The sequence below is a fragment of the Segniliparus rugosus ATCC BAA-974 genome (genome assembly GCF_000185725.2).
GTDB classification, from domain to species: Bacteria; Actinomycetota; Actinomycetes; order Mycobacteriales; family Mycobacteriaceae; genus Segniliparus; species Segniliparus rugosus.
This window is the reverse complement of sequence record NZ_KI391953.1, coordinates 1-57671: the sequence shown is the minus strand read 5'-3', so window position 1 is coordinate 57671 and position 57671 is coordinate 1. Positions and strand designations below refer to the sequence as shown.

Annotated in this window: 39 protein-coding genes, 2 tRNA genes and 4 pseudogenes (1 of these 45 running past the window's edge); 33 read left to right on the top strand and 12 right to left on the bottom strand. The window is 69.4% G+C overall.

Annotation, left to right across the window (positions count from 1 at the left end; all coding sequences use genetic code 11):
• Positions 1-423 carry the start of a MetQ/NlpA family ABC transporter substrate-binding protein gene (locus HMPREF9336_RS00225; RefSeq protein WP_084206644.1) on the bottom strand. 543 nt of this gene lie to the left of the window's left edge, so only the first 423 of its 966 coding nucleotides appear in the window; the start codon lies at positions 421-423; its stop codon lies off the left edge, out of view.
• 177 nt (positions 424-600) lie between these two features.
• On the opposite strand from HMPREF9336_RS00225, the gene HMPREF9336_RS00220 reads away from it, so the two are divergent.
• The 7 genes from HMPREF9336_RS00220 (at position 601) to HMPREF9336_RS00190 (ending at position 8420) form a co-directional block, all read left to right on the top strand.
• Positions 601-1566 (top strand): DNA cytosine methyltransferase, encoded by a 966-nt coding sequence (locus HMPREF9336_RS00220; RefSeq protein WP_007472473.1) that lies wholly within the window; start codon positions 601-603, stop codon positions 1564-1566.
• Between the two features lie 185 nt (positions 1567-1751).
• Complete coding sequence (gene gyrB, locus HMPREF9336_RS00215) at positions 1752-3788, top strand: DNA topoisomerase (ATP-hydrolyzing) subunit B (protein WP_007472475.1); 2037 nt, start codon at positions 1752-1754, stop codon at positions 3786-3788.
• Positions 3789-3835: 47 nt separating this feature from the next.
• Positions 3836-6316, top strand: a complete 2481-nt coding sequence (gyrA, locus tag HMPREF9336_RS00210) for a DNA gyrase subunit A (protein ID WP_007472477.1) — start codon at positions 3836-3838, stop codon at positions 6314-6316.
• A 54-nt stretch (positions 6317-6370) separates the two neighbouring features.
• The gene (locus tag HMPREF9336_RS18150; RefSeq protein ID WP_021029836.1) at positions 6371-6997 is read left to right on the top strand and encodes a DUF3566 domain-containing protein; all 627 of its coding nucleotides are present in this window, start codon (positions 6371-6373) and stop codon (positions 6995-6997) included.
• Positions 6998-7082: 85 nt separating this feature from the next.
• Positions 7083-7156: transfer RNA gene (locus HMPREF9336_RS00200), tRNA-Ile, on the top strand.
• A gap of 313 nt (positions 7157-7469) precedes the next feature.
• Positions 7470-7991, top strand: a complete 522-nt coding sequence (locus HMPREF9336_RS00195; protein WP_244431571.1) for an alpha/beta hydrolase family protein — start codon at positions 7470-7472, stop codon at positions 7989-7991.
• Positions 7992-8156: 165 nt separating this feature from the next.
• Complete coding sequence (locus tag HMPREF9336_RS00190; RefSeq protein ID WP_007472483.1) at positions 8157-8420, top strand: hypothetical protein; 264 nt, start codon at positions 8157-8159, stop codon at positions 8418-8420.
• A 123-nt stretch (positions 8421-8543) separates the two neighbouring features.
• Here the strand turns inward: HMPREF9336_RS00190 and cynR are convergent, their stop codons facing one another.
• The gene (gene cynR, locus HMPREF9336_RS00185; RefSeq protein WP_007472485.1) at positions 8544-9452 is read right to left on the bottom strand and encodes a transcriptional regulator CynR; all 909 of its coding nucleotides are present in this window, start codon (positions 9450-9452) and stop codon (positions 8544-8546) included.
• Positions 9453-9570: 118 nt separating this feature from the next.
• Here cynR and cynS point away from each other — a divergent pair, with 118 nt between their 5' ends.
• From cynS to HMPREF9336_RS00145, 8 genes and pseudogenes are all read left to right on the top strand, one after another.
• A complete protein-coding gene (gene cynS / locus HMPREF9336_RS00180) occupies positions 9571-10041 on the top strand; it encodes a cyanase (protein ID WP_007472487.1) in 471 nt (156 codons plus the stop codon).
• Between the two features lie 26 nt (positions 10042-10067).
• Positions 10068-10571 carry a nucleoside deaminase gene (locus HMPREF9336_RS00175; protein ID WP_007472489.1) on the top strand — a complete coding sequence of 168 codons (504 nt, stop codon included), beginning with the start codon at positions 10068-10070 and terminating at the stop codon, positions 10569-10571.
• Between the two features lie 37 nt (positions 10572-10608).
• Positions 10609-12651, top strand: a pseudogene (gene efeU / locus HMPREF9336_RS00170) (iron uptake transporter permease EfeU).
• Positions 12652-12677: 26 nt separating this feature from the next.
• The gene (gene efeB / locus HMPREF9336_RS00165) at positions 12678-13904 is read left to right on the top strand and encodes an iron uptake transporter deferrochelatase/peroxidase subunit (RefSeq protein ID WP_021029833.1); all 1227 of its coding nucleotides are present in this window, start codon (positions 12678-12680) and stop codon (positions 13902-13904) included.
• Positions 13905-14023: 119 nt separating this feature from the next.
• Positions 14024-14096 (top strand) — tRNA-Ala (locus HMPREF9336_RS00160).
• 179 nt (positions 14097-14275) lie between these two features.
• Entirely contained in the window at positions 14276-14704 is a 429-nt protein-coding gene (locus tag HMPREF9336_RS00155) for a pyridoxamine 5'-phosphate oxidase family protein (RefSeq protein WP_021029832.1), read from the top strand.
• 69 nt (positions 14705-14773) lie between these two features.
• Entirely contained in the window at positions 14774-15955 is a 1182-nt protein-coding gene (locus tag HMPREF9336_RS00150; RefSeq protein ID WP_021029831.1) for an FUSC family protein, read from the top strand.
• A 223-nt stretch (positions 15956-16178) separates the two neighbouring features.
• Positions 16179-17120, top strand: a complete 942-nt coding sequence (locus tag HMPREF9336_RS00145) for an acyl-ACP desaturase (RefSeq protein WP_040584770.1) — start codon at positions 16179-16181, stop codon at positions 17118-17120.
• 30 nt (positions 17121-17150) lie between these two features.
• Here the strand turns inward: HMPREF9336_RS00145 and HMPREF9336_RS00140 are convergent, their stop codons facing one another.
• Positions 17151-17579 carry a hypothetical protein gene (locus HMPREF9336_RS00140; protein WP_007472497.1) on the bottom strand — a complete coding sequence of 143 codons (429 nt, stop codon included), beginning with the start codon at positions 17577-17579 and terminating at the stop codon, positions 17151-17153.
• The gene (locus HMPREF9336_RS00135) at positions 17572-18072 is read right to left on the bottom strand and encodes a hypothetical protein (RefSeq protein ID WP_021029830.1); all 501 of its coding nucleotides are present in this window, start codon (positions 18070-18072) and stop codon (positions 17572-17574) included. The genes HMPREF9336_RS00140 and HMPREF9336_RS00135 overlap by 8 nt, the downstream gene beginning before the upstream one ends.
• A 61-nt stretch (positions 18073-18133) precedes the next feature.
• Between HMPREF9336_RS00135 and dusB the strand changes: the two are divergent.
• The 11 genes and pseudogenes from dusB to HMPREF9336_RS00080 all read left to right on the top strand — a co-directional run bounded on the left by dusB (position 18134) and on the right by HMPREF9336_RS00080 (position 32053).
• Positions 18134-19293: pseudogene (gene dusB / locus HMPREF9336_RS00130) on the top strand (tRNA dihydrouridine synthase DusB).
• Between the two features lie 276 nt (positions 19294-19569).
• Complete coding sequence (locus HMPREF9336_RS00125; protein WP_007472502.1) at positions 19570-21273, top strand: LCP family protein; 1704 nt, start codon at positions 19570-19572, stop codon at positions 21271-21273.
• A gap of 108 nt (positions 21274-21381) precedes the next feature.
• On the top strand, positions 21382-22032 hold the full coding sequence (locus HMPREF9336_RS00120; protein WP_007472504.1) for a phosphate signaling complex PhoU family protein: 651 nt from the start codon (positions 21382-21384) through the stop codon (positions 22030-22032).
• Positions 22033-22135: 103 nt separating this feature from the next.
• Complete coding sequence (locus HMPREF9336_RS00115) at positions 22136-22687, top strand: PadR family transcriptional regulator (protein ID WP_007472506.1); 552 nt, start codon at positions 22136-22138, stop codon at positions 22685-22687.
• 69 nt (positions 22688-22756) lie between these two features.
• Complete coding sequence (locus HMPREF9336_RS00110) at positions 22757-24943, top strand: S9 family peptidase (protein WP_040584498.1); 2187 nt, start codon at positions 22757-22759, stop codon at positions 24941-24943.
• 31 nt (positions 24944-24974) lie between these two features.
• Positions 24975-25670 (top strand): glycosyltransferase family 2 protein, encoded by a 696-nt coding sequence (locus HMPREF9336_RS00105; RefSeq protein WP_007472510.1) that lies wholly within the window; start codon positions 24975-24977, stop codon positions 25668-25670.
• A gap of 5 nt (positions 25671-25675) precedes the next feature.
• Positions 25676-26122, top strand: a complete 447-nt coding sequence (locus HMPREF9336_RS00100; protein ID WP_007472511.1) for a DUF2304 domain-containing protein — start codon at positions 25676-25678, stop codon at positions 26120-26122.
• Positions 26119-27339 carry a cell envelope lipid trafficking protein PgfA gene (pgfA, locus tag HMPREF9336_RS00095; RefSeq protein ID WP_007472513.1) on the top strand — a complete coding sequence of 407 codons (1221 nt, stop codon included), beginning with the start codon at positions 26119-26121 and terminating at the stop codon, positions 27337-27339. Before HMPREF9336_RS00100 ends, pgfA begins: the two co-directional genes overlap by 4 nt.
• Positions 27340-27361: 22 nt before the next feature.
• Complete coding sequence (locus tag HMPREF9336_RS00090; RefSeq protein ID WP_482822336.1) at positions 27362-29077, top strand: MmpA family trehalose lipid delivery protein; 1716 nt, start codon at positions 27362-27364, stop codon at positions 29075-29077.
• The gene (locus HMPREF9336_RS00085) at positions 29065-29934 is read left to right on the top strand and encodes an HpcH/HpaI aldolase/citrate lyase family protein (protein ID WP_007472517.1); all 870 of its coding nucleotides are present in this window, start codon (positions 29065-29067) and stop codon (positions 29932-29934) included. Before HMPREF9336_RS00090 ends, HMPREF9336_RS00085 begins: the two co-directional genes overlap by 13 nt.
• Positions 29931-32053, top strand: a pseudogene (locus HMPREF9336_RS00080) (RecQ family ATP-dependent DNA helicase). The gene HMPREF9336_RS00085 and the pseudogene HMPREF9336_RS00080 overlap by 4 nt, the downstream one beginning before the upstream one ends.
• Before the next feature lie 101 nt (positions 32054-32154).
• Here HMPREF9336_RS00080 and HMPREF9336_RS00075 read toward each other — a convergent pair.
• Positions 32155-34419, bottom strand: coding sequence for a hypothetical protein (locus tag HMPREF9336_RS00075; protein WP_021029825.1), 2265 nt, complete (start codon positions 34417-34419; stop codon positions 32155-32157).
• A 255-nt stretch (positions 34420-34674) separates the two neighbouring features.
• Here HMPREF9336_RS00075 and HMPREF9336_RS00070 point away from each other — a divergent pair, with 255 nt between their 5' ends.
• Positions 34675-35325, top strand: coding sequence for a carbonic anhydrase (locus tag HMPREF9336_RS00070; RefSeq protein WP_021029824.1), 651 nt, complete (start codon positions 34675-34677; stop codon positions 35323-35325).
• On the opposite strand, the gene HMPREF9336_RS00065 is transcribed toward HMPREF9336_RS00070, so the two are convergent.
• Both HMPREF9336_RS00065 and HMPREF9336_RS00060 read right to left on the bottom strand, forming a co-directional pair.
• Positions 35322-36410 carry an S-(hydroxymethyl)mycothiol dehydrogenase gene (locus HMPREF9336_RS00065; protein ID WP_007472524.1) on the bottom strand — a complete coding sequence of 363 codons (1089 nt, stop codon included), beginning with the start codon at positions 36408-36410 and terminating at the stop codon, positions 35322-35324. The genes HMPREF9336_RS00070 and HMPREF9336_RS00065 overlap by 4 nt on opposite strands.
• A gap of 182 nt (positions 36411-36592) precedes the next feature.
• Positions 36593-37828: an RtcB family protein gene (locus HMPREF9336_RS00060; protein WP_007472526.1), complete on the bottom strand. Its 1236-nt coding sequence runs from the start codon at positions 37826-37828 to the stop codon at positions 36593-36595.
• 226 nt (positions 37829-38054) lie between these two features.
• On the opposite strand from HMPREF9336_RS00060, the gene HMPREF9336_RS17295 reads away from it, so the two are divergent.
• The gene (locus HMPREF9336_RS17295) at positions 38055-38762 is read left to right on the top strand and encodes a hypothetical protein (protein ID WP_007472528.1); all 708 of its coding nucleotides are present in this window, start codon (positions 38055-38057) and stop codon (positions 38760-38762) included.
• A gap of 40 nt (positions 38763-38802) precedes the next feature.
• Here HMPREF9336_RS17295 and HMPREF9336_RS00050 read toward each other — a convergent pair whose 3' ends face one another.
• Positions 38803-39348 carry a hypothetical protein gene (locus HMPREF9336_RS00050; RefSeq protein WP_007472530.1) on the bottom strand — a complete coding sequence of 182 codons (546 nt, stop codon included), beginning with the start codon at positions 39346-39348 and terminating at the stop codon, positions 38803-38805.
• 10 nt (positions 39349-39358) lie between these two features.
• Positions 39359-40582, bottom strand: coding sequence for a hypothetical protein (locus HMPREF9336_RS00045; protein WP_021029823.1), 1224 nt, complete (start codon positions 40580-40582; stop codon positions 39359-39361).
• A gap of 260 nt (positions 40583-40842) precedes the next feature.
• Between HMPREF9336_RS00045 and HMPREF9336_RS00040 the strand changes: the two genes are divergently transcribed.
• Together HMPREF9336_RS00040 and fgd are read left to right on the top strand one after the other, a co-directional pair.
• Positions 40843-42681 carry a DUF4873 domain-containing protein gene (locus tag HMPREF9336_RS00040; protein ID WP_007472535.1) on the top strand — a complete coding sequence of 613 codons (1839 nt, stop codon included), beginning with the start codon at positions 40843-40845 and terminating at the stop codon, positions 42679-42681.
• A 56-nt stretch (positions 42682-42737) separates the two neighbouring features.
• Positions 42738-43745 carry a glucose-6-phosphate dehydrogenase (coenzyme-F420) gene (gene fgd / locus HMPREF9336_RS00035; RefSeq protein WP_007472537.1) on the top strand — a complete coding sequence of 336 codons (1008 nt, stop codon included), beginning with the start codon at positions 42738-42740 and terminating at the stop codon, positions 43743-43745.
• Positions 43746-43999: 254 nt separating this feature from the next.
• Here fgd and HMPREF9336_RS00030 read toward each other — a convergent pair whose 3' ends face one another.
• The 3 genes from HMPREF9336_RS00030 to HMPREF9336_RS00020 are packed head-to-tail and all read right to left on the bottom strand — an operon-like array spanning position 44000 to position 48509.
• On the bottom strand, positions 44000-46171 hold the full coding sequence (locus HMPREF9336_RS00030; RefSeq protein WP_021029822.1) for a serine/threonine-protein kinase: 2172 nt from the start codon (positions 46169-46171) through the stop codon (positions 44000-44002).
• Entirely contained in the window at positions 46168-47175 is a 1008-nt protein-coding gene (locus tag HMPREF9336_RS00025; RefSeq protein WP_007472541.1) for a glutamate ABC transporter substrate-binding protein, read from the bottom strand. Before HMPREF9336_RS00025 ends, HMPREF9336_RS00030 begins: the two co-directional genes overlap by 4 nt.
• Positions 47172-48509, bottom strand: a complete 1338-nt coding sequence (locus HMPREF9336_RS00020) for a hypothetical protein (protein ID WP_021029821.1) — start codon at positions 48507-48509, stop codon at positions 47172-47174. The genes HMPREF9336_RS00025 and HMPREF9336_RS00020 overlap by 4 nt, the downstream gene beginning before the upstream one ends.
• Positions 48510-48643: 134 nt before the next feature.
• Here HMPREF9336_RS00020 and HMPREF9336_RS00015 point away from each other — a divergent pair, with 134 nt between their 5' ends.
• The 3 genes and pseudogenes from HMPREF9336_RS00015 to HMPREF9336_RS00005 form a co-directional block, all read left to right on the top strand.
• On the top strand, positions 48644-50017 hold the full coding sequence (locus tag HMPREF9336_RS00015) for a PepSY-associated TM helix domain-containing protein (RefSeq protein WP_007472545.1): 1374 nt from the start codon (positions 48644-48646) through the stop codon (positions 50015-50017).
• Positions 50014-50724 (top strand): DUF5134 domain-containing protein, encoded by a 711-nt coding sequence (locus HMPREF9336_RS00010; protein ID WP_007472547.1) that lies wholly within the window; start codon positions 50014-50016, stop codon positions 50722-50724. Before HMPREF9336_RS00015 ends, HMPREF9336_RS00010 begins: the two co-directional genes overlap by 4 nt.
• 512 nt (positions 50725-51236) lie before the next feature.
• Positions 51237-57671: pseudogene (locus tag HMPREF9336_RS00005) on the top strand (fatty acid synthase subunit beta domain-containing protein); the annotation flags it as partial.

The window sequence follows — 57671 nt, the reverse complement described above, 5'->3', positions numbered from 1 at the left end:
GTGCTGCTTGGAGTACAGGCCGAGCGGCACGATGTAGGTGGAGGCGACGGGGACGAGCTGCGTGTTGTGCGCCACGTTGTACCTGGCGAGGGAGCGGAGGTGCTGGGCGAGGTTCACGTCGATCTGCTTGCTCGCGAGCTCGTCGTTTGGGCCGATGTAGTCCCAGGAGGAGACGACTTCGAGGTCGATGCCGTGGCTCTTCGCCTCCTGGGCGAAGGCTTTCCACCCCTCGCCCTTGTCGTCGGTGGTGCCGATCTTGATCGTCGTTGCCGGGGTTTCCGAGGAGCCGCACGCTCCGAGCGTTCCGACGGTCAGGCACACGGCGGCCAGGGCGGTCGCGCGGCGCAAGAAGCCGCCCGCCGCCGCGCGGAGCGCAGCTTCGCGGGTCGTCCCACGGATGGGCTGCTCGGTTGTCGCGGACATCTCGCCCACCGGACGCTCCTCGTCGTGATCTCGCCCCCGCCGGAGGCCTGTGGCGCTCGCTTCGCGAGTGAGCCTTTGCTGTCGCTGGCCGAGCACACTGTAACAAGCGAACCGTTTCTGATCTCGGAGCCTGGGGAAATCCCGGATCTTCTCCGCGTTCGCTGTTACTGTCCCGGCATGACTGCGCGCGATCCTGGTCGCCGGCCTCGGCTGCTCGACCTCTTCTCGGGTTGCGGCGGATTGTCCCTCGGGTTCGAGGCTGCGGGGTTCGAAGTCGCCGCCGCCGTGGACAACTGGCCCGAGGCGCTGGCTGTCTACCGGCGCAACTTCCGGCATCCGGCGATCGAGCTGGACCTGGGCGATGTGGACCTGGCCAAGGCGGTGCTGAGCGAATGGACGGCGGGCGTGGACGGGATCATCGGCGGCCCGCCGTGCCAGGACTTCTCCTCGGCGGGGCGGCGGGTCGAGGCCGACCGGGCCGACCTCACCGAGAAGTTCGCGCGGCTGGTCGCGGCGTTCCTGCCCAAATTCTTCGTCATGGAGAACGTCGAGCGGGCGGCGAAGGCAGCTGCGCTGCGCCGGGCGGTGGAGATCTTCGAGGCGAGGGGCTACCACGTGGCCCGGACGGTGCTCGACGCGTCGCGGTGCGGGGTGCCGCAAATCCGCAAGCGCCTGTTCACCATCGGCTTTCTCGACCAGGGGAGCACCGCGAAGGCGATGGCGGCGTTGACGGAGAACCTGGCCCCGTCGCCGATGACGTTGCGCGACTACTTCGGCGGCGCGTTGGACTTCGACCATTACTACCGCCATCCGCGCAGCTACGCCCGCCGGGCGGTGTTCTCGGTGGACGAGCCGTCGCCCACCGTCCGGGGGGTGAACCGCCCGGTGCCTTCTGGCTATCCTGGCCATCCCGGCGACACCGCGCCGGTGACGGAGGGGCTGCGCCCGCTCACCACGGCGCAGCGGGCCATGGTGCAGACGTTCCCTTCGGATTTCTGGTTCGGGGCCACGAAAACCGCCGCCGAGCAGATGATCGGCAACGCGGTCCCGGTGAAACTGGCCCAATACGTCGCCGAGGCGGTGCGCGGAGCCCTCGCCGACGAGCCCGCCGCGCTGTCGGCGCGCGCGGACGTCGCGGGCTGACGGGCGGCGGAGAAGCCCCCGTGACTGGGGGAAACGCTCGTACGAGCCGCAGAATGGGCCGTTCCGCCCGTCAACCCTGTTTTCGGGCGAAGAACTCCACCGGCTGCGCGTTACGCGACTCTCGGCGGCGTGACACGGCAGTGCGCATGGTTTCTGAGGCCATTGGGGGGTACAATGAGGAAATAATGAGCGAGAAGAAGAACAGCGAGAAAAAGAACGCTGAGAAGTCCACGTACGGGGCGAGCTCCATCACCATTCTCGAAGGGCTCGAAGCCGTTCGCAAGCGTCCCGGCATGTACATCGGCTCCACCGGGGAGCGCGGTCTGCACCACCTCGTCCAAGAGGTCGTCGACAACTCGGTGGACGAGGCCATGGCCGGGTACGCGACCCGCGTCGACGTCACCTTGCTCGCCGACGGCGGGATCGAGGTCGTCGACGACGGCCGAGGCATCCCGGTCGCGCCGCACGCCTCCGGCCCGCCGACGGTGGAGGTCGTCCTCACTGTCCTGCACGCGGGCGGCAAGTTCGACTCCGACTCCTACGCGGTCTCCGGCGGCCTGCACGGCGTCGGCATCTCCGTGGTCAACGCGCTCTCGTACAAGCTCGAAGTCGAGATCGACGTGGACGGGCACCACTGGACCCAGGCGTACGACAACGCCAAGCCGGGGCCTTTGGTGAAGGGCGCGGCGGTCAAGCGCACCGGCACGACGGTCCGGTTCTGGGCGGACCCGAAGATCTTCGAGACCACCCGCTACGACTTCGACACCATCGCCAGGCGGCTGCAGGAGATGGCCTTCCTCAACAAAGGCTTGATCATCACCCTCACCGACCTGCGCGAGGGGCAGATCGACGCCTCCGACGAGGGCGAGGGCGTCGACACCGCCGAGCTGGTCCGCTCCGAGGGGGACGACGAGGCCAAGGCTCCGGCGGTCAAGCGCAGGGAGTACCACTACCCTGGCGGTCTGCACGACTACGTGGCGCACATCAACCGGACGAAGACCGCCATCCACACCTCCATCGTCAGCTTCGAGGGCAAGGGCGAGGGCCACGAGGTCGAGATCGCGATGCAGTGGAACTCGGGCTACACCGAGTCGGTCTACACCTTCGCGAACACGATCAACACGCATGAGGGCGGCACGCACGAGGAGGGCTTCCGCGCGGCGCTCACCTCGACGGTGAACAAATACGCCCGCGATAAGAAGATCCTCAAGGAGAAGGACAAGAACCTCTCCGGCGACGATGTGCGCGAGGGCCTGTCGGCGGTCATCTCCGTCAAGCTCAGCGAGCCGCAGTTCGAGGGCCAGACCAAGACCAAGCTCGGCAACACCGAGATCCGCTCGTTCGTGCAGAAGATCTGCAACGAGGAGCTGGCCCACTGGTTCGAGGCGAACCCCAGCGAGGCGAAGGTCATCGTCAGCAAGGCGCAGCAGGCCGCGCAGGCCCGCGACGCCGCGCAGAACGCGCGGGCGCTGGTGCGCCGCAAGTCCGCGACCGACATCGGCGGCCTGCCCGGCAAGCTCGCCGACTGCCGCTCGAAGGACCCGAGCAAGTCCGAGGTCTACATCGTGGAGGGCGACTCGGCGGGCGGCTCGGCCAAGAGCGGGCGCAACTCGGAGTTCCAGGCGATCCTGCCGATCCGAGGCAAGATCATCAACGTCGAGAAGGCCCGGATCGACCGGGTGCTCAAGAACACCGAGGTGCAGTCGATCATCACCGCCTTCGGCACCGGCATCCACGACGAGTTCGACCTCGCGAAGCTGCGCTACCACAAGATCGTGCTCATGGCCGACGCGGACGTGGACGGCCAGCACATCTCCACGCTGCTCTTGACGCTGCTGTTCCGGTTCATGCGCCCGCTGGTGGAGCACGGCCACGTGTACCTCGCGGCCCCGCCGCTCTACAAGCTCAAGTGGCAGCGCGCGGAGCCGGAGTACGCCTACTCGGACCGCGAGCGCGACTCCCTGCTGTCGATCGGCCTTGGGTCGGGGAAGAAGATCAACAAAGACGACGGCATCCAGCGCTACAAGGGTCTTGGCGAGATGAACGCCAAAGAGCTGTGGGAGACCACGATGGACCCGGACACCCGGACGCTGCGCCTGGTCACCATGGACGACGCGGCTGCAGCGGACGAGCTGTTCTCGATCCTGATGGGCGAGGACGTGCCCGCGCGCAGAGGTTTCATCGCGCGCAACGCGAAGGACGTGAGATTCCTCGATGTGTGACCGTCTCGACGCCTGACCTCGCCGACTTCTCTTAGGAGCTTCTCGCAATGACCGAACCAACTGACACCTCGCCGCCGCGCGACCGCATCGAGCCGGTCGACCTCGGCCAGGAGATGCAGCGCAGCTTCATCGACTACGCGATGAGCGTCATCGTCAGCCGCGCCCTGCCGGACGTGCGCGACGGCCTCAAACCGGTGCACCGGCGCATCCTGCACGCCATGCAGGACCAGGGCTTCCGGCCCGACCGAGGCTATGTGAAGTCCGCGCGCCCGGTCTCCGAGACGATGGGCAACTACCACCCGCACGGCGACTCGGCGATCTACGACGCCCTGGTCCGCATGGCCCAGCCGTGGTCTTTGCGCTACCCGCTCATCGACGGGCAGGGCAACTTCGGCTCCCGAGGCAACGACGGGGCCGCGGCGATGCGCTACACCGAGGCCCGCCTCGCGCCGCTGGCGCTGGAGATGGTCCGCGACATCGACGCGGAGACCGTCGACTTCGTCCCGAACTACGACGGCAAGACCGAGGAGCCCTCGGTCCTGCCAGCGCGGATCCCGAACCTCCTGGTCAACGGTTCTGGCGGCATCGCGGTCGGCATGGCGACCAACATCCCGCCGCACAACCTGCGCGAGGTGGCCGACGCGGTCTTCTGGGCGCTGGAGCACCACGACGCGGACGAGGCGACCACGCTAGAGGCGGTCAAGGAGATCGTCAAGGGCCCGGACTTCCCGACCGCGGGCCTCATCGTCGGCACCGACGGCATCGCCGACGCGTACACCACCGGGCGCGGCTCGATCCGGATGCGCGGGGTCGTGGAGATCGAGGAGGACTCGGGCGGACGGACCATCCTGGTCATCACCGAGCTGCCGTACCAGGTCAACCCGGACAACATGATCCTCGCCATCGCCGAGCAGGTCCGCGACGGCAAGATCGCGGGCATCGCGCAGATCGACGACGAGTCCTCCGACCGCATCGGCATGCGCATCGTCGTCACGCTCAAGCGCGACGCGGTGGCCCGCGTGGTGCTCAACAACCTCTACAAGCATTCGCAGCTGCAGACGAACTTCGGCGCGAACATGCTCGCCATCGTGGACGGGGTGCCGCGCACGCTGCGCCTGGACCAGATCATCCGGCTCTACGTGGCGCATCAGATCGAAGTCATCGTCCGGCGCACCCAGTACCTCCTGCGCAAGGCCGAGGAGCGCGCCCACATCCTGCGCGGCCTCGTGAAGGCGCTCGACGCGTTGGACGAGGTCATCGCCCTGATCCGCGCCTCGGCTTCCGCCGACGAGGCGAGGGTCGGCCTGATGGAGCTCCTGGACGTGGACGAGATCCAGGCCCGCGCGATTCTCGCCATGCAGCTGGGCCGCCTCGCGGCGCTGGAGCGGCAGAAGATCTTCGACGAGCTCGCCGAGATCGAAGAGGAGATCGCCGACTACAAGGACATCCTCGCCAAGCCGGAGCGCCAGCGCGCCATCGTCCGAGACGAGCTCAAAGAGATCGTGGACAAGCACGGCGACGAGCGCCGCACGCGGATCATCGCCGCCGAGGGCGACGTGCGCGACGAGGACCTCATCGCGCAGGAGGACGTGGTCGTCACGATCACCGAGACCGGCTACGCCAAGCGCACCAAGACCGAGCTGTACCGCAGCCAGAAGCGCGGCGGCAAGGGCGTGCAGGGCGCGGCGCTGAAGCAAGACGACATCGTCGCGCACTTCTTCGTCTGCTCCACCCACGACTGGATCCTGTTCTTCACCACCCGAGGCCGGGTCTACCGGATCAAGGCGTACGAGCTGCCCGACATGAACCGCGCGGCCAGAGGCCAGCACGTGGCGAACCTTTTGGCGCTGCAGACTGAGGAGAAGATCGCCCAGGTCATCCACCTGCGGACCTACGAGGACGCGCCGTACCTCGTGCTTGCGACCAAGCGCGGCCTGACCAAGAAGTCGCGCCTGACCGAGTTCGACTCCAACCGCTCCGGCGGCATCGTCGCGGTGAACCTCAAGGACGACGACGAGCTGGTCGGGGCCGCGCTCTGCTCGGCGGACGACGACCTCTTGCTCGTCTCAGAGCACGGCCAGTCGATCCGCTTCCACGCCAACGACGAGCAGCTGCGCCCGATGGGCCGCGCGACCTCCGGCGTGCTCGGCATGCGGTTCAACGAGGACGACCAGCTGCTCGCGATGAACGTGGTCCGCGACGGCGCGTACCTCTTGGTCGCCACCTCCGGCGGCTACGCGAAGCGCACCGACCTCGGCGAGTACCCGGCGCAGGGCCGGGGCGGCAAGGGCGTGCTCACGGTGCAGTACGACCGGCGGCGCGGCGGCCTGGTCGGCGCGGTGATCGTGGACGACGACACCGAGCTGTACGCCATCACCAGCGGCGGCGGCGTCATCCGCACCGCGGCGCGCCAGGTGCGCAGGGCTGGGCGGCAGACCAAGGGCGTGCGGCTGATGAACCTCGCGGAAGGGGACCGGCTCATCGCGGTGGCCCGCAACGACGAAGACTCGGCGGGGTCGGGCGAATAGGGCGCTTGCCACAAGAATGTTCGCTTCAACAAAGTTTGGTAGTGTGACTGTCCCATGAGCACCCCCCCGCCCGTCGGCGGCAGAGACACAGCACAGTCGCCGGAGCAGGAGCCGCCGACCACGGCTTTGCCGAAGGTCGCCGCCCCGTCGCGCAAATCGACGGAGCGCATCTCCCCCGCCTCGGACTCGGTGTCGGCGGTGACCGCCCGCCTCGCCGACTCCCGGCGGCCCTCGGCCGACCGCGCCGCCGCGAAGCCCGCCGTCGGCGCGGCGGCCGCCCAGCAGCCCAAGGCCGTCGCGAGCCGCCCGCAGCAGCCCGGCGGCCCGCTGCGGGCGCAAGTGCAGGTGCGCTGGGTGGACCCGTGGACGGTCTTGAAGGTCACCGCCGCCGTGGCGGTCGTCCTCTTCGTCGCCTGGATGATCGGTGTCGCGATCCTCTATGCCCTGCTCGAAGCGATCGGCGTGATGGGGAAGATCAACTCCGGCCTTGGGGACTTCTCCAGCGGCGCGACGGAGAGCAGCGACATCGTCACCCCCGGCATGGTGTTCGGCTTCTCCGCGCTCGTCGGCGTCGTCAACGTCGTCCTGGTGACCGCACTGACGACAGTGGGGGCGTTCATCTTCAATCTCTGCGTCGATCTCATCGGCGGAGTCGAGATCACGCTCGCCGACCCCGAGTAGGAGCTGGACGGAGCCGCCGGTCAGAAGCGAATTGTGGAAAACTGGGCGGATACGGTAAAGTGTCACGGTCGCCAAGGCGGCATTCGGGCCTATAGCTCAGGTGGTTAGAGCGCTTCGCTGATAACGAAGAGGTCCCTGGTTCAAGTCCAGGTAGGCCCACACAAGACACTGCAGGCCAGAAGGTTTCGCAGAGCGCGCGGAGGAGTTCTCGCTGGCTTTGTCGAGCGCTCCCGCCACGGCTTCCAGATCCTCAGGGGAGAGGGGCTGCGACCTGTTCCCACGTCCCAGCCGCCAGCGTGGCATGGTCGAATGACGCCAGCCCCGTCCGGGGAAACCGGGGACGGTTCACTAGGGTGTGCTTATGGACTTGCGGCGGCTTCGTGCGATCGAGCGGGCCGCAGAGCCTTTGCTGTCCGGGCGCGATGGCTCTGAGCCTCCCCAGGTGCTGCTGTTTCGTTTCGAGCCGTCCGGCATGGTTGGTATTTCTGTCGGCAACCCGGACACGGCCTCCCGTGTCGGGGTGCTTGTGCCGGACAGACTGCCGCGAGCACGAGGCGGACTGGACTTCCGCCGCAATGTCGAGCTTGCCGCCGTGCTGCGCGCCGCGACCAAGGCCGTGCTCGGCCCGGTTGACGACGCGGCTGTGCTCGTGCTGCAAAGCGACGATCTCGGACCAGCCTCGATGACACTGCGAAAGGAGCTGCGCGCTCTGCCGGCCACGAGCGCTCGGGAAGACCAACAGGTGACGTTGATCGGGCACGGCCTCGGGCGTAAAGCTGTGGTCGAAGCGGTGGAGGGATCGCCAGACAAATTGGCCGACCGCGTGGTGCTCATCCAGCACCTGAAGAACCCGCGCGCCCGTCCCTCCCGATACGAGGGGACGCAATGGCACCACGTCCAAGAACCCCCAGGCGCAGGCCCCTACTGGTGTCCCGACGACACGTCGCTCAGCGCGGTCGCAGCCATAGTGGCCGGCTCCCCATTGGGAACCTAAGAGGCGGAGCGAGAAGCCAACCGCATATTGGAGGTGTTCCACAGTGGCTCCAGCGTCTGATGTGGTCTCGAAGCATCAGCACGGGAGGCCAGGGCGGATCACCGGCTATTCTTGATAGAGAACTATTTGGCTGTTCCAGCCTCGCGTAAGAAGGTGACGATACCGATGCCCCGACCTCCGAAAGCGCTCAGCGCGCTCGTCGCGATCGCCCTCGGCCTCATGCCCGTCGGCGGCTCCGCTTCCCTCGCGGCGGCGGGCCCCGTGGTCCATGCCCCGGACGGCGCTCTGGACGACCCGAACAACCCGAACAACCCGAACGGCTTCGAGCAATCCGACGATCCCTACAACCGCGACTTGAAGAATAGGGTGGTCGAACCGCTCAACCCCATGCCGCCCTCTCCGCCGAACAGAAAACCGATCATCCCTTAAGAGGTCCGGCCACACAGCGCCTTCTCCTCGAGGCACATGCCCGCTGCGGCTCGAACTTGCGCGATAGGCCCACGTGTCCGTTGCCGCTCTGCGCCCGGTCTCAGATTCGGCCCCGGCGTGAGCTCACGGGGGCGGGGCGTAGCCGCGGGCTCTCACGAGTTCGTGGACGATGCGGGTGAAGGCCGAGGCCGCCGTGCTGGTGTAAGACCCGTGCCTGCGCAGGAGCGCGACCGTGCGGGCGGGCAGGGGCGGATCGAGCGGGATGGGCGTGAGACGGGGGTGCTCGTGGGTGATGGCGTCGGGCAGGACGGTGGCGAGGGAGGCGCGTCGGACGATCTCGGTGAGGGCTTGGATGGAGTTGGCCTCGACCGCGATCCTCGGCGCGACGCGATGCTCGGCGAAGTAGGCGTCGATGTGGCCCCGGGTGGCGAAGTCGGCGCTGAGGAGGGCGAGGTGCTCGTCTTCGAGCGCGTGGACGGGCAGCGGGTTCGGCAGCGTCTGGGCGCGCGGGGCTCCGACGACGAGGCTGAGGGTTTCGGTGAACAGCGCGCTGGCGGCGATTCCGGGCGGATGGGAGCCCGCGAAGGCGATGCCGAGGTCGAGATCGTCGGCGAGCAAAGCCGTTTCCATGCGGTCCTGGGGCAGCTCGGCCAGCGTCAGGCCGACGCCGGGGTGGCGGCTGTGGAGTTCGGCGGCGAGCGGGCCGACGAGGTAGGCGGTGAACGTGGGCGTGACCCCGAGGCGCAGATGGCCTCGGGAGAGGTCGTGGACATCGTGCACGGCGCGCTCTGCCGCGGCCAGCTCGCGCAGCGCCCGTCGGGCGTGCGCGGTGTAGGCGGCTCCGGCATCGGTGAGCCGCACCGTCCGTCCGGTGCGGTCCAGCAGTTGCGCGCCGAGGGCTCGTTCGAGCTGCTTGATCTGCTGGGAGAGCGTGGGCTGGGAGATGTGGAGCTCTTCGGCGGCGCGGGTGAAGTTCCCATGTTCGGCGACGGCGAGCAGATAGCGCAGGTGGCGGAGTTCGGCGACGGCCATGGCACAGACTATAGGCGAGAGCAATGGATTCTATGGCTAGAAGGTATTGGACACTATAGGAACAGTTCATGCATGCTGGATGTCGTCGGATAGTTCACGAGAAAAGGACGCGCCACCTATGATCCACGCCCAGTTCGACCCCGCCGCCCGTCAGGCGCTCGCCGTCGCGGCGGTCGAGGCCAAGACCCGCAAAGACCTCACCTGGCAACAGATCGCCGACGCGGCGGGCCTGTCTGCGGCCTTCACGACGGCCGCCGTCCTCGGCCAGCACCCGTTGCCGGAGCAGTCCGCCAACGCCGTCGCCGAGCTGCTGGAGCTGGGCCCGGACGCGGCGCGGCTCCTGCAAACCATCCCGACCCGAGGCTCGATCCCCGGCGGCGTGCCGACCGACCCGACCATCTACCGCTTCTACGAGGTGCTCCAGGTCTACGGCACGACGCTCAAGGCGCTGATCCACGAGCAGTTCGGCGACGGCATCATCAGCGCTATCAATTTCAAGCTGGACGTGCAGAAGGTCCCCGACCCCGAGGGCGGCGAGCGCGCCGTCATCACCCTGGACGGCAAGTATCTGCCGACCAAGCCGTTCTGACTCCGACCGGCCCAAGGAGGACCGCCATGGATTTCATCCAACGCACCGTCGACCTCGCCCGACAGAACGTCGCCGAGGGCGGCCGCCCGTTCGCGACCGTGATCGTCCGGGACGGCGAGATCCTCGCCGAGAGCGCCAACAAGGTCGCCCAGACGGGCGACCCCACCGCCCACGCGGAGATCCTCGCGATCCGCGAGGCGTGCGCGAAGCTGGGGACCGAGCATCTTGTCGGCGCCACGATCTACGTCCTGGCCCACCCTTGCCCGATGTGTCTGGGCTCGTTGTACTACTGCTCCCCGGACGAGGTCGTCTTCCTGACCACTCGCGAGGAGTACGCGCCGCACTACGCGGACGACCGCAGGTACTTCGAGCTGGCCACCTTCTACGACGAGTTCGCCAAACCCTGGCAGGACCGCCGGCTGCCCATGCGCCACGAGCCGCGCGAGGAGGCCAGAGCGGTCTACCGGTTCTGGCAGGAGCGCAACGCCCCTGGCCCCCTCGCGGCGGCGCTGGAGACCTCGGGAATGTAGCTTATGCTTAGCTCACTCGGCGGGTTATCATGATGGCGTGCACTGGTCAGACGCGCTTCCGAGCTTTCTCATAGGCCTTCGCGAGGGGCTGGAGGCGGGGCTCGTCGTCACAATTCTGCTCGCCGCGGTCGGCAAAGCCGCAGGAGGCCAGGCGCGTCGGCGCATGCTGCCGGTGTGGGTCGGCGCGCTCACGGCGCTCGCGGTCTCGGCGAGCTTCGCGGCGGTCCTCACGTTCTCCACGAGCCTGCTCGACGCGCGGGGGCAGCAAATCCTCGGCGGCCTTTTGAGCGTGCTGGCCGTCGTGCTGGTCACGGCGATGATCTTCTGGATGCGCGGGGCCGCTCGGACGTTGTCCTCGCAGTTGCGCGAGAAGGTCGAGTCCGCGTTGGAGATCGGCTCGGGGGCCGTGGCGCTCACCGCGTTCTTGTCCGTGGCGCGCGAAGGGCTGGAGACCACTCTTTTCCTCTGGACGTCGGCGAAGGCGACCGGGGAGTCCGTCGCGCCGGTGATCGGCGCGACGCTGGGCCTCGCCGCCGCCTTCGCGCTCTGCGTGCTGCTCTACCGGCGCGCGATCCGGTTGAACCTCGGCGTGTTCTTCGGCCGCACGGCGGTGCTGCTCGTGGTCATCGCGGCGGGAGTTCTGGCGTACGGAGTCGGCGACTTGCAGGCCACCGGCCTGATCCCCGGCGCGTCCTGGCTCGCCTTCGATTTCGGCGTGGTCGCGCCCGCAGACTCCTGGTGGGTCACGCTGATCACCGGGATCACCCAGCTCACCCCGCGCATGACCGTGCTGCAGGTGACGGTCTGGGCCGTGTACCTCGTGGGCGTGCTCGCCGCGTTCTTCTTGGAGGGCAAGGAGCCCGCGCCCGAGCGCCCGGCCGGGCAGAAGCGGTCCGCGTGGTTCGAACGCGCGCTGCAGCGCGGGCCGTGGCGGCTCGCCCTGGCCGCGATCCTGATCCCGGTCGCGCTCGCCGCCGCGGCGATCTGGGCGCTGCCCTCCGCCGAGCGCCCCGCCGCGAAAGCCACGGTGACCGCGACCAGCTGCGGGGCGGACTTCAAGCCGACGCGGGCGGGGACGCAGACCATCACGGTGGCGAACAAGTCGAAGAAGGCGGGCGAGATCAACCTGCTCAACAGCGCGGGCGCGGTGGTCGGCGAGATCGAGACCCTGGCCCCGAACACCAGCGCGGAGCTGACCGCGACGCTCGCGAACGGGGCGTACACCCTGCGCTGCTTCATGGCGGGGGAGCAGCCGAGGGATTCGGCGGCTGTGTTCGTGAGCGGGAGCGCGGAGGGCCCGGCCCCGCTGCCGGTGGCCAAGGTGACCGAGGAGGACCTCAAGCCGGTGATCGCCGCGTACACCGAGTACGTGCAGGGCAAGCTCGCCGTGTTCGCGCCGCAGTTGGACGCGATCCGGGCGGCCCTCGCGCGCGGCGACGCGGCCGGGGCGCGGGCCGCGTGGCTGCCCGCGATGGTGACCTGGGACGAGATCGGGGCGGCCTACGGCAGTTTCGGCGAGTACGGCGACGCGATCGACATGCTGCCCCATGGGCTGCCGGACGGCCCCAGGGACAAGGAGTTCGTCGGCCTGCGCCGACTGGAGCGCGGCCTGTGGCACGGCTAGGACCCCGCCGCGCTCGTGGCGGTCCTCGACGCGATCAGCGCGAGCGTCGCGGACCTGCGCGGGCATCTGGACAAGGTCATGACCGAGCCGAAAGACTTCATCAACCGTCCGCACGAGGTGCTCGAGGACATGCTCCGCTTCCAGCTCATGGGGTACACCGACCAAGGCGGCGGGGCGGAGTACGCCGAGGTCCAAGCGGGGGCGGCGGCCACGCGGGCCTTGCTCGACCAGGTCGCCCCGTTGGTGGCCCCGCGCGATCCGGGCCTTTTGCCCAAGGCGAAGGCGCAGCTCGACGCGCTCGAAGCCGCGTTGCGCGCCACGCAGGCGGACGGCAAGTGGCAGCCGCTGGCCGACGTAGCGCCGCAGCGCCGACGCGTGGTCGCCGGGGCGCTCGGCGAGGTCCTCGAAACCCTCGCCGACGTGCCGCCGCTGCTCGAACTGCCCACCCGACGCTGAGCGTCCTGAGGAAGAAGAGACATTTCATGGATCTCAATCGCAGACGTTTCCTCCAAGGCGCGGCCACCGGGGCCGGAGCCGCGGCGCTCACCGGCGGCATGCTTGCCGCCGGCGCGGCGAAGGACGCGGGCGGGCAGGCCGCGTCCTTGCCCCAGCGCTACCCCTTCCACGGCGAGCGCCAGTCGGGCGTGCTCACCCCCGCGCCGTCGCAGAAGCAGAACTTCGCGAGCTTCGTGGCGCTGGATGTGACGACGACGGACCGCCGCGTCCTCGCCGAGGCGTTGCGCGCGCTCACCGACCGCGCCCGCCGCCTCACGGCGGGCGGGCCGCCCCCCGACCTCGGCGTCGGCAAGCCGCCCTCGGACAGCGACGTGCTCGGCCCCATCGTGCCCGCCGACGGGTTGACGGTGACCGTCGGCGCGGGCGCGAGCCTCTTCGACGGCAGGTTCGGCCTTGCGGAGCGCAAACCGGCGAAGCTCACCGCGATGCCGACCTTCCCCGACGACTTCCTCGACCCCGCGACCACCCACGGCGATGTGATGCTGCAGCTCTGCGCGCACCAGCCCGACACGGTGCACCACGCGCTGCGCGACATCATGCGCCCGATCCGGGGCGCGATGCAGATCCGGTGGCGCTACGACGGCTACAACTCCCCGCCAAGACCGTCGGGGACCGGGCGCAACCTGCTCGGCTTCAAAGACGGCACGGCGAACCCGGTCGACGCGGACGCGTCCGCGCTGGTGTGGGCGGACGGCGCGGACGAGCCCGAGTGGGCGAGGGGCGGCACCTACCAGGTGGTGCGCATCATCCGGATGCTCGTCGAGTTCTGGGACCGGATCTCCGTCAACGAGCAGGAGAACATGTTCGGCCGCCGCCGCGACTCAGGAGCCCCCTTGGACGGGAACGCCGAATTCGACGTCCCGGACTACGCCGCCGACCCGAACGGCGACGTGATCCCGCTCGACGCGCACATGCGGCTGGCCAACCCGCGCACCAAAGAGACCGACGACCAGCGCCTCATCCGCCGCTCATACAGCTACGACCTCGGCGTGGACGCCAACGGGAACATGGAGTGCGGGCATATCTTCGTCGCGTACCAGCAGGACGTGCAGCGCCAGTTCGAGGCTGTGCAGAAACGCCTGGCCGGGGAACCGCTCGTGGACTACGTGCAGCCGATTGGCGGCGGGTACTTCTACGTCCTGCCCGGCGTGCGGGACGAGGACGACTGGTACGGGCGCGCGCTCTTGGGCTGACCGGCTCCGCGCGCGGCGAAAGCCCCTTGCGCGGGCTGGTAAACTGAGGCCGCACGCGGCACGGAGCAATCCGGAGCCGGGCTAAGGCGCTGCTGGGAGCGTCGGCCAGCTCCGTGCATGGGGCCATGGCGCAATTGGTAGCGCAGCGCTTTTGCAAGGCGAAGGTTGTCGGTTCGAGTCCGATTGGCTCCACATTTCGTTGAATTCCTCCGCCCACAGCGCTTTTGCAAGGCACAAAAGCATCCACCGGTTCGAGTCCGATCGGCCCCACATCCCGTCGAACCCCTCCGCCCACAGCGCTTTTGCAAGGCACAAAAACATCCACCGGTTCAAAGGGGAATAGCCGCCTGGCGCGCCCGGTTGCACGGAGTATGGCTATCGAGATACCCGAATCCGTCCGGGCGCTGCTCGCGAAGTCCCCGTACACGCATCTGGTGACGCTCAACCGGGACGGCAGTCCGCAAGTGTCGCTGGTCAACCCGATTCTGCGCGGGAACGAGGTTTTGATCGCGCATTTGTCCGAGCATCAGAAGGTCCGCAACATCCGCAGGGACGGCAGGGTCTCGCTCTCGATCGAGTCCGGCACGACGAGCCCATTGGGCTTGCGCGAGTACGCCGTGCTCCACGGCAAGGCGCATATCACCGAGGGCGGGGCCGCCGAGGTGGTGAATGAGGCGATCCGCGCGGCGACCGGCGACCCGTCGGCGGTGTTCACCGACGCGGGCCCGGAGGCCGGTTTCGTCACCCATGTCGAGGTGGAGCGGATCGTCGGGGTCGGCCCCTGGGGCGGCGCGCGCTAGCTCGGGGCCGGACCGCCCCCGGCGGGCGGGCGCCGAGTGCGGCGGGCTGTTTGTCGATACAGTACTGGGATGGCTCAGAGCGTCCCCGGCAAGCAGGCGGGGGCCTCCCCTGTCGGCGCGACGGGGGAGGCGCGCGCGAGCTGGGCGCGCCAGCGGGTTTCGGCGCTGCGCAAGAACTTCCTTGCCGGGGTGGATCGGTTGAAGTCCACCGCGTTGCCGATCTTGCAGTGCTCGATCGGAGCCGGGCTGGCCTGGTTCGTCGCGAAGAACCTCGTCGGGCACCTCTCGCCGTTCTTCGCCCCCATCGCCGCGGTGATCTCGCTCGGGGTGTCGCTCGGCAGCAGATGGCGGCGCGCGGTGGAGCTGGTGTGCGGGGTGATGCTCGGCATCGCCATCGGCGATGTGCTGGTGAGCGTCATCGGGCACGGCTGGTGGCAGATCTCGTTCTTCGTCGCTGTCGCGATGGTCGCCGCCACGTTCATCGACAAGGGGCTGATCTTCCCGATGCAGGCGGCCTCGTCCTCGCTGCTGGTGGTCCTCTTCCCGCCGACGGTGGCCGGGACGAACATCGCGGGGCCGTCGCGTCTGGTGGATGCGCTGATCGGCGGGGTGATCGGCATTATGATCTCGGCGCTTTTGCCCGCGCATCCGTTTCTCCGGGCGCATCAGGCCGCGGCGGCGGCCTTGGCCACGTGCGAGACGGTGCTGCGGGGCGTCGCGGAAGGGCTCCAGGCGCGGGACGCGGCGCGGCTGGAGGAAGTGCTCGCCGCCGCGCGGGCGAGCCAGCCGCAGATCGACGCTTTGCAGACCTATGTGCGGGCCGGGGACGAGATCGTCCGCATCTCGCCGTTGTTCTGGACCCGGCGGGCCGAGGTGCACGAGGTGAGCGTCTCGGCCGACCACATCGACCGGATCATCCGCGATTTGCGGGTGCTCGCCCGGCGGGCCTGGATCCTGGTGAACAGCGGCGGCAAGCTTGGGGTGGGCCTTGTCGAAGCCATCGAGGCGACGGCGGACGCGGCAGCGCAGGTCAGGCTCTTGTGGCTGGCGAAAAAGCCAGACCAGGCGCAGCGCGACCGAGTCCTCGCCGCGCTGGAGGCGTGCGCGGCGAGGCTGGACCCGACGATGCTGTCCGGTGTGGCGCTGAGCGCCGAAGTGGTGTTCGCGCAACTGGAGTCCACGATCTTCGACCTCTTCCAGGCGGCGGGGTTTGCCTCGGCGACAGCGCTTCGGGCGTTGCGTGAGGCCTAATCGTTACTTTCCGTCCAGGAAATCCCCTGGTCGGAGCCTTGACAAAAAGTATAAGTAAGGCTAACCTTACTTACGAGGGCGCGTGCCGATGCGCTAGGATGTCCGTTCACGACACGGCCGGGCGCGCCCGACGTCGAGAAACCTTGATACAGGCCGATGTGATGCGTAGCATCCTTATAGGGAATTGCGAACGAGCGCGAAGAAGCGGAGACGAAACACCATGCTGCAACGGGAACTTTCCGACAAAGCTCTCCTCCACGAGCTGTACGAGACGGCGGAGGAGAACGTCCACCGGCATCTGAGCATGGCCAAGGACTGGAACCCGCACGACTACATCCCGTGGAGCGAGGGCAAGAACTTCAAGCTCCTCGGCGGCGAGGACTGGGAGGTGGGCCAGTCCAAGCTGGACGAGCCCGCCAGGGTCGCGATGCTCACGAACCTTGTGACCGAGGACAACCTGCCCGCCTACCACCGCGACATCGCCGACGCGTTCTCCCGCGACAGCGCCTGGGGCACCTGGGTCGGCCGGTGGACGGCCGAGGAGAACCGGCACTCCATCGCGATCCGCGACTACCTCCTCACCACCCGCGCCATCGACCCGGTCGAGCTGGAGCAGGCCCGCATCGCGAGCACGGTGGCCGGGTTCAACCCGCCGATGGCCGCGCAGGACATGTTGCACACGGTCTGCTACGTGACCTTCCAGGAGCTGGCCACCCGCGTCTCGCACCGCAACACGGGCAAGGCCTGCAATGAGCCGATCGCGGACAAGCTGCTCCAGCGCATCTCCGCGGACGAGAACCTGCACATGATCTTCTACCGCAACCTCGTGGAGCAGGCGCTGAAAGTCTCCCCGAACCAGACCATCAAGGCCATTGCGGACATCCTCACGATGTTCCAGATGCCTGGCGCGGGCATGAAGAACTTCCGCCGCAACGCGGTCATCATCGCCAAGAGCGGGATCTACGACCTCAAACTGCACTTGGAGGACGTGGTGATGCCGGTCCTGCGGCAGTGGAAGATCTTCGAGCGCGACGACTTCTCCGGCTACGGGGAGTGGGAGCGCGACCGCATCGCCGAGTACGTGCAGATGATGACCGGGAAACTCCAGCAGATCGAGGAGAACAAGGCCAAGCGCGAGGAGCGCCTGCGCCGCCGCGCCTCGTAGTCCACGGGTCCGCGCGGCGATGGGCCGCGCTCACCCCTGCTGCCAGATCCTCGGGTCGGTCCGGTCCAAGAACTCGTGGAGCAAGTCGAGCTTCGGCGCGATCTGTTCGGGCTCGGGGTAGCTGTCCGCCCAGGTGAGCAGGTTCGCGTCCTGGAACTGGAGCGGCCACGCGTGAAACCTCGGGTCGGCGAGCATCCATTGCCGGGTCCGCGCGTCCAACACGTCGAAGGCGAACGGGATGCTCGGGCCCCACACGCCGAACGCGCCGTCGAACGCGGGGTCCTGCATCCGGATCGGCACGCCGAGCTGCTTGAGCAGCCAGGGCGGGGCCTTCTTCGGCAGCACGGTGAGCGGCGGCCGCGCGGCTGGCGTGGGGATGGCGATCACCGAGTACCAGCCGTTGGTTGCGCTCTTGGAGACCTGGACGCTCTTGCCGACGAAAGCGCTGCGCTCAATCATCGTCCGACCCGGAGCGCTGCGAGGGCGGGGAGTAGGAGAAGGCGGCGAACGGCTTGCCTCGCCACGAGCCGGTGAACACGTCGCGCGTCTGGAAGCCGGTCGCGTTCGGATCGGCGGCGCTGCGGAACGGGCGCACCCCGTCGGCCCGCATGTTCTCCGAGAAGAAGTGTTCGGCGAGCCAGGCCCCGTCCGTCCGGTAGTCCCAGCCCTGCCGCCGCGCGAAGTCCTGGTAGAAGGGGACTCGCTTCGCCCGGCGGCGCTCGGCGCGCCCTATCGTCGTGAGGGCGATGGCGATGAAGATCGCGGCTCCGCCGAGGAACGAGAGGATGGCGACCCAGGTCAGCGTGCCCGCGAAGGGCAAATCCGCGGCGCGCGCGCCGACCATGGCGACGAAGAGCGCCGCCAGGGTGTAGTAGAACGCCTTGTACGCGAAGTCTCCGAACCGCTGTCCGAACGAGGGTCGCCAGAATGGGGCGATCGTTTGATCAGGCACAGCGCCTCACTCTACGCGAGAGCGGGTTGAGCCCGCCGGGTTCGCTCCGTATCCTGGAGAAATGACCACAGCCCTTGCCGAGCCCGCGCTGCGCATCGGGCCTTTCGAGCTCGCGTCGCCGGTGGTGCTCGCCCCGATGGCCGGGGTCACCAATCTCGCCTTCCGCACCGTGTGCCGGGAGCTGGAGACGGAGCTGACCGGCCAGGCCAGAGGGCTGTACGTCAATGAGATGATCATGGCCCGCTCTTTGGTGGCCCGCAACCCCAAGGCGATGCGGATGGTCGAGTTCGGGCCGGAAGAGCGGCCGCGTTCGATGCAGCTGTACACCGTGGACCCGGAGGCGGTCGGCGAGGCGGTGCGGATGATCGTCGCCGAGGACCTCGCGGACCACGTCGACCTGAACTTCGGCTGTCCGGTCCCGAAAGTCACCCGCAACGGCGGCGGCTCGGCCCTGCCCTACAAGCGGCGCCTGTTCGCCCGCATCATCGAGGCCGCCGTGCGGGGGGCCGATGGCGTGGTGCCGGTGACGGTGAAGTTCCGGATCGGCATCGACGACGAGCACCACACCTACCTCGATGCCGGACGGATCGCGCGGGACAGCGGAGCCGCGGCGGTGGCGCTGCACGCGCGCACCGCGGCGCAGCTGTACTCCGGCACGGCGGACTGGTCGGCGATTGCGCGCTTGAAGGAGCACGTCACCGATATCCCGGTGCTGGGGAACGGCGATATTTTCGCCGCGGAGGACGCGGCGCGGATGATGGCGCAGACCGGCTGCGACGGCGTGGTCGTCGGCAGAGGCTGTCTCGGACGGCCCTGGCTGTTCGCGGAGCTCGCCTCGGCGCTCTCCGGCGGGACGATCCCCGCCCCGCCGCCGCCGAACCTCGGCGAAGTGGCCAGGATCGTCCTGCGGCACGCGCAGCTGTCGGTCGAACACGCGGGCAAGCACGGGGTCGCGGAGATGCGCAAGCATTTCGCCTGGTATCTGCGGGGTTTCTCGGTCGGGTCGGAGCTGCGGACCAAATTCTCCACGGTCGCCTCGCTCGCCGAGATCGAGGATCTGCTCGGCCGACTGCCGCACGACGAGCCGTTCCCGCACGAGGCCGAGGGGCCGCGCGGGCGCAAGGGCTCCCCGCAAAAAAGGTGGCGTTGCCGCAGGGCTGGCTGGACGACCCGGAGGAATGCGCCACGGGGCTGGTCGACGTCGAGCATTCGGGCGGCTGATCCCCCCGCTCGCAGGGCTCGTGGGAGGCGCCCCAGGTCCAGGGCGCGGATTGGGCGGATCGGTCTGCGGAACTGATCGGGACGTTTGCCCGCTGCCAGGGCCTTGCCTGCTTCGGTATACTCGCGGTCCAAGTCAGTCGTGAGGGCAACCCAGGGACATGGGAGCGGACGGCGGGCCGAAGGCCGGATCCGGCTAAGGCTCGGGGCTGACTAAGAGAAGGCAGCAGGTTGAGGATTCCAGACCTTTCCGAGGAGACGACTAGGCGCCGTCTCGCGATGAAGGCTGCGCGGACCAACCGGATCGAGCCGACCGAATCCCCGTCCACGGCCCATGGCCGACTGCCCTTCTCGATCCTCCGCCCGCCGAGCGGCAGGGCGAAGCTTCCAGGGGCCCCGCGCAAGCGGGCAAGGTGGGAGGCGGGATCCCGGCTTGTCGCACGGGCGGCGGTGGTGCTGCTCGCGGTGTCCGTCCTCGCGGCCACGGGGGCGTTTTGGGGCATATCCAGGGGCGCGATCCAGGGCAAAGGCGTGCTGGCGCTTCTGCTGAACGATCCGAACATCAAGCACCCCGAGGAGCAGAAGGGCGACGAGAACTTCCTGCTCATCGGCGCGGACACGCGTGAGGGCGACAATGGCAAGCTGGGAGCCGGGGACGCCAACGATGTGGAAGGCTCCCGCTCGGACACCATCATCTTGGTGAACATCCCGGCGAGCCGGGCCCGCGTCGTCGCCGTCTCCTTCCCGCGCGACCTGCAGATCGACCGCCCGGCGTGCGCGAAGTGGAACTCGACGACCGGGCAGTACTCCACGCAGGTCCAGCCGGCCGAGACGCACGCGAAAATCAACAGCGCGTACATGTATGGCGGGCCGCAGTGCCTGGTCAAGGTGGTCCAGAAGCTTTCGGGCTTGCAGGTCAACCACTTCATCGGCGAGGACTTCGAAGGCTTCGCCGACATGGTGGACGCGGTCGGCGGGGTCGAGGTCTGCTCCACCAAGCCGCTCTACGACGACGAGCTCGGCACAGTCCTTGAGAAGGCGGGCAAACAGACGCTCGACGGCCAGCAGGCCCTGCAGTACGTCCGGGCGCGCCAGATCGAGGCCGAGGGCACCGGGGACTACGGCAGGATCAAGCGCCAGCAGAAGTTCATCTCCTCCCTCCTGCGCGGCATGCTCAGCCAGAAAGTCCTCGCGAATCCCGCGAGGCTGCGCGACCTCCTCCAAGCCTTCACCAAACGGGCGGTGATGGCCGGGGTGAAAATGGAGGACCTGCTCAAGCTCGCGGAGTCGATGCAGAGCATCCAGACCAACAAGGTCACCTTCATCACGATCCCGACCACCGGCACGTCCGAGGACGGGATGAACAACGAGGTCCCCAACGACGACGGCGTGCGCGCGATCTTCGACGCCATCATCTACGACAAACCGCTGCCGGGGGAGGGCGGCGCGAAAGCGTCTTCGACCTCAGTGGTGACGCCGTGGACGGTGGACACCACCACGACGGCCAGGACGACCACTGCCACCAGCAGCAGCACGCCGCCCGCGCCGCCGCCCGAGACGCAGCCGGCCGAAGGGGCGAAGGCGGTGAGCGTGAAAGGTTTCACCGTCCAAGTCGTCGCGCCCAGCTCGACTATCTTGTACAAAGTGGTCCAGGCCCTCTCGAAACAGGGCTTCAAGGTCGACATGACGTCGAGCGGGGTGGCGCATTCGGACACGGTCGCGACCATCGCCCGGTTCTCCCCGGCGAGCAGGGACGCGGCGGCCACAGTGGCCTCCTCGGTGCCGGGCACGCTCATCGAGCTGGGCTCGACCCCGAACGCCGACGTCGAGCTGGTGATCGGGGCGAGCGGCGAGATCCCCGCCATCGCAGCCCCCGCCCAGCCCGGAGCCCCCATCGTGGTCAGCGAAGTCAAAGCGGTGGACGGCGTGGTCGTGCTCCCGGAGAACCTGACGGTGACCAACGGGGCCGACACCACGTGCTGAGGGCGGCCCCCTTCGCGAGCCTGGCGCTTTAGAGCGCTGACCTGGAATTCATGTCGAGTTCACCAGGGCTCGGAGGTGATCATGAATCGTTGGGCGTATTGTGGAGTAATGCGGGCGGTTTTCCACGAGCAGCTGAGCGACCTGACAGGTCAGCTCGGTCTCACGTGTGAGCTGACCGGGGAGGCGATGCGCCAGGCCACGCAAGCGCTGCTGTCTGCGGATCTCGTCCTTGCCGAGACCGCGATCAGCAAAGACGACGAGATATCGGCGCTCTCGAAGGACAGCGAAGAGCGGGCGTTCGCCCTGCTCGCGGCGGGGCCGGCGGAAGAGGATCTGCGGGCGGCGGTCGGCCAGATGCAGGTCGTCGTTGACCTGCGCAGAATGGGGGCGCTCGCCCGGCACGTCGGCAACGTGGCCCGCAGGCGGCATCCGCTGCACGCGGTGCCGGTGGAGGTCCACCGCCAATTCGCGCAGATGGGCGAGATCGCGGTCGCGCTCTCCTCCGCCGCGCGGCAGGCGCTGCTCACCCAGAACCCGGTGGCCGCGGCGAAGCTGCAGGCAGAGGACGACGCGATGGACGCGCTGCACGAGCAGCTCTTCTCGCTGCTGCTCGGCTCGGAATGGCAGCACGGGGTGGGCTCTGCGGTGGACGTGGCCCTGCTCGGCAGGTACTACGAGCGGTTCGCCGACCACGCGGTGCAGATCGGCAGGCGGGTGCGCTTCGCGGCGACCGGGATACCCCTCTCCCAAACAGGCTGAGCCGGCGGTTCGCCGCGACCGCCAGGCAGCGCCGCCCGCTAAGGTGGTATGTCCAGGGAGAACGTGTCACCAGGAACGGAGAACTGCGATAGTCGGCCTCAGCATGACGTCGTACCTCGTGTTGGGCACCGTGCAGGAGCTTGGCGAGGCCACGCCGTACGATCTCAAACAAGCGATGAGCCAGTCCACCGGCCATTTCTGGTCCGTGCCGCACGCGATGCTGTACTCCGAGCCCGCCCGGCTCGCGAAAGCCGGCCTGTTGGGCGAGCGTCAGGAGCAGACCGGGCGGCGGCGCAAGCTCTACACCGTCACAGAAGCCGGGGCGGAGGCGTTCGCGGCGTGGCTGGCGGAGCCTCCGGAGACGATGTACGAGCTGCGCGAGCCCGGCATTTTGAAGCTCTTCTTCGGGGCGGACCCGCGCATGGTCGCCAGCGCGCAGTTGCCGAAGTATCAGGCGTGGTTCGAGAAGCTGCAGGAGCAGCGCTCCACGCTCGAGGATGCGGTGCGCGCCGGAGTCGTCGCGCCAGGGCCGCTGCGGGCGCTGCGGGCGGGGGTCGCGTTCGCGGAGCAGTCTATCGCGCTGTGGACGGAACTCCTCGACGATCAGGAGGGCGAAAACGTCGGGGACGGGCAGGAGCGGCAGAGCACCGCGTAGCCGCGCCCGCCGGAGGAGCGCGGAACGTGTTTCGCCGCCCTGCTCCGGCGATCTGCAATGATGGTCGGGATGAACAGCACCGTCCCGCCGCCGCCCGTTCCGAAATCCGTTCCGACCGTTCGCGAGCACCATGGCGACGCGGTGACCGACGAGCTGGCCTGGCTCGGCGACGAGGAGGACCCGGACACGATCGCCTACCTCGAAGCGCAGAACGCGCACACGGAGGCGCTCACCGAGCATCTCGCGCCGCTGCGGCAGAAGATCTTCGAGGAGATCAAGTCCCGGACGCTGGAGACGGACATGTCCGTGGCGAGCCGGGTCGGCGACTGGTGGTATTTCACCCGCACCGAGGAGGGCAAGCAGTACGGCGCGCATTGCCGGGCCCCGATCAGCGGGCCGGACGACTGGACCCCGCCGCAAGTCGCGCCGGGGGAGTCCTTGCCGGGAGAAGCGGTCCTCCTGGACGGGAACGAGCGCGCGCAGGGCCGTGAGTTCTACTCGCTCGGCGCGTACGAGGTGAGCCACGACGGGCGGCTCTTGGCGTTCTCCGAGGACGTGAAGGGCGACGAGCGCTACGACCTGCGGGTCAAAGACCTCGTCACCGGCGACCTGCTCGCCGACGAGATCCCCGGCATCGCGCCGGGCGCGGTCTGGTCCCTGGACGGGCGGCACCTCTTCTATCAGCGGGTGGACGAGGCGTGGCGGCCGGACTCGGTCTGGCGGCACCGCTTGGGGACGGACCCTTCGGACGACGTGCGCGTCTACCACGAGCCGGACGAGCGGTACTGGGTCGGCATGGGCTCCTCGCGCAGCGAGCGCTGGCTCTTCATCGCCTCTTCCTCGAAGGCGACCAGCGAGGTCTGGGCGCTGGACTCCGCCGATCCGACCGGGGAGTTCCGCGTCGTCCTGCCCCGGCAGGAAGGGCTGGAGTACGACGTGGAGCACGCCGTGGTGGACGGCGAGGACTACTTCTTGATCCTGCACAACTACGGCGCGCAGCCAGAGCAAGCGGGGCGGGCCAGAGTCGAGAACGCGGAGAACTTCTTCCTCGCCATCGCGCCTGCCGAGCATCCCAACCGCTGGACGTCGTTGATCTACCCCTCCGCCGAAATCCGCCTTGAGGGCATTGACGCTTTCGCGGATCACTGGGCGTTGAGCTATCGCCGCGACGGGCTGCCCAGGGTGGCGGTCCGCAAGCTGGACTCCGAGAGAACCGACCCACTGCCACCCGCGCTGGACGGCGATCTCGCGGCGGCGGGGTTCGAGGAGTTGGAGTTCGACGAGGAGTTGGTCAGCGTGGGCCTCGGCGGGAATCCGGAATGGGCCTCGCCCCGGCTGCGCTTCGGGCGGAACTCGTTCACCAGGCCCGCGCAGGTCTACGACCTCGACGTCCCGACCGGCGAGCGGATCCTGCTCAAAACCCAGCCGGTGCTCGGCGACTTCGACCCCGACCGCTACGAGGCGTACCGGCTGTGGGCTGCGGCAGAGGACGGCGCGCGGGTGCCGATCTCCGTGGTGCGCAAGAAAGGCGTGGCGAAGCCCGCGCCGACCCTGTTGTACGGGTACGGGGCGTACGAGTCGAGCGTGGACCCTGGGTTCTCCGTGGCGCGGCTCTCGCTGCTGGACCGGGGCGTCGTGTTCGCGGTCGCGCACGTGCGCGGCGGCGGAGAGCTGGGCCGACAATGGTACGAGCAGGGCAGGTTCGCCGCGAAGCCGAACACGTTCACCGATTTCGTCGCGTGCGCGAAAGCGTTGATCGACCAGGGCGAGGCCGTCGCCGAGCGGCTGGTCGCCGAGGGCGGCAGCGCGGGCGGCTGGCTGGTGGGGGCGGCGGCGAACCTCGCGCCCGAGCTGTTCGCGGGCGTCCTCGCGGTGGTGCCGTTCGTCGACCCGCTCACCACGATCCTCGACCCCAGCCTGCCGCTGACGGTGACCGAGTGGGAGGAGTGGGGGAACCCGCTGGAGGACAAGGCGGTCTACGACTACATGAAGGCGTACTCCCCGTACGAGAACGTCGAGGCGAAGGCGTATCCGAGGATCCTCGCGATCTGCTCGCTCAACGACACCAGGGTGCGGTTCACCGAGCCCGCGAAATGGGTGGCGCGCCTGCAGCGGGCCACGACGAGCGGGGAGCCGGTGCTGCTCAAGACCGAGATGAACGCCGGGCACGGCGGGCGCTCCGGCCGGTACGAGCGGTGGAAAGAGGCCGCCTTCGAGGAGGCGTGGATTTTGGACGTGCTGCGCGCGCAGGCGTGAGCGGGCAGGTCGTGCGGTTAGAGTGGGAACTATGAGCAACCAGGACGACGCCTGGCTCGTCATCCCGGTGTACAACGAAGGCTCCGTCATCCGGGAGGTGGTGGACCAGGCGCTCGCGGTCTTCCCCAACATCGTCTGCGTGGACGACGGGAGCCGGGACGACACCTCGGCCCAGATCGGGCGGACCGGGGCGCACCTCGTGCGCCATCCGGTGAACCTCGGCCAGGGCGCGGCGATCCAGACCGGGGTCGAGTACGCCAGGGCCCAGCCGGGCGCGGCATACTTCGTCACCTTCGACGCGGACGGCCAGCATCGGACCGACGACGCGGCGCGGATGGTCGAACGGCTCCGCCGCGAGCCGGTGGACCTCGTGATCGGCAGCCGCTTTTTGGCCGAGGAGTCCCGCAAACGGGTGCCTCTGGTCAAACGCCTCCTGCTCCCGGTCATCGCCTCGGTCAGCCCGGAGGGGCGCAGGCTCAAGCTCACCGACGCGCACAACGGCTTGCGCGCCTTCAACCGGGTCGTCGCCGACCAGCTCGACATCCTCCAGAATGGGATGGGCCACGCCTCGGAGTTCATCAAGCTCGCGGTCGCCTACCGGTGGCGGGTCGCCGAGGAGCCGGTCGTCATTCTGTACACGGATTATTCCAAGGCCAAGGGCCAGTCCCTGCTCAACGGCGTGAACATCCTGATCGACAACGCGCTGCGGCCTGCGAGAGGAAGGTGACGGCCATGGTTGTCGCGCAGCTGCCGATCAAACTCGTGCTGCTCGCCGCGGGCGGGGTGATCGCCTTCTACCTCGCCAGGGCGCGCGGCACGGCGAGGGCTTCTGCGGCGGTGAAACTGCTGTTCCTCGGCTTCCTCGCGTTCGGGACGTGGGCCGTGCTGCGCCCGGACGACGTGTCCGCGCTCGCCCGGCTGCTCGGCGTCGGCGCGGGCATGAACCTCCTCTTGTACGCGCTCGTCGTCGCGTTCGCCTTCACCACGGTTTCGACGTATCTGAGGTTCAAAGAGCTCGAGGGCCGCTACGTCTCGCTCGCGCGGGTCATCGCCCTGTCCGGGGCCTCTGCGCCGCAGACTCGTGGGTCTGCGCCGGAACCGGTTGCCGAAACCGGTAAGATCGGCGGGTTGGCACGCCGGCAACCCGGAGAAGACGAACGAGAGAACACCACCGCATGACGCAGCAGACGCAGCCCGGAAAGGCTCCGATCCTTCTTCCCCTCGCGCTCATCGCGCTGGGGGCCGCGCTGATCGCCATCGCGGTCCTCGTGCCGTTCTACAGCGAGGACGAGTTGGTCAAGGCCTCCCTCGGGGAGCGGATCACGCTCGTGTCCCCGGCGCAGAGCGCGGGGCAGGACGCGCCGGGCATCGACCAGGAGTTCCCCGCGCAGGTCATCGACCGGTGCTCGGTCGGCGACGGGTCTCCGAAGGCGGCCGTCCTCTCGGCGAAGGCGACGATCCGGACGTATGTGACCGTCGAGGAGCCGTCGACGGAGAACACGGTCACCTACCAGGCGGGGACGAGCGTGCTGGTCTCCGAGGTCAAGGCGCGGGGCGACGGCCAGCCCAAGACCCTGACCCCTGTCGCGTTGCAGCGCCCGGCCCCCGGAGCCCCGGAGCCGAAGCTTCCCTGGTCGGACGGCCAGTGCGACAACGGCCTCCTGCTGGCCACCGTCGACCGGGTGACGGTCGGCAGGCATAACGGGCTGCCTGTCGCGAAGGGGCTCTCCGAAGTGCAGGTGGAGCCCGAGCAGCAAGCGCGCCTGCTGCCGAACCGGTCCGGGCAGCAGTACCGGTTCCCGTTCGACACCAGCAGCAAAGGCCAGTACCAGTACTTCGACCTGACCACAGGCTCGGCGTTCCCTGCGACCTACGTGGAGAACACCGAGATCTCGGACATCAAGACGCTGCACTTCCGCGTCGACATCCCAGAGACCGACCTCGCGCTGGTGAACGCGCCCGCAGGGGTCGACGAGGGCAAGCTGACGCTGCCGCCCGGCACCGCGCTGACCAAGCCGCTCGACTGGTGGAACATCCCGAACGTTTCGGGCAAGCAGGACCAGACCATGCACCGCTTCTACAAGAACGGCGTCGACCTGTACGTGGACCCGGACAGCGGCGTGATCGTCCGCGAGCGCCAAGACATGCACCAGTACTTCGCGATGCCCTTCTCGGCCCGCGAGGCGGCGAGCCCGGACCTGAAGGCGTTCACGCTGACGATTTTCTCCGGCGTGTTCGACTACGACCCGCAAACCGTGGAGGCGACGGTCAAGCAGGCCAAGTCCTACCGCGACGACATCGCCCTCTTGGGCCGGACCATCCCCATCGGCTCGGCGGTGCTGGGGCTCGTCCTCCTGGCCGGCGGCGGCGTCATCTACTACAGGCTCACCCGTTAACAAGCTCGTCGGCCTCTGGTCGCTGGCGCTGAGCCTGCTGACGCTCGGCCCGCTCTTGGGCGCGGGGCATTGGCTGTGGGCCGACGCGGTCAGCGTCCCCCGCTCTTACCTGGTCGACCAGGCTTTCGGACTCGCCGACGCTGCTCCTCGGGCGACTCCGCAGGACGCCGCGCTCGCCGCGCTGTCGGGCGTGGTGGACGGCGGGCTCCTGGTGAAAGCGATCACCCTGCTCGCGCTCGTGGCGGCGGGAACAGGGGGAGCCCGCTTGGCGCGGTGCTTCCTTCCCGGATCGCACGCGGGCGTCCAGCTGGTCGCGGCCACATTCGCGATCGACAATCTCTGGGTCGCCGAGCGGCTGCTGCAAGGCCAGTGGAGCCTGCTCGTCGGCTACGGCGCGTTAGGGCACGTGGCGGTCGTGGCCGCGCGGCTGCGGGAGCAGTCCGCCTTGTCGGGCTGGGCGGAGCTCGGCTTTTGGCTCGCAGCGGGGGGATTGGTCCCGACCGGCGCGCTGTTCGTCCTGGCCTTGGCGGGACTGACGCTCGCGATTCCGGGCGGGAGCCGCTGGTTGCCGCGCATGGCCGCGCTCGCCGGGTTGGCGGCCGTCGCGGCGGGCCCGTGGCTCGCGGCCGGCCTGTTCGGGTTGTCGCGCGGCGAACTCGGGGACGGAGCTTCGGCGGGAGCGGCGGCGTTCGCGGCCCGCCTGGACCAAGCGGGCTGGCTGGCGCTCGGCGGGATTTGGAACGCGCAATCGGTCCCAGGCTCGCAGCTCGGCGCGTTCGGCTTGATCGCCAACCTCGTTGTGGCGGCGCTCGTTGCGGCGGGGGCGTTTGTGCTTCGGGACCGGCTGCGCGAGGACCGCGTGTTCGGATCGCTCTTCGCGCTCGGGCTCGTCGCGGTGGTCTTCGTCGGGCTCTCGGCGACCGGAGCGGCCCAAGGGGCGTTGGAAGCGGCGATGACCAGAGTCCCGGCGCTCGGGATCCTGCGGGACGGACAGAAATGGGCCGCGCTGGCCTGGCCCTCGTACGCGCTCGCCCTCGCCGCGCTCGCCGCGCGGTGCAAGCCCGGCTCGTTGTTGCTGGTCCCGGCGGTCCTGCTGCTGGTCCCGGACGCGCTGTGGGGCGCGGGCGGGCGGCTCGGCACGGTCCGGTACCCCCAAGGCTGGTTCGAGGTGCGGGAGGCGGTCTCGGCGGACCAGGCGCACGGGGCCTTGCTCACCTTGCCGGTGGGGATCACCCGGCAGTACGCCTGGGCCGGGCGGCCACAGCATGGCGCCTCATCCGTCGGCGGGCCGGTGAGCATCGACCCGGCTCCCCGGCTGCTGCCGGTCCCCGTCGCGCAGAGCGGCGATTTGCTGGTGGACGGGGCCGTCGTGCCGGGGGAGGGGCTCGCTCGCCAGGCGGGCGGCGGCGGATCTGCGGGCCGGGGCCTCGCCGGAGCGGTTCGCCGAGGACTCGATCGGCTGGGTGCTCCTCGAACGCGACCAGCTCGGCTCCTTGCCGCCCAAGGCGCAGGCGGCGCTCGGCAGGTTCGAGCTCGTGCGCTCGGGTCCGGATTTCGCGCTGTACCGGAATCCGGCGACCCCGTGGCCGGTTCCCGAGGTCGCCGGGGCACGACGGCAACTGGTGGTTTTCGCCCATCTCGCGTGGGCGGGGCTGCTCGTCCTTGGAGCTCTGGGCGCGCTCTGGCGACGGCGTGCGGTCGGACGATGCCAGTAGCATGGGCTTCATGGTGCGGATAGCGTCCGAGGCCTCGCGCTCGTGGCTTTTGGTGAACGGCGGGCGGGAGGAGGCGTTCGCGCCCGCGCTCGCCAGCGCGGCGGACGAGGTCGTCTTGGACTTGGAGGACGCGGTCGCGCCCGACGAGAAGGAGCGCGCCCGCCGCGCCGTTGCGGCGTTCCTCGCTGCGGGGAACAAGGTGTGGGTGCGGATCAACGACGCGTCGAGCGAGTTCTGGTCGGCGGATTGCCGCGAGCTTGCCGCCTCGCCTGGTCTGAAAGGGGTCGTGCTCGCGAAGACGGAGGGCGGGAACCATCTGTGGGACACCGCCGCCCGGCTCGGCGGGGAAACGCCGATCATCGCGCTGATCGAGACCGCGCGCGGCTTGTCGCGGGTGCACGACATCGCGGGCGCGCGCCCATGCTTCCGGATCGCGTTCGGGGTGAACGACTACACCCTCGACATCGGGGTCGCGAACGATCCGCTCGCGCTGGCCTACAGCCGCTCGCAACTGGTCGTCGCCTCGCGCGCGGCGCATCTTCCCGGCCCGATCGACGGGCCGGCCCGCACGGCGGACGAGCTGGCGGAGGCGGTGGCGCTCGCCAAGCAGATGGGCATGACCGGCAAGCTCGCCCTTGACCCCGCCCACGCGCCGGCCGTCAACGAGGGGCTCAGCCCGGCGCGGGCGGAGATCCAGTGGGCGGAGCAGTTCGTCATGGAGTTCGCCAAGCGCGGCGGGAAGCCCGCGAACGGGAGCGATCTGCCCCGGCTGCACCGTGCCGAGGCGCTGCTCGCGAAGGCGGCGGCGCTCGGCCTGCGCGAGCAGCGCCCCGTCGGCTCCGGGCCGTTGTCGGACCCTCCTGGCAGGATGGGGGCATGACGCAAGCCACGAAGAGCGCGTCCGCCGCGACGCTGCGGGACGAGGCGCAGGCCGCGCTGCGGGCGCTGGTGGGCAGGGACGACGCGACGCTGCGCGAGGACCAGTGGACCGCGATCAAAGCGCTCGTGGAGGACCGTCGCAGAGCGCTGGTGGTGCAGCGGACGGGATGGGGCAAGTCGGCGGTGTACTTCGTCGCGACTGCCCTCTTGCGGGCGCGGGGGCCGGGCCGACGGTCATCGTCTCCCCGCTCCTCGCGCTGATGCGCAACCAGATCGAGGCCGCGTCCCGCGCCGGGATCGCCGCGCTCACGGTGAACTCCACGAACACCGACGAATGGGGCCTCATCCACGCCCAGGTGCGAGCCGGGGAGGCGGACGTGCTGCTCGTCTCGCCGGAACGGCTGAACAACCCCGGTTTCCGGGACGAGGTGCTGCCCTCCCTCGCGGCGGACGCGGGGCTCGTGGTGATCGACGAGGCGCATTGCATCTCCGACTGGGGGCACGACTTCCGCCCGGACTACCGGCGGATCCGCACGCTGCTCACGGACTTGCCCGAGGGCGTGCCGGTGCTGGCCACCACCGCGACCGCGAACGCCCGAGTCACCGCCGACGTCGCCGAACAGCTCGGCGGCGACGACCGCGCGGACGTCCTCGTGCTGCGCGGAGCGTTGGACCGGGAGTCGCTGCACCTCGGCGTGCTCAACCTGCCCGACCACTCGGCGCGGCTCGCCTGGCTCGCCGCGCGGCTGCGCTCGCTGCCCGGCTCTGGCATCGTCTACTGCCTCACGGTCGCCGCGGCCGAGCAGGTCGCCGACCATTTGCGCGAGGCGGGCTACGCCGCCCTGGCCTACTCGGGCCAGACCGACCCCGCCGAGCGCGAGGCCATCGAACGGGATCTGTTGGCGAACCGCGTCAAAGCCGTCGTCGCCACCTCCGCGCTCGGCATGGGGTTCGACAAACCAGACCTGGGGTTCGTGGTCCATTTCGGGGCCCCGCAGTCGCCGGTCGCGTACTACCAGCAGGTGGGCCGCGCGGGACGAGGGGTGGACAAGGCCTCGGTGGTGCTGCTGCCGGGGGCCGAGGACAAGGACGTGTGGCGGTATTTCGGCTCGCTCGGCTTTCCGCCGGAGAGCGATGTGCGCACTGTGCTCGACACGCTGGCCGAAACGGAGAAACCGCTGTCCATCGCCCAATTGGAGACGGCGGTCGGCCTGCGCAGGGGCCGTCTGGAGACCATGCTGAAAGTGCTGGACGTCGACGGGGCGGTGCGCAAGGTGCAGGGCGGCTGGTCGGGCACCGGCGCGGCGTGGCGCTACGACCGCGAGCGGTACGCGAGGGTGGCCGAGACGAGGGCGGTCGAGCAGCGGCTCATGCTCGACTACCAGGCCACGAAGCGATGCCGGATGCGGTTCTTGCGCGAGGCGCTGGACGACGAGGTGACGGCGGATTGCGGACGGTGCGACAACTGCGGCGGATTGGACATCGCCCCGGCCCCTTCGACGGACGAGGTCGAAGCCGCCCGCGCGCATCTGCGCCGACCCGGCGTGGCGCTTGAGCCGCGCAAGCAGTGGGCGACCGGCGTCGCGGGCCTGAAGGGGCGCATCTCGGCGGACGAGCAGGCCGGGCCGGGCCGCGCGGTCGCGAGACTGGACGGCGTGGGATGGGGGCCGCAGCTGCGCGAGCTGCTCGCGGCCGGCAGGCCAGACGGGGAGCTGCCGGTGCCGTTGCGCTACCCCATGGCCGAGGTGCTCAAGGATTGGTTCGCCGCCGCTGGGTCGAACGCCGCCGCGCCGGATTGCGTGGTGTACGTCGATTCCACGACACGTCCGCAGCTGCTCGCGCACCTGGCGGCGGGCGCGGGCAAGGTGCTCGGCGTGCCGGTCGCCGGGCGGCTCGCCCCGACCTCGCCGCCAGGCTCGCACGAGGTGAACTCCTCGTTCCGGTTGCGCGCCGTCGCGCAGCGTTTCACAGTGGAGCTTTCCGGGCAACTGGGGAGACGGGTGCTGCTGGTGGACGATTGGTCGGATTCCGGGTGGACGCTCGCGGTGGCCGCGCGCCTCGTGCGGCAGGCAGGCGCGGAGGAAGTCGTGCCGTTCGTCCTCGCTGTGGGGCCTGCCTGACGGGAAGCGCCGCGTTTCGGCCGACCTGGCTGGGATAAGCCTCGCCGTGAAAAACATTGGAGCCCGACCAGCGGACTGGTCGGGCTCCAATGTCCAGCGGACTAGCGGTCGTGGCCGCCGCCGGCGTTGCCGCTTGCGCCGCCATTCCCGCCGCCGTTGCCGTGCGCGTTACCCCCGGCGTTGCCGCCGCTGTTGCCCTGCGGCGCGGCAGGGGGAGTGTACGCGGTCGCCTGTGGCCGCTCCCTCGGCGCGGTCGGTTGCGGACGCTCCTGGGGAGCCTGAGGCGCTGGGGCCCCCCGCTGGGGCCGTTCCTGCTGGGACGGCGCGGTCTGCTGCTGCGGACGCTCCTGCGAAGCAGGTTTCTGGGGGGACGGAGCCTGCTGCGCGGGCGCAGGCTGCTGCTGGGTTTGGCTCGGCCGTTGCTCTTGCGTCTGGCTCGGCCGCTGCTGCTGGGACGGCGCGGTCTGCTGCTGCGGCTGGGTGGGCCGTTGCTCTTGCGTCTGGCTCGGCCGCTGCTGCTGGGACGGCGCGGTCTGCTGCTGCGGCTGGGTGGGCCGTTGCTCTTGCGTCTGGCTCGGCCGCTCTTGCGGAGCAGGGCTCACACCGGCTTGGCCGCCGACCTGGCCGTTGGCTCCGTTCGGGCCGACCTGCCCGTTCGCTTGGCCGCCGACCTGGCCGCCGATCTGCGGCGCGGTTTGCTGGGTCGGCGCGGTCTGCTGGGTCGGGACCGACTGCTTCGGCGGCGCCGTCGGACGGGCCTTCTGCTCCTGGGTGATCTGCGCTTGGATCTGCGCTTGCGCCTGCGGCGACACCCGCTTCTGCAACTGCGCCACCTGCGCCTGCTGCTCCTGCTGGATCTGCAGGATGCTGGCGCCGATCGACGGAGTCGTGACCTGCGCGGCGGCCTCCACCGCGCCGGACAGCCCGGCTTGGCCGCCGACCTGGCCGTTCGGCTGGGTCGGACGCGGTCCACGGGGACGGCCAGGCTCGGCGGCTTGGGCGTCCGCCTGGATGCTCAACGAGCCGCCATACGGAACGCTCACGGCGACCTTCGCTTTGGCGTCCTCGACCTGCTTCTGCAAGAACTCGTCCTGCTGCAGACGAGCCCGGACGAACGGAACCGCCTCTTGCGAGGTGCGGGCGACGATGTCGCTGGACCGCAACGCCGCGAGGGTGCCGTTTCGCACGAGGTCTCGGGTCTGCCTGGGCACCTGGATGTCGACGAACTGGCCCAAGGACACGCTGAAGTTCGCCACCGGCGTGAAGACCTTCAGCCGGTTGCTGTCCACGTAAATGCCGAACGCGGCGTCGTTGCGGCCGGGGTTGTGCCGCCGCCACTCGTCGCGGTCCCACTGACGGCGCTGGTACACGGGGTCGTTGTGGTACCAGCGGTTCTGGTAGTAGCCCTGGTAGCGGTTGTACCACTTGTCGCGCCAGGCGTTATTCCTCGGATCGTCGGCGTGGCCTCGGCGCTGGCCCCACTCGTTGTAGCCGTTGCGGTGCCAATACTGGCGGCTGCCGGTGTCGTAGCGCCAGCCCGCGTAGTTGTAGTGGTAGCGGTCGTACCCGTCGTGGTCGTAGCCCCATCGGTCATAGCCCCAGCGGTCGTAGCCCCAGCGGTCGTAGCCCGTGGTGTCGTAGCCGTAGGGGTTGTAGCCGTCCAGGCCCCAGCGGTACCAGTCGCCCCGGTTGTAGCCGTAGACGGAGTCCCAACTGGGGTCGTAGTACCCGAGCTGCTGCTGGTTGAGCGTCGCGGCGGCGGGGGTGGGGTCGGTCCAGTCCGGGTCCGGCTCGGCGGGGGCGTCGTTGATGTTCGCGCCCGCGACGGTGGCCGGTGGCGGCGGGGCCGCCGCTGTGGCCGAGGCTTGCGTGGCGTAGCCCCAGGTCGGGAGCTGGACAGCCTGCTGGCTCGGCGCCGAGCCCTGGGCTTCGGCGGCCAATTGCGCGTCCGGGGCGGGCGGCAGGTCGGCGGGCGGGGGCACGCTGTCCGTGAGGTTCTGGGTCAGCTGCAGGTAGAGCTGCTGCAACCCCGCGCGCTGGTTCACGTCGGGGATGTTGGTGCCGTCGTCCAGCAGCATCTTCGCTTGGTTCAAGTAGTTCCGGGCCTGCCCGAGATCGTCCGCGCCCAGCGGATTCTTGGACAGGAGCGCCTGCGCGTTCTTCAGGTTGTCCGCGACGTCGTTGACGGCCACTTCCTGGGCGTGGCTGGAGAAGACGGCCTTCTGCAGGCCCCACAGGGCGTCGCCCGGGCCGGAGTTGTACGTCGCGACGCCCGTGCCGGCGACAGCGGTCGCTGCGACGGCGACGCTGGCGGCGAGCTTCGGTTTCGCCAAGAGGAATGCCAGCGCTTTACTGGATCCGGCCATAGGAGCCTCCTTGCTTCGTTGGTTGCTCGTTCAGTCTCACAGACGAGGGTCACAGGACGCTTCCGGAATGCTGGGGGTTCTCTGTGAATGATTTCGGTCACGTTACGCGGAGGCGGCGGATCGGATGGAACTGGTCTTTCGCCGGTGCGTCTGCGCCTCTACCTGCGGAGATGCAATGTTGGCGAGGCGTGCCTGTGGACGCTGCGGCGAAGGTCGGGCATACTGGAGGAGCAGCGACACCTACCAGGAGGCCATGTGCGCGACATCATCGAGGGATTTCTGACCTTCCAGCAAGAGATCTACCCGAACCGGTTGGAGCTGTTCAAAAAGCTCGCCGGAACGCAAAGCCCGAAGGCGTTGTTCATCAGCTGCTCGGACAGCCGTGTCGTGCTGGAGCTGTTGACCCAGCAGGGGCCTGGCGACTTGTTCGTCATCCGCAACGCCGGGAACATCGTCCCGCCCTACGGCCCCGAGCCGGGCGGCGTCACCGCGACCGTTGAGTACGCCGTCGCGGCGCTGCAGGTGACGGACATCGTCATCATGGGGCACTCGAACTGCGGCGCGATGAAGGCCATCGCCGCGGGCCAGCCGCTCGACTCCATGCCCGCCGTCAGCCACTGGCTGCGTTACTCGGACTCAGCCAAGGCGGTGAACGCGGCGCGCGAGTACGCGTCGGCGGACGAGAAGCTGAACGCGCTCGTGCACGACAACGTGGTCGCCCAGATCGCGAACCTCAAGACGCACCCCACCGTCGCGCTCGCGCTGGAGCAAGGCCGCCTCGACCTGCACGGCTGGGTGTACGACATCGAGGCTGGGGTGATCGACGCGCTGGACGGGGAGAGCCGCGCGTTCGTGCCGCTCGCCGACAACACCAAAGTCAGCGCTCTGGCGACCAGACAGAACTAAAACACGACCACCGAGCGCAGCACGCGGCCCTTGTGGATCGCCTCGAACGCCTCCTCCACGTCGTCGATCCCGATCCGTTCGGTGACGAACTTCTCCAGCGGCAGCCTGCCCTGCAGGCTCAAGTCCACCAGCATGGGGAAGTCCCGTTCCGGCAGGCAGTCGCCGTACCAGGCCGATTTGAGCGAGCCGCCGTGGGAGAAGAAGTCCAAGAACGGCATCTCAAGGCGCATGGTCGGGGACGGCACGCCCACCAGGACGACCGTCCCGGCGAGGTCGCGGGCGTAGAACGCCTGCTCCCAGGTTTGCGGTCGGCCCACGGCGTCGATCACCACGTCCGCGCCGAAGCCGCCGGTGAGCGCCTTGACGGCCTCGGGCACGTCGACGCTCGGCCCGGAGAGCACAGTGTGCGTCGCGCCGAGCGCGACGGCCCAGTCGAGTTTGCGCTGGTCCAGATCGACGCCGATGATCGTGGACGCGCCCGCGAGCCGCGCACCGGCGATGGCGGCAGACCCGACGCCGCCACAGCCGATCACCGCGACCGAGTCGCCGCGCGCCACCGCGCCGGTGTTCATCGCCGCGCCGATCCCTGCCATCATCCCGCAGCCGAGAAGGCCCGCGACCGCAGGATCCGCCGCAGGGTCCACTTTGGTGCACTGCCCCTGGTGGACCAGGGTTTTCTCGACGAACGCGCCGATGCCGAGCGCGGGCGTGAGCGCCGTGCCGTCCGTGAGCGTCATCGGCTGCTCCGCGTTGAACGTGCTGAAGCAGTACTGCGGCTTGCCTTTCTTGCAGGCGCGGCATTCCCCGCAAATCGCCCGCCAGTTCAGGACGACGAAGTCCCCCGGCTGCACATGCGTGACCGAGGAGCCGACCGTCTCCACGATCCCCGCCGCCTCATGGCCCAGGAGGAACGGCCATTGCTCGGTGATGTTCCCGTCCCGGTACGCGAGGTCGGTGTGGCAGACTCCGCAGGCTTGGACCTTCACGACGACCTCGGCGGGCCCCGGATCGGGGATCACCACGTCCACGAGTTCGACGGGGGCTCCTTTGGCGCGGGAGATCACACCTTTGACGGTCTGCGGCATCGGACGGCCTTCCTGACACAACGACGGCTGGGGGTATGCGGATATCCGCATACCCCCAGCCTAGTTGTTCGACCCCGCAGGGAACCAGGCGGATGGATCACAAGTCGCAGCGAGCTGTGGCGCACGGAGGCGCTGTGGTGCGCGCGAGGCAAGCAACGCGGCGAGGCGCCGTCCGGGCCCGGCTACGTCCCCTTGACGTTGAGGATCTGCCGCAGGACGTGCAGGACGGTCACCAGATCCTTGGCGTCTTCCATGACCTGGTCGATGTCCTTGTACGCGTCGGGGATCTCGTCGATGAACTCGGCCCCGTCCCGATACTCGATGCCTTCCATCCGCGCCCGCAGATCCTCCAGGGTGAACCGCTTGCGCGCTTCGGTCCTGGAGAACCGCCTGCCCGCGCCGTGCGGCGCGGAGCAGAGGGCGAGAGGGTTGCCCTTGCCCTCGACCACGTAGGAACGGGTGCCCATCGAGCCGGGGATCATCGCTTTGACGCCCTCGTGCGCGGCGACCGCGCCCTTCCGGGTCAGCCACACCTTCCGGCCGAAATGCCGTTCCAGAACGGTGTAGTTGTGATGGCAGTTGATCCGCTCGGCTTCGCCCGCGTCGTCCGCTCCGAGCCATTCGGCGAACACGACCGCGAACCGGTCCATCATCTCGGCCCGGTTCAAGTAGGCGAAGCGCTGCGCCCACTTGAGGTCGGCCAAATACCGGCTGAACTCGGGCGTGCCTGCAGGCAGGTACGCGAGATCCTGGTGCGGAAGGTCGATGTGCCACATCTTGCACAGCCGCTGCGCGGTCTTGATGTGCTTCTGCGCGATCTTGTTGCCGACGCCCCGGCTGCCGGAGTGCAGGAACAGCCACACCCGGTCAGCCTCGTCAAGGCAGAGCTCGATGAAGTGGTTGCCGCCGCCGAGCGAGCCCAGCTGCTCCCGCCACTTGGGCGAATGCGACAGGTCCACGTCCAGCTCCTCGGCGAGGGCGGCCAGCTCGCGCTGGCGCGCGTCGGTGAACTCGAACCGGTTGCCGCGCGTGTTGTAATTCCCCGGCGACAGCGGAATCGCGCCCTCGATCGCCTGGCGCAGCTCGCCGAGCGAATGCCCCGCCTCGATCCGCGCGTCGACGTCCGCCTTGGTGCGGCTGGTCCGCACGCCGATCATGCCGCAGCCGATGTCCACGCCGACCGCTGCGGGGATGACCGCGTCCCTGGTCGGGATCACGGCCCCCACCGAGCTGCCGAGTCCGACGTGCGCGTCGGGCATCAACGCGACGAACGGCTCGACGAACGGCATGTTCGCCACCTGCCGGGCCTGGTCGAGCACGGCGGGCTCCACCGACGAGGCGAAGTTGCGCACTCTCTTGTCTTTGTCGAAGGGCGGTTGCTCGCCGACGGGCGGCGAAGCGTCCAGGATGTCAGTCATAATGTCGGCCCCCCTTTCTCATTACCTTTGTAAGGCCGGGGGACGATACTGCCCGGTCTGCATCGAGGGCGCAATGGGTTTTCTCGAGGGAGGCTGGAAGGCCGGAGTCGGCTGAGGTTGCGGCGTGTTACGCTCTCGGCACGCGGCGCCCTCGCGCTTCGGGAGGGGAGACCCGGACGAGGTAGGGGAGTCCGTGCCCTTCTCCTAGCAGACTGCAGAGGCTCTGATGACGTACCCGCAACCGCCCCAGAATCCGCCCGGCAATGGCTGGCAGCAGCCATACCCCGGCCAACCGCAGCCCGGCTGGCAGCAGCCGTACCCTGGCCAGCAGTGGTCCGGCTGGCAGCCGGGCGGGCCGAAGAAGTCGCCGAAGCCGTGGATCATCGGAGCCGTTGTGGCAGTCGTCGTCCTGCTCTTGGCCGTCGGGATCGGGGTCGCTGTGCTCAGCGGTGGGAAAGAGAAGCCGACCGGGCAGACCAGCTCGTCCATTCGCGCCTTCTCCTCGTCGAGCTTGTCGTCGTCCAGCTCGCTGGGCACGTCGTCCAGCTCCCCTGCGGCCGCCGGGCCGCGCACAGTTGTCTTCAAGGCCTGGCTCAGCGAGCCCGTGCCCGCGTCGAGCGGCCACTTCTGGATCAAGGTCTGGCAGAACTCGACAGAGCTCAAAAGAAGGGGAGAGCAGGTCACAGGCTCCGCTTTCCCGTACGAGAAGACGGTCACGCTCAACGAGAGCGACCGGGCCAACCCGACTCTCGGCATCGGGCTCTTGTTCTTCGGCGAGAACGGCAATCGCATCAATCCGAACGATCCCAGGACGTGGAACTGCGAGCTCATCGTGGACGGTGTGACAATCGACAAGGAGTCCGGCCCCCTCGGCAACAACATGTCCGCGTACGACATGGGTTTGTCCTGCGAATACCGGCGCAAGAAGAAGTAATCAGCCAGCGCGGCTCCCGGAGCGGGCGTAGCGCCTCAGGTCAGGGCTTGAACTCGAAGTACCCGTACATATCGCCGTCGAATTCCTCGCCGTAGACGTGCGCTTTGCGGAACGCCGCCCCGTCGATCATGACCAGGGCGATGGGCCGGGACTCGCAGGGCTGGGCTTCGGCGGGCAGGTTCTTCGGCGGGGTCGCGAGCTCGGTCCAGCCGGCCGCGTCGTCGGCGGCGACCCGGCGCGCCCCCGCAGGGGAGAAGCCGATCCCCGGCAGCTCGTCGTGGAAGCGTTTCTGGATCCGGCCCCAGCCGCCGACTGTTGGCTGGCTGTTTTTGGGGTAGAAGGGCGCGTAGGCGGTGAGCAGCAGTTTCTCCCGCACGAGGGTGGCTTCTGGGTACGCGGCTTTGAAGAGCTTGAGCAGGGTGACGCGTTCCCCCTCGCGGGTGTCGTCGCGCATGCTGTCCCACGACTCGTCGCCTCGGTCGTCGATCCTTTCGGTGGGGCATGGGTTCTCGGGCGAGGCCTGCGCCGGGGCGGCGCACAGCGCGAAGACGGGGAGGGCGGCCAAAGCCAGTCGGACCAGTCGCATATGACGTACCTTACATGCGGCGTAAAGAGCCCAGGTGAACGGCTATCCCAACGAGCGGGCCGACGATCAGCGCGAGGCAGACGCGCAGGTCGATTTGCTCCTGCGGCAGCGCGGGCAGCAGCAGGATCGCGAGGGAGGCGAGCGTGGCGGTCCACCAGCCAACGGCGTTCGCCCGGCCCCGGTCTGTGGTCAGGCAGGAGACCCCGGTGCAGGTGAGCAGCGCGATCATGGCGGCTCCGAAGGTCAGCGCGGCCATCATGGCCCGTCCGAACGGCCAGGAGACGTGGAAGACGGCGGAGAGCAGCCAGGGGCCGAGCGCCGCGGCGGCGAGCGCGCAGACGAGCCCGACGGCGAGGATCCCGCCCGCCGCCGTGCCGAGCGCGCGCCACGGGCGGTCCCGCCGGTCGGTGCACCACGCGACGAGCGCGCCTTGGAACACGTTCAACGGCACGAGCAACGGGGCGCGGGTCAAGGTGACCGCGAGCAGGAGCGCCCCCGCGCCTTCGGGCAGCCGCCCCGGCGTGGTGATCTTCAGCAGCACCGGGAAGCCCATGACGAGGACGGCGCTGGCCGCCGCTGCGGCCATGGCGGCCCCGGCTCGACGGAGGAACTCCCGCATGGGCACATCCGCGCGGGCCGAGGCGAGCGAGCGGGACCGCTTCGAGGCGAGCAGCAGGAGGAGCCACGAGCCGGCTCCCGCGACGGCGGCGACCGAGAACCAGCCAGGACCGGCCCCGAGCGCGGAGCAGCCGATAGCGACGGCCAGCCGGAAGGCCGCGTCGAGCACGGTGAGCACGGCGAACGGGGCCCAGGCGTAGGCGGCGGAGAGCAGTCCGCCGACGGCGGCCTGGACCGCGATCGAGCACACGCCGACCGCGAACAGCCCCGCGAGCGGCAGCGCGCCGTCGGCTCCGCCCGCGTCGACGAACAGCGGCCCGGCCCACAGCGGGGCGGTGAGGAGCGCGAGCCCGCCTGCCGCCGCGCCCACGCCGGCTCCGGCGACGAATGGTTTCGCCGCGTTCTCCGGAGCCGAGGACGAGCCCTCTCCTCTGGCCCGGACGGCGCGGGCGCTCTCGTGCAGCAGGCCGTTGAGCGCGCCGGTGGCCAGGCCGAACGCGGACCAGAAGACGAACCAGCCCGCGTACTCGGCTTCGGTCAGGCTTCGGGCGGCGAGCAGGAGCACGAGGTACCCGCTGGCCGCGGAGAACGCGGTGGCGATGCCGACGCTCAACACGGCGGGGCGGGGGGTGGCTCATCCCAAGCATGATGTCACACCGGCTCGGGGGTCGTTCGCCGCGAATATGGCACAGATCACATGTTCGTGGGCCTGTGGGCGACGGCGTATCGATCCCGCCGCGCGACAGGGTTAGGCTAACGACGAGACTTATATCTCAGTTATGCCGCCGCGAGACCGGTATGGCGCAGGCCCCGGTCGGCCCGGCGCGGATTCCTGACGAGACAAAAGAACAAGAAAAAGCAGAACGGAAGAGACTTATGACCGCCAGCCCCGAGATCGCCCCGTCCCCCGCCGAGGGCCAGGCCCGGCCCAAGCTCATCGACGTGCTCGTCGTCGGGGCCGGATTCTCCGGCATCTGCGCCGGGGTCAAGCTCAAAGAGGCCCGGATCGACGATTTCCTGATCGTCGAGAAGGGCGACGATTTCGGCGGCACCTGGTGGCACAACACCTACCCCGGCTGCGCGGTGGACGTGACCTCGCCGATGTACTCGTTCTCCTTCGCGCAGAAGTCCGACTGGTCGAACTTGTTCGCCCCGCAGCCCGAACTGCTCGCGTACGCGAAAAAGGTGGCAGAAGACTACCGCCTCTCGCCCCGCACCCGGTTCGGGGTCGCGGTCCAGAAGCTGGTCTTCGACGAGGCGGCCGACCGCTGGGACGTGTTCCTCTCGGACGGCGACCGGTACAGCGCCCGCGTGGTGATCGGCGGCTTCGGCGGTCTGCACGTGCCGAAGATCCCCGAGTTCAAGGGGCTCGGGACGTTCAAGGGCGAGGTGTTCCACTCCGCGCAATGGCGCCACGACGTCGATTTGCGGGGCAAGAAGGTCGTGGTGATCGGCACCGGGGCCTCGGCGGTCCAGTTCGTCCCGGAGGTCGCCAAGGAGGCCGAGCGGCTCACCGTGTTCATGCGCTCCCCGCACTGGGTCCTCCCGCGCCTGGACTACGAGATCAAGCCGTGGCAGCACGCGATCCTCAAGCATGTGCCTGGGGCCCGCCGCCTCCTGCGGGCGGGGGCCTACTTCCTCTACGAGGCGTTCGTGTTCAACCTCTTCTTCCCGAAGATCTTCGCGAGGTTCTTCGAGGCCGCGTCGAAGGCGCACATGCGCCAGCAGATCCCGGACCCGAAGCTGCGCGAGCTGTTGACCCCGGACTGGCGCTTCGGCTGCAAGCGCGTGGTCATGTCGAGCACCTACTACCCGGCGCTGCAACGGCCCAACGTGACCTTGGAGCACAGCGGCGTCGCGGAGTTCGTCGCGAACGGCGTGCGCAGCGCCGACGGGACGCTGCACGAGGCGGACGTGGTGATCCTCGGCACCGGCTTCGAGACGACTGAGGGCGTGCTGCACCTCCCGGTCTTCGGACGGGGCGGCCGCTCCCTCGCCGACACGTGGCACGCCGACGGGCCCGAGCAGTTCCTCGGCCTCGGCATGCACGGCTTCCCGAACCTGTTCACCCTCGTCGGGCTGAACACGACCGGCGGCAATCAGTCGGTCATTTTCGCCATCGAGGCGCAGATGCACTACATCGCCCAGGCCCTCCGGTGGATCCTCGCGCCAGGCTCGTCGGCCACCCGCGTGGAGCTGCGCGAGAGCGTCCAGCGCGCGTACAACCGCGACGTGCAGCGCAAGCTCTCGACCTCGGTCTGGCTGATCGGCGGCTGCAAGAGCTGGTACCTGGACGAGAAGGGGCGCAACTCGATCGCCTGGCCGGGCTTCTCCGCCGGGCTGTGGCTGCGCACCCGCCGCGCCAAGGCGACGGACTGGGAGCTGTCCAGCGCCGCGACCAGGGAGGCCGAGGCGGGCTACGCCGGCCCGGCGCAGATCGTTCTGAAGGGCGAGCCGATCTCGGTTTCCGTTGACTTGCGCGGGCATCAGGATCCCTCGGACGGGACGTTCCGCTGGTACGGCAGGATCGACAAGAACGCCAGGGTCGCCGAGCTGAAGGCGGCGGGGGCGGTCGAGCTCACGATCCAGATCGCGGGCGGCGAGGCCGTCTCGGCCAGGCTCGCGGAGGAAGACGCCTTCGGCAATTTCCGCGTCGTCGGCGCGGGCGTCCCTCCGTACGGCAAGCCTGTCGCGGAGCTGGCGGCGCGGGCGTAGCCGCGCCGGGGCCGGACGATCTCGGCGCGGAGTAGGCGCGGAGTAAGCTCGAAACCATGAGCCTTCCGATCAAGCTCGGCTACAAAGCCTCTGCAGAACAGTTCAGCCCGCGAGAGCTCGTCGAATACACTGTCGCGGCGGAGCGGCACGGCTTCGACAGCGTGGTGGTGAGCGACCATTTCCAGCCGTGGCGGTACACGGGCGGGCACGCGCCGTGGGCGCTCGCGTGGATCGGCGCGGTGGGCGAGCGCACGAGCAGGGTGCAGATCGGCACCTCGGTGCTCACCCCCACGTTCCGCTACAACCCTGCGATCATCGCGCAGGCGTTCGGCACGTTCGGCGAGCTTTACCCCGGCAGGATCTTCCTCGGCGTCGGCACCGGCGAGGCGCTCAACGAGCAGGCGGTCGGCCTGAAGGAGTGGCCGGAGTTCAAGGAGCGCTTCGCCAGGCTGCGCGAGTCGGTGGACCTGATGCGCAAGCTGTGGACCGAGGACCGGGTCAATTTCGAGGGCGAGTACTACCGGACCGTCGACGCGACGATCTACGACAAGCCCTCCGAGCCGATTCCGATCTACGTGAGCGCGGGCGGCGCCGTGGTGGCCCGTTACGCCGGCCGCGCGGGCGACGGTTTCATCTGCACCTCCGGCAAGGGCGCGGAGCTGTACACCGAGACGCTGCTCCCCGCCGTCAAGGAGGGCGCGGACAAGGTCGGGCGCGACGTGAACAGCGTCGATAAGCTCATCGAGATCAAATTGTCCTACGACCCGGACCCGTGGCTGGCGCTCAACAACACGAGGTTCTGGTCTCCGCTCTCCCTCTCCGCGGAGCAGAAGCACTCGCTCTCGGACCCGAAGGACATGGAGGCCGCCGCCGACGCGTTGCCGATGGACCAGATCGCGAAGCGGTGGATCGTCGCGAGCGACCCGGACGAGGCGGTGGAGAGGATCAAGTTCTACACCGACCTCGGTTTGAACCATTTGGTCTTCCACGCGCCCGGACACGACCAGTTGCGCTTCTTGGAGGTCTTCGAGCGGGATCTGGCCCCGAGGCTGCGCGCGCTCTGAGGCGGACGGGCGTTCTGCGGCGAGGAATCTGACGCTTGACACGCCACGGTCATATGTCAAGTTAGAGCCGCAAAATACCTGATCATCGAAGTTGTGCGCAGCCTTCTTGTGCGCTACACTGAAATCGGCGACCCGCTCCTCGCCCTTGTTTCCCCTCCCCCCGTCTGGGGCGGGTTGAGCGGGTCGCTCTTTTCGTCTCTCCCCGCTTTTGCCGGATGCGGCCTCCGCTTCGGAGGGTTGCGCGCGCCGGGAAATCAGATGATCGTGCGGGGGCGCACGAGATTGGCCAGATCCACGAGCGCGTAACGCTGGCTGCGATGGGCTGCTCGTTTCGCGAGCGCCCGGAGCACGGACTCGGCCTGGCGGCGCAGGGCGCGCATCGTGAAGGCCCTGCCGAGGAGCGCCCCGCTCGGCGGCGGCGAATAGGCGGGCCGGTCCTGCATCCACTGGATTGCCTTGCCGAGGATGAAGGCGCGCGCGGCGAGCGCGCGGGGCTCCTCCTCGGGAAGGCTCTGCTGGCGCTCCGCCGCCGCGCGCAGCCGGTCCTCGTCGACTTGGTCCTGGAGCAGGATGATGATGGCGGTCACCGCCGCGATGCCCGCGTGGCGCGAGCTGGCGGGGACTTTGTCCAGCGCGGCGACCGCGCCGAGCGAGTCTCCTTCGGCGGCGAGCCGCCTCGCGAGGCCGAAGGCGGCGCTGATCATCGCGTCGTCCGTGCTCCAGCACAAGCGGTAGAACGTCTTCGCGCTCGAATCGCCGAGGAGTTCGAGCACGGCGGCGAGGGCGAGCTTGGGGGCCGACTCGCCGGGCAGCATCCCCCAGACCTCTTCGAACGACTTCCTCGCCTCGTCGAGGTCGCCCTGCAGCAGCGAGAGGTTCCCCTGGTACCAGGACGGGCGCCAGTTGCGCGGCGCGTACAGGTCGTCGAGGAGCCGGGCCGCTTCGTCGAGCTTGCCGAGGCCGATTTTGACCCGGACCGCGGCCAGCACGGTCTCGGTGTCGTCCGGGTTCGCCTCTAACGCGGCGGTCACCGACTCCAGCGCGTGCTCCGGCTTGGTGTGCAGGAGGGTCGCGAGGAGCGCGGCGGACGGATGGGCCGGGTCGACGAGCGGGAGCGGGAGGGTCTGGACGACCTCGGACGGGCGCAGCTCGCCTCGGCGGTCGCGCCCGTCCGCGTAGACGTCGAGCCTGCGCGCCAGCACGTTCGTGCCGAACTCGGCGCGTGTCGCGGTGAACAGCGTGGAGCTCACCGGGTACGGCTTGCCCCGGCGCTCCGCGAGCACCTCCCGAAGCACCCCGGACATCTGCGCGAGCATCTCCGTCGCGGACTGGAACCGGGCGCGGGAGCTGGGATGCGTGGCGCGCAGCAGGAACTGGTAATACGAGGGGTACCGGGCGAACAACGGCTCGTCCTCCGGCTCGGGAAGGCCCTCCGCGTAGCGCCCGTTCGCCAGCGGCAGGTCCACGGTGAGCACGGCGAGGGTGCGCCCGACGGTGAACAGGTCGGTTTGGACGGTCGGCCCGGTGAGGGTGAGCTCGGGGGCCTGGTAGCCGACGGTCCCGTACAGCCTGGCGGTGTCGTGCATGCTGGTCACCGCGCCGAGGTCGATGAGCTTGAGCTGTCCCTCGGTGAGCATGATGTTCTCGGGCTTCAGGTCGTTGTACACAAGGCCGACCGAATGCAGGTACCCCAGCGCGGGCATGATCTCCATGAGGTACGCGAGCGCCTGCTCAACGGGGAGGCTCTTGCGGTGCAGGGCTCCCCCGAGCGGCGGGGATCCGGGCTGTCGCCCGTAGAGCAGGTCGCGCAGCGAGACGCCGCCAACGTATTGCATGACGATGTAGCCCACCGGGACTCCGTCCGGGTCCGGGTGCTCCACGAAGTTCAGGATCTCCACGATGCCGGGATGGGAGACCTCCGAGAGGAATTGGCGCTCGGCCCGCGCGATGGCCTGGGCGCTCGCGTCGCCGCGCGAGAGCAGGCCTTTGAGCACCACGGGCCGGTTGTCGACGTTGCGGTCTTCGGCGAGGTAGATCCAGCCGAGGCCGCCGTGCGCGATCGGCCCGCGCACCACGTACTGGCCCGCGACCATCTCGCCCGCCTTCAGCTGGGGAAGGAAGGAGAACGGGGTGGAGCAGTTCGCGCACACGCCCTCGGGCAGACCGGGCCCGTTGTCGTCTTTGCGGCCCACCGGCGCGTGGCACTTCCAGCAGAAGCGCTTGCTCTCCGGCACTTGCGGGTCCGGCATGAGGGCGAGGGCCGGGTCGAGGGAGGGGACGGGCGGGATCCGGACCAGGCCACCGCCGATCAGCCGCTCGGACAGCGGCCCGGTGAGGGTGCGGTCGATGCGCCGCGACGGGCCCGTCGTCTCGACCGGCGCGGTCGGAACCGGCTGGGTGGTGTCGGGGGAGAACGCTTCGGTCATGAGGCCGAGGGCCCCTCGGCCGCGTACTGCGGCGCGGCGGGGGGACGGTTGCACGGGGAGAATTTGAGGTTCTCCTGGCAGAGTTTGGCCCAGACGCCGTCGGCCTTGATCTTCTCGATGATCCCGTTGATCACCCGTTGCAGCTCTTCCTCGCCTTTGTGCACGCCGACGCCGTAGACCTCGCGGCCCAGCTGGATCGCGGAGAGGAAGTACAGGTTGGGGTCCTGGTCGTAGAACCCGTACAGGATGGACTCGTCAGAGGTGATGGCGTCCACCGAGCCCTGCTGGATCGCGACGAGGCAGTCCGCCCAGGTCGTCGTGCCGAGGATCTTCGCGGTGGGGAAGAGGTGGTGGAACTGGGCTATCGAGGTCGTGCCCCGCGCGGCGCAGACGGTGGACTCGCCGAGGATTTTGCGGTCGGTGAAGGAGGTGGCGTTCGCGTTGGTCGCCGCCATCACGCGCTGGTCGGTCTCGAAGTACGGTTCGGAGAACGTCACGTCTTTCGCGCGTTCGCAGGTGATGCTCATCGTTTTGACGACGAGGTCCACGGTGTCGTTCTCCAGCGCCGTGGTGCGGCCCGCGGAGGAGATGATGCGGTACTCCACCCGGCTCGGGTCGCCGAGCATGCCCCCCGCGATCTCGCGGGCCATCGCGACGTCGAACCCTTTCATCTCGCCGGTGGCGGTGTCGCGGTAGCTGAACGGGTAGGTGCCCTGGTCGAGGCCGACCACGAGCCTGCCTCGGGCGAGGATCCGGTCGAGGCGCCCGCCGGGGATCGGGTCGTGGCCCCCGGGATAGGGGCGCAGCGGCAGCGGCGGCTTGCAGGAGTCGTTCGCGTTGTCGCCAAGCCGGGCGGCGTCGAGCAGCGCGGCCCCGGCGGGCAGCAGCGGCGGCAGCGACACGCTCGGCTGCGCGATGACGACGCCGCCTTGCGAGGAGCAGCCCGCGAGGATCGCCGCCGAGAGGAGGACGGCGGCGGCGCGGCGCGCGAGCTGTGGTCTCATGCCCGATACTCGCCCAATCGAGGCCAGTAACCCGCCACAACGAACGCGGCGGCGCAGACGGTGAGGACGACGGTCGCGGGGGCCAGCGCGGTCAGCGCTTCGCGCGCGCCAGCGACCGAGTCGCGCAGCGTCACCCGCGAATGCTCGATGTCCGAGGTCAGCGCGGTGTCCAGCGCCCGGTAATGCGCGGCGCACGCGTCCGGTCCCGGGCCGATGGCCAGCTCCACCGATTCGCCGTACATGCCGGCGGTGAGGTCCTTGCGCAGCTGCTCGTGGGTTTTGGTCCAGGCCTTGACCGCGTTGGCGGCGGTTTGGCGGGCCCCGGCCTCGCCCTGCTGCGGGTTCAGTTTGTCCAGCTGCTCCTGGGCCGAGGCCATGCTGGCCCGGTAGCTCTGTTCGAGCTGGTCCTCGTCGCCCCGGCGGAGCAGCTGGAGGGTTTCCTGGGTGCGGGCCTGCTGCACGCTGATCCTGGCGGCGGTGAGCATGCGGAGCGGGTCGGTGCCTTCGCTTTTGCCGTCTCCGCTCAGCGTCACCAAGAAGAGGGAGGACACGAAGAACCAGAGCAGGAGGAGCGCGAAACAGCCGCTCGAAAGGATGAGGCCGGGGTTGAACCTGCGCCGGGAGCGCCGGGCCAGCCGCAGTTGCGCGAGGACGAGGCAGCCCAAGGCCGCAAGGAGGAGCAGCGTGAGCGCCCAAGGAGGCTGGGTCTGCTGCTCCTGGGCGGCTTCCAGCGCGTCGATCTGGTCGCGGTGCATGTGCTCGGCAGCGGGCAGGATCACGGTCTGCATGAGGTGGGAAGCCTGGCTGAGGTAGGCCGCGCCGACCGGCTTGCCCGCCCGGTTGTAGACCTTCGCGCTCTCCACGAGCTTGGTGTACACCGGAAGCTCTTCGGAGATGGTCAGCAGCTGGGGGCTCTGCGTGTTGGCGGCGACTTGGACGGTGGCCGCCGAGGCCGAGGCGATGGCCTTGTCGTACCGGTCGCGCATCTCCTGCGACTCCAGGCCGGGGGAGAGGAACACGGCCCCGGTGACGGCGTCGGCGATGGACAGCTCGGTGTACAGGGTCAAGGTGACGTTGGTGAGCGGCTCGGCCCGGTGCAGCGTGGTGTCCAGGCCCTGCGCCCGCTCGGCGACGGACTGCGCGGCGGTGACGCCCGCGACCAGGATGAGCAGGATCAGCCCGAGCGCGGTCGCGGCGAGCTTGCCGGGGCTGGTCTGCGCGCGCTCCCAGAGCAGCTCGAGGAAATCGGTCTCGTTGTCCGCCTCGGACCCGCCGGCGCGGCGGAACGGCGTGGCGTCTGTTTTGAGCACCGAGAGGGGATACAAGGTACGCACCGTCACCCCTTTCGCCGCTATCCGTTCTTCAGGCCTTCTCTTTTCTCAGAGATTCCTCAGAGCTCATTTCGCAGTCTAGCGTGACTTCCCAAGAGGCCGGGAACTTCCCCGGCTCCATATCCGACTTGTGACATATGACGACGACTGCCCAGTCTCATGCCCCCGCGCCCGCGCCGTCGGCAAACCGCCGAGCAGCGGCTTTGGCTTTCTTGCGCCGGTTGCATTTCTACGTCGGGGTGTTCGTCGGCCCGTTCCTGCTGGTTTCGGCGGTCACGGGGGTGATGTACACCGTCGCCCCGAGCCTCGCGCAGTCGCTGCACCGGCACGAGCTGTCCGTCGAAACGGTCAAGGAGGCCAAGCTGCCCCTTTCGCAGCAGGTCCGCGCCGCCCAGCTGGCGTATCCGGGCCGCGACGTCGTGTCTGTGGCGACGGGGGAGCGCGCCGAGTCCACCACCAAGGTCGTCGTCTCGGGCGCGGGCTGCCCGTGCGCGGTGTTCGTCGACCCGTACACCGCGCAGGTCCGGGGCTCCGCCCCCGGCGACGGGGTGCAGGTCTTCGAGGGGAAGTGGGTGGACGACTTGCACCGGACGTTGTTCCTCGGCGAGTTCGGCCGCAATTACGCGGAGCTGTCCGCGAGCTGGCTGTGGGTGCTGGTGCTCAGCGGGCCATTCTTGTGGCGCTGGTCCAAACGGCGATCCGAGGAGAAGGACCGTCGAGCCCGGCTGCGCTCCCGGCACGCGATGCTGGGCTTGGCCCTCGCGCCGGGCCTGCTGTTCCTGTCGGCTTCGGGCCTGTCCTGGTCGCTGCACGCCGGGAACAACATCGACGATCTGCGCACGGCGCTCTCGGGGGCCAATCCGCCGCTCGCCAAGACAAGGCCCGTGAAAACACCGGGTCAGCAGGCACGGGCGGTGGCCCAGGACCAGCGCGAATGGCTGGAGCGGATCGACCGCGTCGAGGCGGGGGCGAGATCTGTCGGCCTGGTCGACCCGCTGCTGGTCACGCCAGCCGCCGGGCAGGAGGCCGCGTGGACGGTGTCCGACCGGGAGCGGGCCTACCCGATGCGCTACGACCGGGCCGCGGTGGACCCCGACACGGGCTCGGTGGTGGGGCTCAGCCAGTTCGCGGATTGGCCGCTGCTCGCGAAGATCACGCAATGGGCCATCGCCCTGCACATGGGACTTTTGTTCGGCTGGGCGAACCAGCTGGTCCTCGCCGTGATCGGGATAGGATTGGTCGCGATGATCCTCTACGGCTACCGCATGTGGTGGCTCCGTTTCCGGCGTTCTGGCGGCGGTCTGCGGCGTTCTGGCGGCGAGCTGCTGCCCGCGGCCCCGGCGCGGGGGACGCTCGTCGGTTTGCCGCCGGCCACGGCGGCGGCGCTGGTGGGCGCGATGCTGTTCGCCGGGTGGTTCTTTCCCGTGCTCGGCGCGAGCCTCGTCGCGTTCGTCGCGCTCGACGTGTTGCTCGGGACGCTCGCGAGGCGAAGGGCGCACGAGGCCCAATGATCGCCGACCCGTGGCTGCGATGGGTGCTTGTCGCCCTTTTCCTGTTTTCGGCCGGCTACTGCGCGTGGCGGCTGGTGCGTCCGGGGATCTGGCGGGGCAAGATCGGCCACGTCTTCAACCTGCTCATGTGCTTGTCGATGCTCGCGATGGTCGAACCGGGGACCCCGACGGCTCCCTATCCCGCGCAGATCGTGGTCTTCGGGGTCGCGACGGCGTGGTTCGCCATGCTGGCCCTATCCCCAACGCGCAGAGTTTGCGGGAAGGGCCCCTACCGCAGCGCGCCTTTTCAAGGCGTGACGGGCTTTGTCTGCGCGTCGGGCCGGGCGGCGGTCTGGTACCACGCGGCGATGATGGCGGCCATGCTGTGGATGGTCGTTGTGATGGCGGGCTGGCTGGCGGACGGCCGGCCCTCGGCGGCCGCTCCGCGCTCGGGAGGCATGGCGGGCATGGACATGCCGGGCATGTCCATGCCGGGCATGTCCATGGACGCGGCGGCTCCGAGCCCCGCGCAGCACGCCGCGCCGATCTGGATCAGCGTCGTGGACGTTGCGTTCGGCGTGATGTTCTTCGCCGCGACGCTGTGGTGGCTGCGCCGCTATTTCGAGCTGCGCAAGAACAACGGCCGCTCCAGCCTCGCGGAGGCGGAGCTGCTCTGCGAAGTGGCGATGGCGCTCGGCATGGGAGTCATGGCTGTGGCGATGGTGTAGCCGGCCCTGCCTGGAGACTGACGGATTACCGCTGTTGTGATGCAATAGACGACGCGCTCGCCAAGGTGAGGCGCGAGCGCGACGCGCCTCATGGGAAACGGCTCCGGCGCGCTGGAGGGGTTCGACGGACGCATGGCGGCGGGCGTCGATACAAGCGAACGCGCGTATACGTATGAGGAAACTTCCCGCGCTTGGACAACGCGAGTCGCGCGGTCGGCGCAGGGGGTCGCGCGGGCGGGCGGGGCGCATCGCCTCGTCCCGTCGAAGGGGGGCGATCCCGAGGGGCGGGAGCCGTGCGGCCTTCGGCGGCGAGGCCGCTCGTCGTCGCAGAGCGGGCCGTGGTCGGATCCCTTAATCTGGCCACGCGAGCCTCGCTCGACATCCTGTGAAGATTTCCTAAGAAATCTTAGACATTCCTTAATTTTTATCCGCGCATGGTTGGAAGGAGCGTCGTCATGACAACGCAGGGACGTGAGCTCGGACGGGACGAGCAGGTCGAGGTCCGAAGCGACATGGGCGAGCTGAGCCTCGCCGACCAGATCTTGGCGGGGGAGCCGTACGCGATCGGCTTCGGCGGACAGGGCGCCTCGTGGTTCGCCCCGCTGGCGGAGCTGGTCCGGGGGGCCGGGCTGGAGGGGCACGCGCGGTGGCTGCTCGCGGAGGCGGCCGCGCTGGTGCGCCCGGTCGCGGACGAGCTGTCCGTCGCCCGCCCGTACGGCTTCGAGCCGCTGGCGTGGATGGAGTGGGAGGAGGCCCCCGAGGAGTCCATGGTGCTGCCGCCCGCGGTCTCCGGGCCTGGCATCTTCTTCGCCCAGGCGCTCGCCCTGCACGCGCTCACCGCGCTCGGGCTGGACTGGCGCGGCAATCGCCCGGTCGGCTTCGCGGGGCACTCCCTCGGCGTCCTCGCGGCCGCGGCGGCGGAACAGGGCGGCGAGCAGGACGCGCAATTCCTGGCGTTGGGGCAGATCATCGCGGCGGCCGCCTCGTTGGTCGGACGGCGCAACGGACTGATCGGCTCGGACCAAGCCCCCACGCTCGTGTCCGTGCGCAATGTCGACCCCGAAGCCATGCGCGGCTTGCTCGCCGAGTTCCACGCGATCCACAACCACCCAGGCGACCCCGTGCTCGCGCTGCGCAACGGGCGCCGCTCGGCGACCATCTCCGGCAACCCGCTGCGGCTTGCGGCGTTCCAGGCGTATGCCAAGGGCGTTTCGGAGAAACAAACCACGGAGCGCAAGAAGAAGCTGCGCGGCGGCTCGGTGTTCGCCCCCCTGTTTGAGCCGGTGCACGCGACGGTCGGCTTCCACCACCCGCACTTGGCCCCTGCGGTGGACCTGGTCGGCGACTGGGCCGCCCGCTGCGGCCTCGACGTGGAGCTCGGCAGGTCGTTCGCGCAGCAGATCCTGGTGGAGCCGGTGGATTGGGTGCGCCAAGTGGAAGGTCTCCTCGACGCAGGGGTGCGGTGGATCCTCGACGCGGGCCCCGGCGACATGCTCGCACGGCTCACCGCCCCGGTGGTCCGGGGCCAGGGCGTCGGCCTGGTCTCCATCGCGACGAGAGCGGGCCAGCGGGCGCTCTTCACGCCGGGCGAGGCTCCTTCGCTGCCGAAGCGATGGTCGGATTTCGCCCCGGAGCTGGTGCGGCTGCCGGACGGCAAGCTCGCCGCGCAGACCGCGTTCACCAAGCTGACCGGGCGTTCTCCGATGCTGTTGGCGGGGATGACCCCGACGACGGTGGACCCGGGGATCGTGGCGGCCGCGGCGAACGCGGGGCATTGGGCGGAGCTGGCGGGCGGCGGCCAGGTCACCGAGGCGATCTTCGCCGGGCACGTGGCGGGGCTGAAAGAGCTGCTCGAGCCGGGCCGCGCGGCGCAGTTCAACGCGATGTTCCTCGATCCGTATTTGTGGAAGCTGCACGTGGGGGCAAGCGGCTCGTCCCGAAGGCGCGCGCGGCGGGGGCCCCGTTCGACGGGCTGGTCATCACGGCGGGGATCCCCGACCTCCCGGAGGCGTTGGAGCTGGTGGAGGAGCTGCGTCAGGCTGGTTTCTCGAGCGTCGCCTTCAAGCCGGGCACGGTCGCCCAGATCAAATCGGTGGTCCGGATCGCGAAGGAGGTCGGCGGCGGGCAGAAGGTCATCGCCCATATCGAGGGCGGACGCGCAGGCGGGCACCACTCCTGGGAGGATCTGGACGACCTGCTGCTCGCCACCTACCACGAGCTGCGCGAGCAGCCGAACTTGGTGGTCTGCGTCGGCGGCGGGATCGGCACCGCCGAGCGCGCGGCGGAGTATTTGACCGGCGAGTGGTCCGAGCGGCTCGGCTATCCGAGGATGCCGGTGGACGGGATCCTGGTCGGCACCGCCGCGATGGCGACATTGGAGGCGACGACCTCGCCGGACGTGAAGCGGCTTCTGGTCGAGACCGCAGGCTCCTCGGAGTGGATCCCTGCGGGCGGGGAGTCCGGCGGCATGGCCTCCGGTCGCAGCCAGCTCGGCGCGGACATCCACGAGATCGACAACGCCGCCTCGCAGTGCGGCAGGCTGCTCGACGAGGTCGCGGGCGACGAGGAGGCCGTCGCCAAGCGCAAGGACGAGATCGTCGCGGCGCTGAACAAGACCGCGAAGCCGTACTTCGGCGAGGTCGCCGCGATGACCTACCGCGAGTGGCTGGAGCGCTACGTGGAGCTTTCGGACGCGGGCGACATCTCGCCGACGGGCTTGCAGTCCGAGAAGTGGCTGGACGTCACCTGGCAGGAGCGGTTCCTCGCGATGGCGCGGCGGACCGAGGCGCGGCTCGCCGACGCGGACGAGGGGGAGATCCCGACGCTCTTCCCCGACCTGGACTCGGTGGCGGACGGCCACGGAGCGATCGCCAAACTCGCCGAGGCGTACGCAGACCTCGACCAGACCGTCTTGCATCCGGCGGACGTGGCGTTCTTCACGACGCTCTGCAAGCAGATCGGCAAGCCGGTGTGCTTCGTGCCGGTCGTCGACAAGGACGTGCGCCGCTGGTGGCGCAGCGACTCGCTCTGGCAGGCGCACGACCCCCGCTATTCGGCCGACCAGGTCTGCGTGATCCCCGGCCCGGTGGCGGTCGCGGGCATCACCAGGGCGGACGAGCCGGTGGGCGAGCTTCTCGACCGGTTCGAACGGGCGACAGTGGACAAACTCGTGGCGGCGGGGTTGACCCCGAAGAACGTTCCGGCGCGACGGGAGACCGCGTTCTCCGGATCGCTCGGCGTCTTCCTCGCGGCCCCGGACGTGCTGTGGGCCGGTCGCCTTGTCACGAACCCGGTCCACCGGCTCGGCGACTTGGAAGCCTGGCAGCAGGTGGAGCCGCATCTCCTCGGGCACCGGGTGACCGGGGCGACGCTCACGCGCACCGAGGCGGACCGGATCACGCTGTCCATCCCGGTGAACGGGACGTGGCTCGCGCTGCGCTTCACCGTGCCCGCCTCTGCGGCCACGGGCGGCGCGCCGGTGTTCGCGGACGCGGACGCGGCGAACGCGATGACCGGCCTGCTCCAGGTCCTCGCAGGTGGCGAGCTGCCGCCGACGGCTCCTTCGGAGACCAGCGCCGTCGCCGCCCGGATCACGGTGCCTTGGTCGCCGAATCTGCCCGCGGACCACGCCGGGGTCACGGCGGTGACCCTGCCCAAGCCGCTGCAGCCCGCGACCATCCCGTATCTGGGGAAGGTGGTGCCGGACGTGCTGGTCGGCCTCTCCTGGCCGGCGGTGTTCGCGGTGCTCGGCTCGGCGCGGACGGAAGAGGGCAAAGGGGTGGTCGAAGGACTTCTCGACCTTGTGCACCTGGACCACGCGGTGCGGCTCGCGGGCGAGATCCCGTCCTGGGAGACGGCCTTCGGCATTGACGCGAGGCTGGTCGGGGTGGCCGACACCGGGCTGGGCCGAGTCGTGGAGGTCGAGGTGGCCATCGCGGACGAGGCGAGCGGCAAGCCGGTGGCTTGGCTGGTCGAGCGGTTCGCGATCCGTGGCCGGGTCGGGGAGGGGGAGCCCTCGGACCCGGTTCGCGCCGGCGGCGAGATTCCCGAGCCCGCCGTGGACACGGCTCGGGCCAAGCGGCGCGAGGCGACCATCGTGGCCCCTGCCGATCTGACGGCGTTCGCGCAGGTCTCGGGCGACCATAACCCGATCCACACGAGTCTGACGGCGGCGAAGCTCGCGGGGCTGCCGATGCCGATCGTGCACGGCATGTGGCTCTCCTCGGCCGCGCAGCAGGTGGTCGCGGCGGTGGACATGCGCGACGGGCAGCCCGCCCCGCGCCGGATCGTCGGCTGGACCTCCCGCTTCCTCGGCATGGTGTACCCGGAGTCCCCGGTCACCGTCCGCGTGGACCGCGTCGGCGTCGATCACGGAGGGGAGCTCGTCGAGGTCTCGTGCCGGGTGGACGGCGAGCTGGTGATGGCGGCCTCCGCGCGCCTCGCGCCGCCGAAGACGGTCTACGCGTTCCCCGGCCAGGGCGTGCAGACCAAGGGCATGGGCCTGGCCGCGCGGGGCCGGTCCAAGGCGGCCCGCAAAGTCTGGGACGAGGCGGACGCGTTCACCAAGGAGCGGCTGGGCTTCTCGATCCTGGGCGTGGTGCGGGACAACCCGACCTGGATCGTCGTGGACGGCGTGCGCTACGACCACCCGGACGGCGTGCTGCATCTGACCCAGTTCACGCAGGTCGCGATGGCGGTGACCGCGCTCGCGCAGGTCGCCGAGCTCAAGGAGACCGGGGCGTATGTGCCGGACGCGTTCCTCGCGGGCCACTCCGTGGGCGAGTACAACGCCATCGCCTCGATTGCCGGGACGTTCTCGCCCACCGCGGTGCTGGCGGTGGTGTATCAGCGCGGCATGACGATGAACAACTTCCTGCCCCGCGACGAGCAGGGCCGCTCGAACTATCAGATGGCGGCGATCCGCCCGGTCCACCTCGGCCTGGCGGACGACGAGGTGTTCGCGTGGGTCGAAGAGCTTGCCGCGCGCGCTGGCGAGTTCCTGCAGATCGTGAACTACAACCTGCGCGGCACCCAGTACGCCATCGCCGGCACGGTCCGGGGGATCGAGATCCTGGAGCGAGAATGCGCCCGCTTGCAGGAGGAGGTCGGCGGGAAGGCCTCGTTCATCCGGGTGCCGGGGATCGACGTGCCGTTCCACTCCACCCTGCTGCGGGAGGGGGTGCCGGAGTTCCGCAAGGTGCTCCAGGGCTTGATCCCGGAGGAGGTCGACCCCTCGGTGATCGTGGGCAAGTACATCCCGAACCTGGTCGCGCGGGTCTTCTCGCTGGACCGCGAGTTCGTGGAGTCCGTCGCCGCCGAGGTGCCCTCGGAACCGTTGCGCGAGGTTCTGCGCGACTGGGCGATCTGGAGCGCGCAGCCGCGCCGGCTCGCCTCCCGCCTGGTGGTCGAACTGCTCGCGTGGCAGTTCGCCAGCCCGGTGCGCTGGATCGAGACCCAGGACCTGCTCTTCTCCCCGGTCCTCGCGGGCGGCTTGCAGGTCGAGCGGTTCGTGGAGATCGGCATCGGCAGCGCCCCGACCGTCGCGAACATGGCCCGCAACACTCTGCGGCTCGACCTCTTCGCGGGCGCTCGGGTGGAGGTCTTCAACGTCGAGCGCGACTGGGCCGCGACGACGAGCACAGACGAAGGCGTGCTCGATGAGGAAGACGAGACGGAGGGGCAGACGGCAGAAGCAATCCCCGCTTCGCCGGGGCTGGCGCCTGCGGCTCCGGTCTCCGTCCCGGCTCCGGCTGCGCTTTCGGGCGGTCCGCGTCCGGACGATGTGCCGTTCACGGCGGCGGACGCGGCGACGGCGTTGATCGCGTTGTCGGTGAAGGTGCGTGTGGACCAGTTGGCTCCGGCGGACAGCATCGAGTCGTTGTGCGAGGGGGCGTCTTCTCGGCGCAACCAGTTGTTGTTGGACCTTGGGGCGGAGTTGAACCTGGGGGCTATCGACGGGGCTGCGGAGGCGGATTTGCCGTCGTTGAAGGGCACGGTCGTCAAGCTGGCGCGGACGTATAAGCCGTTCGGGCCGGTGCTCGCGGACGCGGTGAACGACCAGCTCCGCAAGGTCCTCGGGCCGACGGGGAAGCGGTCCAGCCACGTCATCGAGCGGGTCAAGTCGGTGTGGGAGTTGGGCCAGGGCTGGGCCGACCATGTTTTGATCGCGATCGCGCTGGGCACCCGGGAGGGGTCGAGCGTGCGGGGCGAGGCGTTGGGCGGCTTGGGCGTTCCGGGGAGCGCGGCGGAGGTCGACGCCCTGGTGGACGCGGCTGTCGCCCAGGTCGGCGCGGCCAACGGCGTCGCGGTCGCGCTGCCGAGCAAGGGCGGCTCCGGTGGCGGCACGGTGGACGTGGCGGCGCTGGCGGAGCTGACCGAGCACATCACCGGCCCGGACGGCGTGCTGGCCGCCACGGCCCGCTTCGTCCTGAACCAGCTCGGCCACACAGCCGAGCCCGCCGCGCAGGCCGAGACGGTGTTGGGCTCTTCTCTGGACCAGGAGCTGGCCGACCTCGTCTCCGCCGAACTCGGCCAGGACTGGGTCCGGGCTGTGGCCCCGGTCTTCGACGAGGGCAAAGCCGTCCTGCTCGACGACCGCTGGGCTTCTGCTCGCGAAGACCTGGCCCGGACCTGGACGGCCTTCGGGCAGCGCTCTGCGGCGTTGCTTTCCCAGGAGCGATTCGCGGGCGCGGGCGAGGCGGTCGCCCGGCAGGCCGACTGGTGGGCGGGCAAGGCCGAGACCGAGGGCAAGACGGATCTCGCGAAGGCGTATCGGTCCTATGCCTTGGCTGCTCGGGACACGGCTCCCGGCGCGTGGTCGCACGAGACTGCGTTGGTCACGGGGCGGGGAAGGGTTCGATCGCGACGGCGGTGGTGGCGGAGCTGTTGGCGGGCGGCGCGACGGTGGTGGCGACGTCATCGTCGTTGAACGAGGAGCGGTTGGCGTT

Bases quoted from the DNA above. Each gene is read 5' to 3' on its own strand.
- HMPREF9336_RS00220 (WP_007472473.1), top strand. From the start codon at position 601: ATGACTGCGCGCGATCCTGGTCGCCGGCCTCGGCTGCTCGACCTCTTC.
- HMPREF9336_RS00110 (WP_040584498.1), top strand. From the start codon at position 22,757: ATGAACAGCACCGTCCCGCCGCCGCCCGTTCCGAAATCCGTTCCGACC.
- HMPREF9336_RS00175 (WP_007472489.1), top strand. From the start codon at position 10,068: ATGGATTTCATCCAACGCACCGTCGACCTCGCCCGACAGAACGTCGCC.
- cynR (WP_007472485.1), bottom strand. From the start codon at position 9,452: ATGGCCGTCGCCGAACTCCGCCACCTGCGCTATCTGCTCGCCGTCGCC.
- HMPREF9336_RS00050 (WP_007472530.1), bottom strand. From the start codon at position 39,348: ATGCGACTGGTCCGACTGGCTTTGGCCGCCCTCCCCGTCTTCGCGCTG.
- gyrB (WP_007472475.1), top strand. From the start codon at position 1,752: ATGAGCGAGAAGAAGAACAGCGAGAAAAAGAACGCTGAGAAGTCCACG.
- HMPREF9336_RS00155 (WP_021029832.1), top strand. From the start codon at position 14,276: ATGGCTATCGAGATACCCGAATCCGTCCGGGCGCTGCTCGCGAAGTCC.
- HMPREF9336_RS00150 (WP_021029831.1), top strand. From the start codon at position 14,774: ATGGCTCAGAGCGTCCCCGGCAAGCAGGCGGGGGCCTCCCCTGTCGGC.
- gyrA (WP_007472477.1), top strand. From the start codon at position 3,836: ATGACCGAACCAACTGACACCTCGCCGCCGCGCGACCGCATCGAGCCG.
- HMPREF9336_RS18150 (WP_021029836.1), top strand. From the start codon at position 6,371: ATGAGCACCCCCCCGCCCGTCGGCGGCAGAGACACAGCACAGTCGCCG.
- HMPREF9336_RS00115 (WP_007472506.1), top strand. From the start codon at position 22,136: ATGACGTCGTACCTCGTGTTGGGCACCGTGCAGGAGCTTGGCGAGGCC.
- efeB (WP_021029833.1), top strand. From the start codon at position 12,678: ATGGATCTCAATCGCAGACGTTTCCTCCAAGGCGCGGCCACCGGGGCC.
- HMPREF9336_RS00100 (WP_007472511.1), top strand. From the start codon at position 25,676: ATGGTTGTCGCGCAGCTGCCGATCAAACTCGTGCTGCTCGCCGCGGGC.
- cynS (WP_007472487.1), top strand. From the start codon at position 9,571: ATGATCCACGCCCAGTTCGACCCCGCCGCCCGTCAGGCGCTCGCCGTC.
- HMPREF9336_RS00060 (WP_007472526.1), bottom strand. From the start codon at position 37,828: ATGACTGACATCCTGGACGCTTCGCCGCCCGTCGGCGAGCAACCGCCC.
- HMPREF9336_RS00195 (WP_244431571.1), top strand. From the start codon at position 7,470: ATGGTTGGTATTTCTGTCGGCAACCCGGACACGGCCTCCCGTGTCGGG.
- HMPREF9336_RS17295 (WP_007472528.1), top strand. From the start codon at position 38,055: ATGACGTACCCGCAACCGCCCCAGAATCCGCCCGGCAATGGCTGGCAG.
- HMPREF9336_RS00015 (WP_007472545.1), top strand. From the start codon at position 48,644: ATGACGACGACTGCCCAGTCTCATGCCCCCGCGCCCGCGCCGTCGGCA.
- HMPREF9336_RS00120 (WP_007472504.1), top strand. From the start codon at position 21,382: ATGCGGGCGGTTTTCCACGAGCAGCTGAGCGACCTGACAGGTCAGCTC.
- HMPREF9336_RS00065 (WP_007472524.1), bottom strand. From the start codon at position 36,410: ATGCCGCAGACCGTCAAAGGTGTGATCTCCCGCGCCAAAGGAGCCCCC.
- fgd (WP_007472537.1), top strand. From the start codon at position 42,738: ATGAGCCTTCCGATCAAGCTCGGCTACAAAGCCTCTGCAGAACAGTTC.
- HMPREF9336_RS00125 (WP_007472502.1), top strand. From the start codon at position 19,570: ATGAAGGCTGCGCGGACCAACCGGATCGAGCCGACCGAATCCCCGTCC.
- HMPREF9336_RS00040 (WP_007472535.1), top strand. From the start codon at position 40,843: ATGACCGCCAGCCCCGAGATCGCCCCGTCCCCCGCCGAGGGCCAGGCC.
- HMPREF9336_RS00025 (WP_007472541.1), bottom strand. From the start codon at position 47,175: ATGAGACCACAGCTCGCGCGCCGCGCCGCCGCCGTCCTCCTCTCGGCG.
- pgfA (WP_007472513.1), top strand. From the start codon at position 26,119: ATGACGCAGCAGACGCAGCCCGGAAAGGCTCCGATCCTTCTTCCCCTC.
- HMPREF9336_RS00010 (WP_007472547.1), top strand. From the start codon at position 50,014: ATGATCGCCGACCCGTGGCTGCGATGGGTGCTTGTCGCCCTTTTCCTG.
- HMPREF9336_RS00190 (WP_007472483.1), top strand. From the start codon at position 8,157: ATGCCCCGACCTCCGAAAGCGCTCAGCGCGCTCGTCGCGATCGCCCTC.
- HMPREF9336_RS00140 (WP_007472497.1), bottom strand. From the start codon at position 17,579: ATGATTGAGCGCAGCGCTTTCGTCGGCAAGAGCGTCCAGGTCTCCAAG.
- HMPREF9336_RS00030 (WP_021029822.1), bottom strand. From the start codon at position 46,171: ATGACCGAAGCGTTCTCCCCCGACACCACCCAGCCGGTTCCGACCGCG.
- HMPREF9336_RS00085 (WP_007472517.1), top strand. From the start codon at position 29,065: ATGGTGCGGATAGCGTCCGAGGCCTCGCGCTCGTGGCTTTTGGTGAAC.
- HMPREF9336_RS00075 (WP_021029825.1), bottom strand. From the start codon at position 34,419: ATGGCCGGATCCAGTAAAGCGCTGGCATTCCTCTTGGCGAAACCGAAG.
- HMPREF9336_RS00105 (WP_007472510.1), top strand. From the start codon at position 24,975: ATGAGCAACCAGGACGACGCCTGGCTCGTCATCCCGGTGTACAACGAA.